General features: G+C 71.3%; 53 protein-coding genes, 1 tRNA gene and 1 other RNA gene (1 of these 55 running past the window's edge). 16 read left to right on the top strand and 39 right to left on the bottom strand.

Annotation, left to right across the window (positions count from 1 at the left end):
- Positions 1-53 precede the first annotated feature (53 nt).
- The 3 genes from KBX46_RS16530 to KBX46_RS16540 form a co-directional block, all read right to left on the bottom strand.
- Positions 54-1,184, bottom strand: coding sequence for an epoxide hydrolase family protein (locus KBX46_RS16530; RefSeq protein ID WP_210793154.1), 1,131 nt, complete (start codon positions 1,182-1,184; stop codon positions 54-56).
- 129 nt (positions 1,185-1,313) lie between these two features.
- Complete coding sequence (locus KBX46_RS16535) at positions 1,314-1,841, bottom strand: hypothetical protein (protein ID WP_210793155.1); 528 nt, start codon at positions 1,839-1,841, stop codon at positions 1,314-1,316.
- Between the two features lie 45 nt (positions 1,842-1,886).
- On the bottom strand, positions 1,887-3,050 hold the full coding sequence (locus tag KBX46_RS16540) for a hypothetical protein (RefSeq protein ID WP_210793156.1): 1,164 nt from the start codon (positions 3,048-3,050) through the stop codon (positions 1,887-1,889).
- Positions 3,051-3,246: 196 nt separating this feature from the next.
- Between KBX46_RS16540 and KBX46_RS16545 the strand changes: the two genes are divergently transcribed.
- Complete coding sequence (locus KBX46_RS16545; protein ID WP_308159549.1) at positions 3,247-4,773, top strand: gluconokinase; 1,527 nt, start codon at positions 3,247-3,249, stop codon at positions 4,771-4,773.
- Between the two features lie 24 nt (positions 4,774-4,797).
- On the opposite strand, the gene KBX46_RS16550 is transcribed toward KBX46_RS16545, so the two are convergent.
- Positions 4,798-5,082, bottom strand: coding sequence for a putative quinol monooxygenase (locus tag KBX46_RS16550; RefSeq protein ID WP_088946364.1), 285 nt, complete (start codon positions 5,080-5,082; stop codon positions 4,798-4,800).
- A gap of 154 nt (positions 5,083-5,236) precedes the next feature.
- Between KBX46_RS16550 and KBX46_RS16555 the strand changes: the two genes are divergently transcribed.
- On the top strand, positions 5,237-6,532 hold the full coding sequence (locus tag KBX46_RS16555) for a serine hydrolase (protein WP_210793158.1): 1,296 nt from the start codon (positions 5,237-5,239) through the stop codon (positions 6,530-6,532).
- 4 nt (positions 6,533-6,536) lie between these two features.
- Here the strand turns inward: KBX46_RS16555 and KBX46_RS16560 are convergent, their stop codons facing one another.
- The 3 genes from KBX46_RS16560 to KBX46_RS16570 form a co-directional block, all read right to left on the bottom strand.
- Complete coding sequence (locus KBX46_RS16560) at positions 6,537-7,307, bottom strand: hypothetical protein (RefSeq protein ID WP_141908004.1); 771 nt, start codon at positions 7,305-7,307, stop codon at positions 6,537-6,539.
- A gap of 91 nt (positions 7,308-7,398) precedes the next feature.
- Positions 7,399-8,157, bottom strand: a complete 759-nt coding sequence (locus KBX46_RS16565) for a MerR family transcriptional regulator (RefSeq protein WP_141908003.1) — start codon at positions 8,155-8,157, stop codon at positions 7,399-7,401.
- Positions 8,158-8,207: 50 nt separating this feature from the next.
- The gene (locus KBX46_RS16570; RefSeq protein ID WP_210793159.1) at positions 8,208-10,463 is read right to left on the bottom strand and encodes a bifunctional diguanylate cyclase/phosphodiesterase; all 2,256 of its coding nucleotides are present in this window, start codon (positions 10,461-10,463) and stop codon (positions 8,208-8,210) included.
- A 175-nt stretch (positions 10,464-10,638) separates the two neighbouring features.
- Here KBX46_RS16570 and KBX46_RS16575 point away from each other — a divergent pair, with 175 nt between their 5' ends.
- Positions 10,639-11,820, top strand: a complete 1,182-nt coding sequence (locus KBX46_RS16575; RefSeq protein ID WP_308159551.1) for a hypothetical protein — start codon at positions 10,639-10,641, stop codon at positions 11,818-11,820.
- A gap of 239 nt (positions 11,821-12,059) precedes the next feature.
- Here the strand turns inward: KBX46_RS16575 and KBX46_RS16580 are convergent, their stop codons facing one another.
- The 6 genes from KBX46_RS16580 to KBX46_RS16605 form a co-directional block, all read right to left on the bottom strand.
- Positions 12,060-12,293 carry a zinc-ribbon domain-containing protein gene (locus tag KBX46_RS16580; RefSeq protein ID WP_088946359.1) on the bottom strand — a complete coding sequence of 78 codons (234 nt, stop codon included), beginning with the start codon at positions 12,291-12,293 and terminating at the stop codon, positions 12,060-12,062.
- Positions 12,294-12,416: 123 nt separating this feature from the next.
- Entirely contained in the window at positions 12,417-12,698 is a 282-nt protein-coding gene (locus KBX46_RS16585) for a hypothetical protein (protein WP_088946358.1), read from the bottom strand.
- A gap of 140 nt (positions 12,699-12,838) precedes the next feature.
- Positions 12,839-13,708 carry an SRPBCC family protein gene (locus tag KBX46_RS16590; RefSeq protein ID WP_099850776.1) on the bottom strand — a complete coding sequence of 290 codons (870 nt, stop codon included), beginning with the start codon at positions 13,706-13,708 and terminating at the stop codon, positions 12,839-12,841.
- A complete protein-coding gene (locus KBX46_RS16595; RefSeq protein WP_099850774.1) occupies positions 13,701-14,258 on the bottom strand; it encodes a helix-turn-helix domain-containing protein in 558 nt (185 codons plus the stop codon). The genes KBX46_RS16590 and KBX46_RS16595 overlap by 8 nt, the downstream gene beginning before the upstream one ends.
- Positions 14,259-14,358: 100 nt before the next feature.
- Positions 14,359-15,702 (bottom strand): class I SAM-dependent methyltransferase, encoded by a 1,344-nt coding sequence (locus KBX46_RS16600; RefSeq protein WP_099850773.1) that lies wholly within the window; start codon positions 15,700-15,702, stop codon positions 14,359-14,361.
- Positions 15,699-17,096, bottom strand: a complete 1,398-nt coding sequence (locus KBX46_RS16605) for an FAD-binding oxidoreductase (protein ID WP_099850771.1) — start codon at positions 17,094-17,096, stop codon at positions 15,699-15,701. Before KBX46_RS16605 ends, KBX46_RS16600 begins: the two co-directional genes overlap by 4 nt.
- A 93-nt stretch (positions 17,097-17,189) precedes the next feature.
- Here KBX46_RS16605 and KBX46_RS16610 point away from each other — a divergent pair, with 93 nt between their 5' ends.
- From KBX46_RS16610 to KBX46_RS16620, 3 genes are read left to right on the top strand one after another with little or no spacing between them, the layout of a single operon-like run.
- The gene (locus KBX46_RS16610) at positions 17,190-17,660 is read left to right on the top strand and encodes an aminoacyl-tRNA deacylase (RefSeq protein ID WP_210793160.1); all 471 of its coding nucleotides are present in this window, start codon (positions 17,190-17,192) and stop codon (positions 17,658-17,660) included.
- A 39-nt stretch (positions 17,661-17,699) separates the two neighbouring features.
- Positions 17,700-17,984 (top strand): DUF427 domain-containing protein, encoded by a 285-nt coding sequence (locus KBX46_RS16615; protein ID WP_074317101.1) that lies wholly within the window; start codon positions 17,700-17,702, stop codon positions 17,982-17,984.
- A 46-nt stretch (positions 17,985-18,030) separates the two neighbouring features.
- Positions 18,031-18,735, top strand: a complete 705-nt coding sequence (locus KBX46_RS16620) for an RICIN domain-containing protein (protein WP_141907997.1) — start codon at positions 18,031-18,033, stop codon at positions 18,733-18,735.
- A 30-nt stretch (positions 18,736-18,765) separates the two neighbouring features.
- On the opposite strand, the gene KBX46_RS16625 is transcribed toward KBX46_RS16620, so the two are convergent.
- Positions 18,766-20,121: an MFS transporter gene (locus KBX46_RS16625; protein ID WP_247667663.1), complete on the bottom strand. Its 1,356-nt coding sequence runs from the start codon at positions 20,119-20,121 to the stop codon at positions 18,766-18,768.
- 1 nt (position 20,122) lies between these two features.
- On the opposite strand from KBX46_RS16625, the gene KBX46_RS16630 reads away from it, so the two are divergent.
- Positions 20,123-21,130 carry a GlxA family transcriptional regulator gene (locus tag KBX46_RS16630; protein WP_210793162.1) on the top strand — a complete coding sequence of 336 codons (1,008 nt, stop codon included), beginning with the start codon at positions 20,123-20,125 and terminating at the stop codon, positions 21,128-21,130.
- Positions 21,131-21,286: 156 nt separating this feature from the next.
- Here the strand turns inward: KBX46_RS16630 and KBX46_RS16635 are convergent, their stop codons facing one another.
- The 3 genes from KBX46_RS16635 to KBX46_RS16645 are packed head-to-tail and all read right to left on the bottom strand — an operon-like array spanning position 21,287 to position 25,195.
- Positions 21,287-21,751 carry a hypothetical protein gene (locus tag KBX46_RS16635; RefSeq protein WP_088946350.1) on the bottom strand — a complete coding sequence of 155 codons (465 nt, stop codon included), beginning with the start codon at positions 21,749-21,751 and terminating at the stop codon, positions 21,287-21,289.
- A 28-nt stretch (positions 21,752-21,779) separates the two neighbouring features.
- Positions 21,780-23,732 carry a VWA domain-containing protein gene (locus tag KBX46_RS16640; protein ID WP_210793163.1) on the bottom strand — a complete coding sequence of 651 codons (1,953 nt, stop codon included), beginning with the start codon at positions 23,730-23,732 and terminating at the stop codon, positions 21,780-21,782.
- A gap of 2 nt (positions 23,733-23,734) precedes the next feature.
- Positions 23,735-25,195, bottom strand: a complete 1,461-nt coding sequence (locus KBX46_RS16645) for a sigma 54-interacting transcriptional regulator (RefSeq protein WP_210793164.1) — start codon at positions 25,193-25,195, stop codon at positions 23,735-23,737.
- Between the two features lie 209 nt (positions 25,196-25,404).
- Between KBX46_RS16645 and KBX46_RS16650 the strand changes: the two genes are divergently transcribed.
- Together KBX46_RS16650 and fxsT are read left to right on the top strand one after the other, a co-directional pair.
- Positions 25,405-26,679, top strand: a complete 1,275-nt coding sequence (locus KBX46_RS16650) for a TIR-like protein FxsC (RefSeq protein ID WP_210793165.1) — start codon at positions 25,405-25,407, stop codon at positions 26,677-26,679.
- The gene (fxsT, locus tag KBX46_RS33125; RefSeq protein ID WP_210793166.1) at positions 26,663-30,715 is read left to right on the top strand and encodes an FxSxx-COOH system tetratricopeptide repeat protein; all 4,053 of its coding nucleotides are present in this window, start codon (positions 26,663-26,665) and stop codon (positions 30,713-30,715) included. Before KBX46_RS16650 ends, fxsT begins: the two co-directional genes overlap by 17 nt.
- Here fxsT and KBX46_RS32545 read toward each other — a convergent pair.
- The 8 genes from KBX46_RS32545 to KBX46_RS16695 form a co-directional block, all read right to left on the bottom strand.
- The gene (locus tag KBX46_RS32545) at positions 30,684-32,591 is read right to left on the bottom strand and encodes an HEXXH motif domain-containing protein (protein WP_210793167.1); all 1,908 of its coding nucleotides are present in this window, start codon (positions 32,589-32,591) and stop codon (positions 30,684-30,686) included. The two genes, fxsT and KBX46_RS32545, sit on opposite strands and share 32 nt — an antisense overlap.
- Positions 32,588-33,763: an FxsB family cyclophane-forming radical SAM/SPASM peptide maturase gene (locus tag KBX46_RS16665; protein ID WP_210793168.1), complete on the bottom strand. Its 1,176-nt coding sequence runs from the start codon at positions 33,761-33,763 to the stop codon at positions 32,588-32,590. The genes KBX46_RS32545 and KBX46_RS16665 overlap by 4 nt, the downstream gene beginning before the upstream one ends.
- Positions 33,764-33,786: 23 nt before the next feature.
- Positions 33,787-33,960, bottom strand: coding sequence for an FxSxx-COOH cyclophane-containing RiPP peptide (fxsA, locus tag KBX46_RS16670; protein ID WP_088946343.1), 174 nt, complete (start codon positions 33,958-33,960; stop codon positions 33,787-33,789).
- 274 nt (positions 33,961-34,234) lie between these two features.
- Positions 34,235-35,311, bottom strand: coding sequence for a hypothetical protein (locus KBX46_RS16675; protein WP_210793169.1), 1,077 nt, complete (start codon positions 35,309-35,311; stop codon positions 34,235-34,237).
- 97 nt (positions 35,312-35,408) lie between these two features.
- On the bottom strand, positions 35,409-36,059 hold the full coding sequence (locus tag KBX46_RS16680) for a response regulator transcription factor (protein ID WP_088946341.1): 651 nt from the start codon (positions 36,057-36,059) through the stop codon (positions 35,409-35,411).
- On the bottom strand, positions 36,056-37,303 hold the full coding sequence (locus KBX46_RS16685; protein WP_210793170.1) for a histidine kinase: 1,248 nt from the start codon (positions 37,301-37,303) through the stop codon (positions 36,056-36,058). Before KBX46_RS16685 ends, KBX46_RS16680 begins: the two co-directional genes overlap by 4 nt.
- Before the next feature lie 55 nt (positions 37,304-37,358).
- Entirely contained in the window at positions 37,359-37,856 is a 498-nt protein-coding gene (locus tag KBX46_RS16690) for a hemerythrin domain-containing protein (RefSeq protein ID WP_307871287.1), read from the bottom strand.
- A gap of 5 nt (positions 37,857-37,861) precedes the next feature.
- On the bottom strand, positions 37,862-38,842 hold the full coding sequence (locus KBX46_RS16695; protein ID WP_099850749.1) for an aldo/keto reductase: 981 nt from the start codon (positions 38,840-38,842) through the stop codon (positions 37,862-37,864).
- A 70-nt stretch (positions 38,843-38,912) separates the two neighbouring features.
- Here KBX46_RS16695 and mgrA point away from each other — a divergent pair, with 70 nt between their 5' ends.
- Positions 38,913-39,908, top strand: coding sequence for an L-glyceraldehyde 3-phosphate reductase (gene mgrA, locus KBX46_RS16700; protein WP_088946337.1), 996 nt, complete (start codon positions 38,913-38,915; stop codon positions 39,906-39,908).
- Positions 39,909-39,936: 28 nt separating this feature from the next.
- Here the strand turns inward: mgrA and KBX46_RS16705 are convergent, their stop codons facing one another.
- The gene (locus tag KBX46_RS16705) at positions 39,937-40,854 is read right to left on the bottom strand and encodes a lytic polysaccharide monooxygenase (RefSeq protein WP_210793171.1); all 918 of its coding nucleotides are present in this window, start codon (positions 40,852-40,854) and stop codon (positions 39,937-39,939) included.
- 124 nt (positions 40,855-40,978) lie between these two features.
- On the opposite strand from KBX46_RS16705, the gene KBX46_RS16710 reads away from it, so the two are divergent.
- Together KBX46_RS16710 and KBX46_RS16715 are read left to right on the top strand one after the other, a co-directional pair.
- Positions 40,979-41,101, top strand: a complete 123-nt coding sequence (locus tag KBX46_RS16710; RefSeq protein ID WP_030490864.1) for a 50S ribosomal protein L36 — start codon at positions 40,979-40,981, stop codon at positions 41,099-41,101.
- A 133-nt stretch (positions 41,102-41,234) separates the two neighbouring features.
- On the top strand, positions 41,235-41,495 hold the full coding sequence (locus KBX46_RS16715) for a YciI family protein (RefSeq protein WP_210793172.1): 261 nt from the start codon (positions 41,235-41,237) through the stop codon (positions 41,493-41,495).
- 72 nt (positions 41,496-41,567) lie between these two features.
- Here KBX46_RS16715 and KBX46_RS16720 read toward each other — a convergent pair.
- Positions 41,568-41,640 (bottom strand) — tRNA-Ala (locus KBX46_RS16720).
- Positions 41,641-41,727: 87 nt separating this feature from the next.
- Positions 41,728-42,318, bottom strand: a complete 591-nt coding sequence (locus tag KBX46_RS16725) for a YqgE/AlgH family protein (protein ID WP_088946335.1) — start codon at positions 42,316-42,318, stop codon at positions 41,728-41,730.
- Between the two features lie 321 nt (positions 42,319-42,639).
- On the opposite strand from KBX46_RS16725, the gene mdlC reads away from it, so the two are divergent.
- Positions 42,640-44,235, top strand: coding sequence for a benzoylformate decarboxylase (gene mdlC / locus KBX46_RS16730; protein ID WP_210793173.1), 1,596 nt, complete (start codon positions 42,640-42,642; stop codon positions 44,233-44,235).
- 9 nt (positions 44,236-44,244) lie between these two features.
- Here the strand turns inward: mdlC and KBX46_RS16735 are convergent, their stop codons facing one another.
- From KBX46_RS16735 to pruA, 10 genes are all read right to left on the bottom strand, one after another.
- On the bottom strand, positions 44,245-45,201 hold the full coding sequence (locus tag KBX46_RS16735) for a hypothetical protein (protein WP_210793174.1): 957 nt from the start codon (positions 45,199-45,201) through the stop codon (positions 44,245-44,247).
- Between the two features lie 39 nt (positions 45,202-45,240).
- On the bottom strand, positions 45,241-45,786 hold the full coding sequence (locus KBX46_RS16740) for a hypothetical protein (protein ID WP_247667664.1): 546 nt from the start codon (positions 45,784-45,786) through the stop codon (positions 45,241-45,243).
- A gap of 171 nt (positions 45,787-45,957) precedes the next feature.
- A complete protein-coding gene (locus tag KBX46_RS16745; protein WP_210793175.1) occupies positions 45,958-46,635 on the bottom strand; it encodes a hypothetical protein in 678 nt (225 codons plus the stop codon).
- Positions 46,636-46,708: 73 nt separating this feature from the next.
- Positions 46,709-47,084, bottom strand: a transfer-messenger RNA (tmRNA) gene (ssrA, locus tag KBX46_RS16750).
- 104 nt (positions 47,085-47,188) lie between these two features.
- On the bottom strand, positions 47,189-47,668 hold the full coding sequence (gene smpB, locus KBX46_RS16755; protein WP_007455863.1) for an SsrA-binding protein SmpB: 480 nt from the start codon (positions 47,666-47,668) through the stop codon (positions 47,189-47,191).
- A 151-nt stretch (positions 47,669-47,819) separates the two neighbouring features.
- Complete coding sequence (gene ftsX, locus KBX46_RS16760) at positions 47,820-48,695, bottom strand: permease-like cell division protein FtsX (RefSeq protein WP_099850736.1); 876 nt, start codon at positions 48,693-48,695, stop codon at positions 47,820-47,822.
- Positions 48,696-48,762: 67 nt separating this feature from the next.
- On the bottom strand, positions 48,763-49,443 hold the full coding sequence (gene ftsE / locus KBX46_RS16765) for a cell division ATP-binding protein FtsE (RefSeq protein WP_030331491.1): 681 nt from the start codon (positions 49,441-49,443) through the stop codon (positions 48,763-48,765).
- Positions 49,444-49,561: 118 nt separating this feature from the next.
- The gene (gene prfB / locus KBX46_RS16770; RefSeq protein WP_088946330.1) at positions 49,562-50,683 is read right to left on the bottom strand and encodes a peptide chain release factor 2; all 1,122 of its coding nucleotides are present in this window, start codon (positions 50,681-50,683) and stop codon (positions 49,562-49,564) included.
- 121 nt (positions 50,684-50,804) lie between these two features.
- Positions 50,805-51,320 carry a PadR family transcriptional regulator gene (locus tag KBX46_RS16775; RefSeq protein ID WP_088946329.1) on the bottom strand — a complete coding sequence of 172 codons (516 nt, stop codon included), beginning with the start codon at positions 51,318-51,320 and terminating at the stop codon, positions 50,805-50,807.
- Positions 51,321-51,498: 178 nt separating this feature from the next.
- Positions 51,499-53,127, bottom strand: a complete 1,629-nt coding sequence (gene pruA, locus KBX46_RS16780) for an L-glutamate gamma-semialdehyde dehydrogenase (RefSeq protein ID WP_210793176.1) — start codon at positions 53,125-53,127, stop codon at positions 51,499-51,501.
- 383 nt (positions 53,128-53,510) lie between these two features.
- Between pruA and KBX46_RS16785 the strand changes: the two genes are divergently transcribed.
- Positions 53,511-54,602 (top strand): hypothetical protein, encoded by a 1,092-nt coding sequence (locus KBX46_RS16785; RefSeq protein ID WP_247667665.1) that lies wholly within the window; start codon positions 53,511-53,513, stop codon positions 54,600-54,602.
- A 95-nt stretch (positions 54,603-54,697) separates the two neighbouring features.
- Here the strand turns inward: KBX46_RS16785 and KBX46_RS16790 are convergent, their stop codons facing one another.
- The gene (locus KBX46_RS16790; protein WP_210793177.1) at positions 54,698-55,207 is read right to left on the bottom strand and encodes a hypothetical protein; all 510 of its coding nucleotides are present in this window, start codon (positions 55,205-55,207) and stop codon (positions 54,698-54,700) included.
- A 206-nt stretch (positions 55,208-55,413) separates the two neighbouring features.
- Between KBX46_RS16790 and KBX46_RS16795 the strand changes: the two genes are divergently transcribed.
- A complete protein-coding gene (locus KBX46_RS16795) occupies positions 55,414-55,641 on the top strand; it encodes a helix-turn-helix domain-containing protein (protein ID WP_210793178.1) in 228 nt (75 codons plus the stop codon).
- Between the two features lie 237 nt (positions 55,642-55,878).
- A protein-coding gene (locus KBX46_RS16800; protein ID WP_210793179.1) for an Rv3235 family protein crosses the window boundary here: on the top strand, positions 55,879-56,054 show its start. It continues 415 nt past the right edge of the window; the window shows 176 of its 591 coding nt (coding positions 1-176); it begins with the start codon at positions 55,879-55,881; its stop codon lies beyond the right edge, outside the window.

A 56,054-nucleotide genomic window follows, 5' to 3' on the forward strand; every position in this document is an offset into this window, starting at 1 on the left:
CCCCACACCCCCCCCGGCCACCCCGGGCGCTGGTCAGCGAGCAAGCACCGCGACTACGCGCGCAGCGAGGTGAAGAACTCCCTCAACTCAACGGCGAGCAGATCCGGTTCCTCCAGCGGCATGAAGTGCCCGCCCCGGCCCGGCTCGCTCCAGTGCCGGATGTCGGTGCAGGCCCGCTCGGCGATCTCCCGGGGGAAGTTGCCCATCGAGGGTTCGGTGCTCACCGTGAACGCGGCCGGCACTGTGATGTCGGGTCGTAGCGTGTTGTGGCCGAAGTCGGCGTACTGCCGGAACGACGAGCCGATCGTGCCGGTGACCCAGTAGAGCGTGATGATGGTGAGCAGGGTGTCGGTGTCGATGCTGTTCGCCAGGTCCCCGCGGTTGTCGCTCCAGTCGCGGTACTTGTCGACGATCCAGGCGGCCAGCCCGGCGGGTGAGTCGGCGAGCGCCGCAGCGAGGGTGTCCGGGCGGGTGCCCATGATGGCGCTGTAGCCGCCGTCGGTCTCGTCGTACGCGGCTTCGGCGTCCATGAACGCCTGCTCGGCCGCCGACAGAGGACGGGCGTCGAAGCTGGCCGGGAACGGTGGATGGATCATGTGGATGCCGGCCACCTGCTCCGGATGGAGGGCACCCAGCCAGCCGGTGACCACTCCCCCGACGTCGCCGCCGAAGGCGCCGTACCGCTCGTAGCCGAGCACGTCTGTCATCAGCTCATGCAGCGTCCGGGCCAGCAACGCCCGGGTGACCGGCTCGTCCGGGACCTCCGAGAAGCCGAAGCCGGGCAGCGAGGGCACCACCACGTCGAAACCGCCGCCGGCAGGGCTGGTCAGCCGGTCGACCAGCGGCAGCATCTCGACGAAGCTGCTGGGCCAGCCGTGGCTGAGGATCAACGGCAACGGCGCGGGCGTACCCGCCGGGCGCGCGGCCCGGACGTGCAGGAAGTGCAGCTTCCGGCCGCCGACGACGGCCAGGTGCTGGGGGTACGCGTTGAGCTCGGCCTCGCGAGCGCGCCAGTCGAATCCGTCGTGCCAGTAGGACACCAGGTCCCGCAGGTAGTTGGGGTCGACGCCGCCCTGCCACGGCTGGTTGCCGCTGCGGTCGGTGAATCGGGTACGGGCCAGTCGGGCCCGCAGGTCGTCGAGGACCGCATCGGGCACGTCGATGCGGAAGGAAGAGACAGACATTGGTCCTCCGATAAGGAGGGCGCTCCCCGACGCGGAAGGTCAGCTGAGGGGGACGGCCGAGAGGAGCGCCCAGGAATGACGATGGGTGGTCACCGGGCTCACCTCCTCTCGTGGCTGACGAAGATCACTCTAGCCGAGTGGGTCGGGGAGCCGGCCCCGGGCTGGAAACCGCGACCGGGTCCGTGGCGGGTACGCCTCGCAGTGTTCGGCCCAGTGCTGGGCGGCGGTGGCGAGGGCGTCGGCGGACACGGTGAGGACCAGCGGGTAGATCGCTGTGGACGGGCGGCGCATCCAGGGTGGCAGTGACTCGGCGGAGAACTCCACGATCAGTTCCAGCCGGCGGCGGCGCAGCACCCGGCTGCGCAGGGCAAGGTTGGGTTCGGTGAAGCGGACCAGCGCCGGCGGCGCGCTCAGCCCGAGGGCGGCGGTGGCCTGCCCGTGCAGCCAGCCGCCGAGGGCGCGGGCCTCCTCGACCATCAGGCTCGGGTAGTGGTGTGACCAGGTCTGACCGTCGGCGGTGCGGGCGTCCACCTCGATGAGCAGCCAGTCGTGCCAGCCGGGCATGGGCCCCTCGGGGTCGTCGGGCGGGTCGATGCCGGGCTGGTAGCCGACGGGGCGTATCCGCACCCGAGCGCCATCGTCAGACCGGATCTCCACTCGATCATTCTGGCCGACCGAAGCAGACTTTCGCCCCTAAATCGGTCACTTGGCGACGGTTCGCCGCACGCCACCGTGCTCCGCGCAGGCATTGGGCCGGCCGCCGGTCAGGCTGACCGAACCGTCCCGACACTGCACCAGGTAACCCCGGCCGGACCAGAACTGCGGAACGCAGTCGAACCAGTCGCACACCTCGGCGGCCGGCTTGCGGATCCGCGTCCCGCCGCAATAGTCGTACCCCAGCGGGTTTTCCGGTGCCCCACAGCGCGGACCCTGAGACGCGCTCGGTGACGGCCGTGGTGACCTCGTCGGCTTCGACGGCGGCGGGGTGACCCGCACCGGCGACGGGCGGATCAGCGCGGGCGCCGCGCTGTGGGTGGGCGCTGCGCTGTGGGTGGGCGCCGGGGTGGCGGCGGCGGCGACCTCCGCGCCACCGGTCGGGTCGGACGGGTCCGACTCGATCAGCGCCGCCGGCACCAGCAGCGCGATGGCGGCGGCCACCGCGAGGGTCCGCCGACCACCGGGCACCCGCGCGGTGAACCGGGCCTGCGCTGGGGTGTTCACTGCCGGCCGGAACGGCTTGAGCTGGGCGTGCTCGGCGATCAGCTCGTCGAGCTGGTCGAGCACCGCGGCGCGTTGTTCGATCGCGTCGGCGAAGGCCAGCGTCAGCTTGAACCGGAAGTCCGGCGCGGCGTCGGTGGGCAGCAGCAACCCGGAGGTGAGCCGCCGGTCCAGCGCCTGGATCAGGGTGACCGGGGCCGCCGGGTCGTGGGCCAGCCCGGTGATCCGGCCGTACGCCCACTCGCGCCGGCCTCGCCCACCGAGCAGCACCAGTCGACGGCTGGTGATCACGGCCATGCCGGCGTCGGTGACGCGTACGCCGTCGGGGCGGCGTGGGCGCAGCGGCCCGGTCTGCGGGGCGACAGTGAGGTCGGGCGCGGGCAGCACTGTGGTGTGCCGCACCTCGACCAGTTGCGCCGCGGGCAGTGCCCAGAGCACCACCTCGTCGGCGGCCAACTCCAGCGGCAGTCCCGCACCGGCCGCCGCGGAGCCCTGGAAGTCGGCGGCCAGGACGCGCAGCCGCCGTAACTCGTCGTCGCGTCGCCGCCACGCCGCTTCGGCACCGCGGTAGGTGCTGACCCGCCGCACGTTCTGCCGGTGCGCCCACCGGTAGCGCCAGGTGGAACCCGTCGATTCAGTCTTTGCCACGCCGACTCCTTCGCCGCGCAGGCCACCAATCTGGGGTGTCATGGGGATTAACAGGCGCGGCGCGGCGCTCGGAAACGCCGAAACGGGTGAACTGTCCGATCGGCGGAGGAACCAACACGATAGGGCGATACTGTTGCGTCGATTCATGTATACCGAGGGGGTGACGGTAGTGCCGCCAGCCACCTTGCCTGGGGTCGTGGTCGGCGTGGACATCGGCACCACCAGCACCAAGGCCGTCGCGTACGACACCGACGGGCGGCAGCTCGCCAGCCACTCGGTCGGCTACCCGCTGGACGACCCCCAACCCGGGTACGCCGAGCAGGAGCCGCAACTCATCCTCGACGCCGTGCTGAAGTCGATCAGCATGGTGGTGGCCGAGCTGGTCGAGCCGGTGGCCGGGCTCTCGTTCAGCTCCGCAATGCACAGCCTGATCGGCCTGGACGCGGCCGGCAACCCGCTCACCCCGTCGATCACCTGGGCCGACTCGCGGGCGACCCGGCAGGCGGAGCGGCTGCGGGCGGTGCCGTCCGGGCTGGCCCTGCACCGTCGCACCGGCACGCCGGTCCATCCCATGTCACCGCTGCCCAAGCTGCTCTGGTTCGCCGAGCAGGAGCCGAAGCTCTTCGAGAGCGTCGCGCACTGGGTGGGCATCAAGGACTGGGTGCTGCTGCGGCTCTGCGACGCACTGGTCATCGACCACTCCATCGCCTCGGCCACCGGCCTGATGGACATCCACACACTGGAGTGGGACAGCGAGGCGCTGACCATCGCCGGCATCACCGAGGAGCAACTCCCCCAGCTCGTCGCCACCACCGCCGTGCTGCCCAGCCTCACCCCGCAGGTCGCGGCCGTGACCGGTCTGCCGGAGCGCACCCCGGTGGTGGTCGGCGCCGGGGACGGGCCACTGGCGAACCTGGGCCTGGGCGCGGTGCACCCGGGCATGGTGGCCTGCTCGATCGGCACCAGCGGCGCGATGCGCGTGATGGTGGAGCGGCCGGGCGTGGACCCGCTCGGCGGGGTGTTCTGCTACGCGCTGACCGAGCACCGCTGGACCGTCGGCGGCGCGATCAACAACGGCGGCATCGTCCTCAAGTGGGCCGGCGCGGCGCTCGCCCCGGACCTGGGCGAGCACGCCGAGGAGGAGCTGGTCGCCCTCGCCGCCCGCGCGCCGGTCGGCTCGGGCGGGCTCATCATGCTGCCGTACCTGCACAGCGAACGCGCGCCGCACTGGAGCGCGCTGCCGCGCGGCGCGTACGTGGGGTTGACCCACGGGCACCGCCGCGAGCATCTGATCCGGGCGGCGCTGGAGGGGGTCTGTCAGCAGCTTGCGCTGGTGCTCAGCTCGGTGCGCTCGGCCGGCAACGAGGTCCGCGAGATCCGGGCCGGTGGCGGTTTCGCCCGCAGCGGCCTGTGGCGGCAAATGCTCGCCGACGTGCTCGGCCTGCCGGTGAGCTTTCCGGCCGCGCATGAGGGGTCGAGCTTCGGCGCGGCGCTGCTCGGCATGCAGGCGCTGGGGCTGATCCCCAGCATCGACGTCGCCGCCGACCTGGTGCGGATCGAGGAGACGGTACGCCCCGACCCGGCCGCCGCCGCCACCTATGCGGCGCTGCTGCCGCTCTTCGCCGAGCTGTACGACGCGCTGGTGCCCGCGTTCACCTCGATGCGCCGGCTGGCGCCCAGCCTGCCCGCGGAACCCGAGCCCTCGGCGGGACCGCCGATGTGACCCTCCGGCCGTGGGTGACCCGGGTCAGGGTGCCTCGACGCCGGAGATCAGGTAGCGCTGCACGTCGGCGTCGAGGATCTCCACTTCCTGCGTGTCACTCGGCCCGGAGCCCCGGAACGCGGCCAACTGCTCCGCGGACTCCCAGCGTTCGTAGACGTGGATCCGCCCCGGTTCCAACGGGTCGGCCGCGAGCAGGAAGTCGAGGCAGCCGGCGGTGGCGCGCGCCTGCGCGATGACCTGTTCGCAGTCGGCCAGGTAGGCCTCACGTGCGGCCGGTTCGACCTGCAGGCTGCCTGCAATGATCAACATGGGGACCTCCGGGGTCGGTGCCGCTGATGAGGCTGATGCCTGTGAGTCATTTTTATACCTGTGAGTCATCACGCTCGTGCGGACATCGCCGCCCGGACGGGTGACGCCGGTCCCGCTGGCCTCACCAGCCCCCGGCGCTTCATATCGTGCAAACGTGAGAAAAAGCGACAAGAAGCGCTCATCTTCCCTGCTGGGGGCCCCTGTCCGCGTACCCCTGAAGTGGCTGGCGGCGACGGTCGCGCTTGCCGTGGTCGCGACGACCGGGCCGGCCACTGCGGACGGTCAGGGCCACGAGCCCGGTGTGGAGCCGACGCCGGAGCGGGCGCCGACCAGCGAGGTGTCCTGGTTGTCGTTCCCCGGCGGGGTGTTCGCTGTGGACTCGCTCGGGCACACCGTGCGCTACCGCGCCTGCGACGGCGACACCGGCCGGGTCGCCGACCCGGGCATGCGGGTCGCCGCCGGGGTGGCCAGCGGCGCTGTCGTCGTCGGGGGCACGGCCTACCGCTACCGGGTGCCGCTGGTCGGACGCGCCGAGGGCACGCTTGAGGTGATCCAACGGCACCGGGCGCCGACGACGCTGACCGGCGTGGTGGTCACCAGCCCGCAACCGCCCACCGACCCGATCGCCGGAGCCCGGCTGTTTCCGCTCAGCGGGCAGCTCGCCCGGGTGGTCGCCGACGCGAGCCTCAACCCGGCCGGGGTCACCGTTCGCGACCTGTCCGGCCGGTACGGCGACCAGCAGATCGCGGTCAACGGCTCGCTGCGCCCCAAGGCCGCCAGCGTGATCAAACTGTGGATCCTCGTCGAGCTGCTCCGCCGGGTCGACTGTGGACAGGTCGCCCTCGACGACGGCGTGCTGGTCACCCCGGAGGACGTGGTCGGCGGCACCGGTCAGTTGCAGTTCGAGACGTTCCCGCAGGTGGTCACCCTGCACCGGCTCGCTCGGTACCTCATCAAGTACAGCGACAACGTGGCCGCGAACGTGCTGATCACCTACCTGGGTGGGTTCGCCCCGGTCAACGCGCTGATCGACTCGATGAACCAGCGGTCCACCATCCTGGCCCGCCGGATGCTCGACAGTGCGGCCGCCCAGCGTGGCGAGGAGAACTACACCAGCCCGGACGACGTGGTGTCCCTGCTCGGCGCCGTCTGGGACGGCGAGATCCTCACCCCCGCGTCCCGTGACCTGATGATCGGGTTCATGCGGGAGCAGACCCTGAACACCAAGATCCCGGCGGCGTTGCCACCCGGGGTGCCGGTGGCCCACAAGACCGGTGACCTGCCGGACGCCTCCCACGACGTCGGCTACTACCTGATCCCCGGCACCGAGACCGCCGTCGCGTTCCTCACCGCCGGGCCGATGGCCACCGGCGACGAGACGGTCCGTCGGATGGCCCGTACCGTCTACGACTTTCTCGTCACCCCCAGCGAGGGGGCGGTCGAGGAGTGAGCCGTCAGGCGCCGGGGATGTTCGCCGGCGGGTCCTCGCCGACCAGGTCGGCCGCCGGCGGGTCGGCCGACACCGGCGACCCGAAGTCCGAGTACGTCAGGTCGAGCTGTGCGGTCTGCGACTGCTCGCTGGCCAACTCGATGCGGTAACGCACCAACCGCCCCTGCTCGTCGACGGCCGCCGTGAACGGCACCGCCCCGGCCCGGTCACCGAGCACCTTGCTGACCCCGCTGCCCAGCACCGCGCCGCTCTCGCGCAGGTCCAACGTGCCGGCGAACTCCCGCGTGGCGGTCTGCCGGACCCCGGCCGGCGCGGCCAACGTGCTGGCCAGCCGGGTGTTGTCCAGGCCCTGCTTGGCCGCCGGCTTTCCCGCGGCGCCGACGTGCCACCAGGTCTTGCCGTCCCAGACCGGCACTCGGCGGTCCGGGGCGGTCACCCGCACGTAGACGTCCGGCCCGGTCGTCAACCGCTCGATCTTCACCTCACCGGTGGGCACCTTCAGCGAGGTGGTCTCCAGACCACGCTTCGCCTTCGGGTCCCACAGCAGCACCGTGGCGTCGCCGTCCGCGCCGCCGGTGCCCACTGTCAGCTTGTACGGCTGCTCGTCGGCCTTCGCGGCGGCGGCCTTCAGCACGGCGACCGGGTCGGTCGGGCCGGCCGACGCCGCCGGGCGACCCGCGTCCGGCTCGTCGCCGCCAGCCACCAGGGCGTACGCCCCGGCGCCCACCGCCACCACGAGCACGGCGACAGCAGCGATCAGCTTCGGCTTCTGCACGGTCATCTCCCCCGAGCGGCACGCCGCCGGCCGGTCGCCGATCGACGCTCACCGCGGTGCGGTCCGGCCAGACTAGCCGGACCGCCCGACGTCACGCGCGGCTGATCGCGTTGGCGTGGATCGCCTCGTGCAGGTACGCGGCCAGCCCCGGGGCGATGCTCTCGTAGTGCGCGGTGAACCGCTCGTCGGCCAGGTACATGTCGGCCAACCCGGTCTGCATCTCGTACGAGCACTCGTAGAACCAGCGGCTGATGATCTGCCGGTGCTCCTCGGCCAACTCCATCGCCTCCGGGCCGTCGGCCGGTGCGCCCGAGGCCATCACCGCGACGATCCGTCGACCCCAGTCCTCGTTCTCCGCTTTGATCCGTAGCCAGTCCTCCTTGCTGTAGCGGGAGGCCCGCCGGTTCGACTCCCGGTACGCGTCGGTGTCACCCCAGCGCTGCTCCGCCTCGGCCTGGTGCTCCTCCGGGTCGACGTCACCGAAGACCTCGAACCGCTCTTCCGGAGTGAGTTGGATGTTCAACTTGCTCGCCTCCATCGCGAACTCGATCGCCGTGACCATCTCCTGCAACCGCTTCATCCGTACCGTCAGCAGCTCGTGCTGTCGGCGCAGGTGGGCGGCCGGGTCGGCCGCCGGGTCGTCGATGATCGCGGTGATCTCCTCAAGCGGGAAACCCAGCTCCCGGTAGTACAGGACGAGTTGCAGCCGTTGCAGGTCCGCCTCGTCGTAGCGGCGGTAACCGGCCGAGGTCCGTCCGCTCGGCGAGAGCAACCCGATCTCGTCGTAGTGGTGCAACGTCCGGATCGTCACGCCAGCCAGCTTCGCCACCTGACCCACCGTGTACGCCATGGTTCCCCTCCCTTCCGGGAACCAGGCTCCCGCCTGCCGCTACGTGAGGGTCAAGCCCGATTCTGGCCCACCATGGCCGGGCCGTCCGGCCGCCCGTACAGATAGCCCTGGCCGCGCGGGCACCCGATCGCGGCGACCGCCTCGTGCTGGCGCTCGGTCTCCACGCCCTCGGCGACCACAGTCAGGTCGAACGCGCCAGCCAGCCGGGTGATCATCTCCACCGTGGCGTACGCCCGGTCGTCGGCACCCAGCCGGGCCACGAACGAGCGGTCGATCTTCAGCTCGGTGGCCGGGATGCGGTGCAGGTAGCTCAGCGACGAGTAACCGGTGCCGAAGTCGTCGATGGCGATCCTGATGCCCAGCTCCCGGATCTGGTGCAGCCGCTCCAGCACCGCGTCGGTGCCCTCGATCAGCGCCGACTCGGTCAGCTCCAGGGTCAACGCCCGCGGCGCCAGGCCGGCGGCACTGGTGGCCGCGGTGACAGTGGCGATCAGGTCCGGCCGGCGCAGATGCGCCGCGGCGATGTTCACCGCGACTGTCGCCTCCGGCACCCGGCCCCGCCAGGTCGCGGCGGCCCGGCACGCCTCGTGGATCACCCAGCGGTCGATCGGCAGGATCAACCCGGTCTCCTCGGCCAGCGGCAGGAACCTCGCCGGTGGCAGCATCCCCAGACGCGGGTGCCGCCAGCGCACCAACGCCTCGGCGCTGCGAACCGCGCCGGTGCACAGGTCGACGATCGGTTGGAACTCCAGGTGCAACTGCTCCTCGTCGACCGCGCGGCGCAGATCGGCGATCAACTCGGCGCGGGAGACGGCCGACTCGCGCAGCGCCGGGGTGCACGTCCGGTACGCGGACTTCCCGGCCGCCTTCGCCGCGTACATGGCGATGTCGGCGTCGCGCAGCAGGTCCGTGTGCGAGGCGTGCTGCGGGCCGTACTCGGCGATGCCGATGCTCGCCGACGGGTGCACCCCGACGTCCTCCTCGTCGCCGGAGGGCCGCAGCGCGTCCAGCAGCCGCTCGGCGAGCCGCTCCGGTGAGACCGGTCGCTCGCCGTCGACCAGCACCGCGAACTCGTCGCCACCGAGCCGGGCGATGGTGCCGTCGTCGCTCACGGCAGCCCGCATCCGGGCCGCCAACCCGGTCAGCAGAGTGTCGCCGGTGGCGTGCCCGAACCGGTCGTTGACCTGCTTGAACCCGTCCAGGTCGAGCAGCAGCACGGCCACCGGTCGCCCGTCGCGCAGGGCCAGGCGCAGCCGCCGGTTGAACAGCAGCCGGTTGGGCAGCCCGGTGAGCTGGTCGCCGTACGCGAGCCGGCGCAGCCGGGCCACCAGCCGCAGGTTCTCGTTGGCGGCCAGCCCCTGCCGTACGGCGAGGGCCGCGAGCAACGCCATCATGGTGACGAAGACCAGCTGCGGGGCCTGCCCGGTGGGCCGACGGGTCAGCACCACCGCGATGATCGCCCCACCCACCGGCAGGTACGGCAGCGCCACCCGCCACCAGGGCGGCAGCGGCGACACGGCGGCGTCGTCGGTGCCGTCGCAGTCCGGTGGTGGCGGATTCCGGGTGGCCAGGCCGATCAGCAGGTAGCTCAGTGGCCAGCACAGGTCGATCGGGTGACCGGGGGCGTAGTCGGCACGGACGACCAACGACACGTAGACGACGTCGGCGACGACCCGCAGGGTGAGGCTCACCGCGAGCACGCTCATCGGCCGCCACATCGGCCGGGCCGGGCCTGCGACGGCGACCAGGATGGTGAGCTGCATCAGGTCGAACATCGGGTAGAGCAGCCCCAGCGTGCGCGCCGGGTCGGCCAACTCGGCGGCGGCCACCCCGCGGAACACCAGCACCCAGCCGATCGGCACCAGGGCCAGCGCGACGATCATCCCGTCCAGCAACGTGCGGGCCCGCCCCACCGCCGACCGGGGCGCCGACGGCGAGCTGAGCAGCGCCGCCGTACCGGTGAGGATGCCGGCGGTGAAGACCACCCCCACCAGCGGTGTGTGCGGCAGGTCGCCACCGACGAGCCGCTGCGTCGTCCAGATCGCCCGGCCGAGCGCCGCGAGCGCCATGGTGACGGCGAGCAGCGTCCAGAACCGCCGCAGCGGCGCCGGATGCCGGCGGGCCACCCCGACGCATGCGAGCGTCGCCCAGCCGGCGACCAGCATCCCGCCGAGGTCACTGACCAGCGCGGCACCGGGCAGCGCGGCGACCAGCCAGCACGCCTCCACCAGGATGACTGCGGCCGCGACGACAGCACCGGCGGGGCTGAGCAGCCCCGCAGCCTGCTTTCCGTCCTGTCGGGACACGGTCGCTCCGGCTCTTCGTCGTACGTGCACCCTCGGCGGACCTGTCCACGGCAAACCCCGAAAGCCTAGCCAGCGCCCCGGGTGCCCGCCAAGGTCCGGACGGCCGCGCGATTCGACCCGGTTCGGCCACGTAGGACGGCCGCGCCGTTACCTGTTCGGCCGTACCATCTCCCCGGTGACCTCTACCCGCCGGCGGCTGGTGGCCGCCTCCATCCTTCTGTTGGTGGAAGCGGTGCTGTTCGCACTCCTCGTCACCGAGTCCCTGGCGGGTGCCATCGTCGCCGCTGGCATCACCTGCCTGTCGTTCTGGGCGCACCTCGTCCTGCACGAGTGCGGACACCTCGTCGCGGCGAAGCTGCTGCGCCTGGAGGTGGTCGCCGTCCGTATCGCGCCGTTCACCGGGTGGCGCAACCACGTGTCGGTCCGACCTGCGCCGTCGTCGACTGCGTTGCCGCTGCGGATGGTGCTGTTCTACCTCAGTGGCCCAGTGGTCAACCTGTGCACCGCGACGGTGCTGGGTGCCGCGACGGCGTTGACGAGCACACCGGTGACACGCTTCGCGCTGCTCGGCGCAGCACTACTCGCGGCGCTTCTGGGGCTGGTCAACCTCATTCCCTCGCCCCACAGTGACGGCCGCAACCTGCTCCCCTGGCTCTCGGCGCCGACCGCCACCAGCGCGGCGCTGCGGGCGGCCTACTACCAGGAGGAGATAAACCGGACGCTGCGGACGATCAGCCATGGGGAGGCGGACGACGGCCACCTCGGAGATCCGGTTCGCGACGGTAACGACACGCGGCTCGCGCTCGCCGCCTTTCAACAACGCTGGAGCACGGGACACGCGCGGTCGGCGACGGACTTCGTCGCCGACGCCGAGCGACTCGCGGCGCTGGCTCGCGCCGACAGCACCGATCCCGTGACCGCCGCCGCCATCGGGCAGGCGCTCAGCATCCAGTTCGGGTTGTGGTACCTGTACGCCGCGGTGGTGACCAGATCACCTGTCGACCACCGCGAGGTGGTGGAGATCTGGGAACTGGCACAGCTCGGCTTTCAGGTGCAGCCACACAGGTTGGCCGCCCGTGTCGCGATGAGCCTGGCGTACCTGCTCAACCAGCGGCCGGAGCAGGCGCGGTCGCTGCTTCTCGACGTTCGGGCCGGTGTCGACCCGCCGGATCTGTGCAGCGTCGCGTTTCTCCTGCGGGCCATCGCCGAGTGCCACCTGGGCAACCACGCCGATGCGGACACCCACATCAGGGCGGCCGGCGGCGGCTACCGGCAACTGACACAGATCGTTGCCACGATCCGGGCGGCCGATCCGGTGCTGCCGTTGTCCGCCCCGGCACCGATGGCTGGCATCTGACCGGTGTGCCGCCAGCCCCAGGTACGGGCGGTGGGGTGGGTCTGCGACGAGTGTGTCAGCGGCCGGCGGAGCGGTTCCACGGCGATCGGGGCAGGGCGGTGCCGGCCACTGGGCGGCGTGCGCGGCGGCGTCTGCGCCGGCCGGGGGTGCAGGGCGGGCGGGCAACGGTGTGCACCGCCACGTCGACCGGCGGCGTCGGTCGGCCGATCAGCCAGCAGAGGAAACGTTCCATCGGGAGATCAGCCGACCGGGAGGCGCTCAGCGTCGGACCTGGAGATGTCGTACTGCGCCCCGCAGAACGTGCACTGCTGCGCGTACCGGGTGCGGATCGGGATGAGCGGTATGAAGAACAGGGTGAATTTCGTCGAGCGGCGAGTGATCACCTGCGCGGCCTGATTGCCGCAGTGACGGCAGACCTGCTGCACGACACCGGACCGGTCGACCTTGGTACGCAGACCAAAGATGAAGAACATCGCCCGCCAATACCCACTTCACCCAGAGAACTCACCAGATCCGGCCGGCGAATCAGGACACGCATCGCCGCGGGTGCACAGGATCGTGATCGAGGCGAGGCACTCAGCTGCCGGGCGCCGCCCTCAGTGCCAGGGCCGGCGCTGGTCCAGCTCGCCCGCCAGCCGGCGGAGAAAGTCGCGGAACCCCTGCTCGCTGTGCGACGTCTCGATCTCGTCGGTGAGCGGACCGTCGTACTGCTGCGCCTGGACGATCGCTTCGGCGTACACACCCGGGCCGTCCCCGAAGTAGCGCCGCTCGACCATCGCTGCGGCCATCTGACTGGCGGAGTCGTCGTCCAACTGAGGGGTGAACATCAACCCGTACAGGATCTGGTTGATGACGCCCTTCCAGTTTTGGCTGTCCATTCCATCCACCCTTTCCGACGGGTCAGTTCAACCGGGTACGGCCATCGAAGCCGAAGAGCGGAGACCCGCCGGCCGGTCCCTCCACCTTGGACGCCGATGGCTCGGCCTGCCCAAGGCGGAGGTGACCGGGGACGTCGAAGTCAGCTGGCCGGCTGGGGCTCCAGGCCGGGGATCTCGGCGGGGAGCCAGATCGGCTGCCAGTCCGGCACCTCGTGGAAGCGGCGCAGCTCGGCCAGCCCGGAAACCGACCCGGTCCAGGCCGCGTACGGCGGGTTGGTCTCGTCGAAGCCGCTCTGCACGAACGTCAGCGTGGTCCGGCCACCGGACTCGGCCAGCTCCCAGCTGGTGACGCCGACCGGGCCCCAGTCGACGGACATCTTCCGGCCCGGCTCCAGGTCGACCACCTTGGCCGCGTAACCGGCGTCGAACCCGCCCATGGCGTACCGGCCACCGACCCAGGGCTCGATGCCGATCGGGTAGCCGAACCAGGCGCTGGCCTGCTCGGAGTCGGTCAGCGACTCCCACACCTTGTCGGCCGGGGCCGCGATGACCAGCTCACCGCGCAGGTCGGCGGAGGTGAAGTCGGTGCGGGGCAGCAACGGCCGGCCCTCCAGGTGGGCCGCCAGGTTGGCGATGCACAACGACCAGTACGTCTGGAGCACGCCCCGGATGCTGGAGCCGCTCATCGCCTCGGCGAAGTCGAAGTGGCTCTGGGTCAGCGTCAGCACGGTGCTGTCGGTGCCCTCGGCGGTCAACTGGAACTCGGTGGTGGTCTCCACCCCGTCGAGCAGCCAGCTGAAGCGCAGCGTGTCGTCGTCGGCGTGCAGCAGCCGCTGATGCGGGGCGTCACCCTCGGGCGTGTAGCGGCCCCAGAACTCGTACCGCTGGGGCAGCTCGACCTCGGCGTGCTCGGCCAGCCAGAGACGCAGCTCGGCCGGGTCGGTCAGGGCCTCGCGGACGCGCCCGACGGGCGCGGAGAGACGGGCCTGGACCTTCAACGGGTCACTCATTGTCATTTCCTTTCGGATAGCAGGCGACGGCGAGCTTGAAGGCGTCTCCTTCACTGCCGCCGTAACGGGCGAACAGGTCCTGAAGTGCGGTTTGCAGGTCGTGCATGAACTGCGGGCGAAGCTCTGCCGGCACCCGGATCTCGCCGGAGACGCCGATCGAGGGCAGCTCGGGGGCGGCCCGGTCCAGGGCCGCGACGTCGGCCTGGACCTCTTCCATCAGGTCGAGCAGGTAGCCCAGGCTCAGCTCGTCGCGGGCCCGGCGCAGCCCGATCCGGCCGACGAGCCGGGGCGACAGCCAGTAGGACCGGGCGGCGGCCTGGTAGATGCCCTCGGTGATCCCGCGGACCTTGCGCTCGTTGACCAGCTCCACCAGGCCGGCCGCGACGAGCTGCTTGACGTGGTAGTAGACGCGCTGTGGCGTCTGGTCGAGTCGGGCCGCGACCTCGGTGCAGGTGCGCGGTTCGGCCAGTTGTCGCAGCACCTCGACGCGCTGCGGCTTGAGCAGGACTTCGGCCTGCTCGATCTGCTCCAGGTACAGGACGTCTCTCATGACAAAATCAGTTTGTACGTACAAAACTTGTTTGTCAATCGGTTCGCGAGAAGCCGCGCCGACTTTCTCGACGCGGCTTCAGGCAACGGTCAGCAGGTGATCAGGGCAACCAGTCCGGTCGCAGCGGATAGCCGTTCACACCGTCCGGGCCGTTGTGCGTGGCCAGCACCTGGTGCAGCTGGATGCCGTTGCGCTCGAACGCCATCCGCGACCCGGCCATGTACAGCCCCCACACCCGGGCGGTGCCCGCACCCACCTCGGACACACAGAAGTCCCAGTGCTCGACCAGGTTGCGACACCAGGCAGCCAGCGTCAGCGCGTAGTGCTGGCGCAGGTTCTCCTCGTGGTGCACCTCGAAGCCGGCGTCGTGCACCTCGCTGATCAACCGGCCCGGACCGGCCAACTCGCCGTCCGGGAAGACGTACCGGTCGATGAACGCGCCGGAGCGGTGCGGCGCCCGATTGTCCGCGCGGGTGATGCAGTGGTTGAGCAGGCGGCCGCCCTGCCGCAGCCGACTGCGCAACGCCCCGAAGTAGGCCGGATAGTTGCGCACCCCGATGTGCTCGGTCAGCCCGATCGAGGAGATGGCGTCGAACTGCTCCGGCGGCGCGTCCCGGTAGTCCAGGTGTCGCACCTCGGCCAGCCCGGTCAGCCCCTCCCGCTCGATCGCGGCCTGCGCCCACTGCGCCTGTGCCTGCGACAGGGTCACCCCGAGCGCCTTGACGCCGTACTCACGCGCGGCGTGCCGCACCATGCCACCCCAGCCGCAGCCCACATCCAGCAGCCGCATGCCCTTCTTGAGCCCCAGCTTGCCGGCGACCAGGTCATACTTCGCGGCCTGGGCCTGCTCCAGCGTGTCGTCCGGAGACCGGTAGACCGCGCAGGTGTACGTCATCGACGGGCCGAGCACCTTCTCGTAGAAGGCGTTGGAGACGTCGTAGTGGTGGGAGATCGCCGTGCTGTCGCGCACCCGGGAGTGCCGCATCCCGTTCATCACCCGCTTCCAGCGCGGCAACGCCTCCTGCGGTGGTGCCGGCGGCGGCATCAGCCGCTCCCAGCCCAGCCCACGCACCAGCGCGAGCCCCTCGGCCAGCGACGGTGGGCGCAACCGCAGCTCGTCCTTGAGCACCCGCAACGCCTCGTACGGGTCGCCCGGGTGCACGCCCTGCAACGCCAGGTCGCCACTGACGTAGGCCCGGGCCATGCCCAGGTCACCGGGCGCGGTGAGCAGATAGGACAAACCCCGCTCGGATTGGATCGCCAGGGTGATGCCCGCGTCGGACGGGCCGACGGAACTGCCGTCGTACCCGGTGATCCGCACCGGCAACGGCCCCGAGGTGACCGCGCGGATGACATCCGCCACAGTCGGACCCGTTTGCCGGCCCCCCGCCGGTGGGGTGGCGGGGACGCTCGCCGCCCCCTGATCTCTGTCGGTCAGGCTCATGCTCGTGCTACCGCCTTTTCGTACAGTCCCGTCAGCCGGTGGTCCGGGTCGTAGCGGTCTTTCACCGCGCGCCACGTGTCGCCGCCGTAGAGGCGATCGAAGGCGTCCCGGTCGTAGTACGCGTCGGAGTAGAGCGACTTGTGCCCGCCCGACTCCGACACCCTGCGTTCGATCGTGCGGTTGACGTCGCCGTCGGCGGCGCCCGGCGCGATCGGCACGCTCCCCCAGAACCCGATGTTGACGTAGTCCTGCCCCGGCCGGAGCGGATACAGCGGCCAGGACCGCGCCGAGCCGGGCCCCGCCGGCTCACGCAGTCGCAACGGACACAGCCACACCGGGTTCATCCCCACTGCGCTGGCGAACCACCGCAGGAAGTCAGCCGTCTCACCCAGCGGGATCTCCACGTCCTGCACGACCCGCTCCCGGGCCGGTTGCCCGCGCAGCCGGTCGATCCGGGCCGCCACCTGGTGTCGGTGCTCAAGACGGACCAGCCGGTGGTAGAAGTCGCTGCGCCGGTAACGCGCCGGCCAGAACCTGCGCATGACCGGGTGCTGCGCACCGAACGCCGCCGAGCACCAGAACCAGTCGGTGTCCCAGCGCCACAGATAGTCGTGCGCGGTGAGCACGTCGCGGGTGCGCTGGCGCAGCGACCGGTAGTAGATCGCCTGGCCGGTGTAGTCGCTGGGCGGGCCCGCCGCGTCGGTGAACGTGGCCAGCACCAGGTACGCCTCACCGGGGCTGAACATGACCCCGTCCATCGCGTCGACCGGCTCGCCGGCCCAGGATCGGGTCGCGGTCACCTCCGCGATCGCGTCGGTGAGCGCCTCCAGCTGGGTGAACCGGACGTTGCGCAACGCCACGTACCGGCCGACGGGTTGCAGCTCGATGCGCAGCCGGGTGGCGTAGCCGAGGCTGCCCAGCGAGTTGGGGAACGCGGCGAACAGGTCGGCGTGCTCCCCGTCGGGTCGGGCGGTGACGATCTCGCCGGAGCCGGTGAGCACGTCCAGCTCCCGGACCGACTCGTGCGGCAGGCCGTTGCGGAACGAGGTCGACTCGATCCCGAGGCCGGTCACCGCACCGCCCAACGTGATGGTGCGCAACTGTGGCACCACCAGCGGCATCAGCCCGTGTGGCAGGGTCGCGTCGACCAGGTCCTCGTACGTGCACATGCCCTGCACGTCGGCGGTGCGGCCGGTCGGGTCGACCGACAGCACGCCGTTCAGGCCACTCACGTCGAGCCCCGGAGTCCGGGGAGCGGACCGGGGGCGGAACAGGTTGGAAGTGCGTTTGGCCAGCCGGACAGGCTCGCCCGTGGGCACCGCGGCGTACGACCGTCGCAGCGTGTCCACCGCTTGATCATGGTCAATGGGGTGATCCACACGCTCAGCGCGCATGTGATCACCTTACGCTCGCGTTCCAAAAACCGTGGGATGTCAACGATGGCAGTTTCCCGTCCGCTGACCGGCTCGGCCGTTACCGTGGCGGGCATGCCATCGCCCGCGATCGCCGCCCTGGAAGCAGCCCAACTGCCATATCGGCTGGTCAGCCGCGGTGAGGCCGGCAGCCTCGCGGAGGCCGCTGCGGCCCAGGGTGTGGCCGTCGCCGATGTGGTGAAGACGATCGTGGTCCGCCGGAGTGCGGACGATCACCTGTTCGTGCTCACCCCCGGGGACCGGGTCGTCTCGTGGCCCAAGCTGCGCGCCCTGCTCGGGGTGCAGCGGCTGTCCATGCCCGACGCGGCGGGCGCACTGGCCGCCACCGGTTACGAACGCGGCACCATCACCCCGTTCGGCGCGAGCACGGCCTGGCCGGTGATCGCCGACGAGCGACTGCGCGGCCGGGAGATCAGTCTCGGCGCCGGTGAACGCGGCCTCGCCATCACCGCCGACGCCGATGCCGTGATCGCCGCCCTCGACGCCACAGTGGCCGACGTCACCGACCCGCAGCCCACCCGCTGAGCGCTGCCGACGTCACTGCCACGGCCTAGTGTTGGAGACATGCCAAAAGCCGTGTGGAACGACCTGGTCGTCGCCGAGAGCGACGACACCGTGCTGGTGGAGGGCAACCACTACTTCCCCCGCTCCGCCCTGCGCGACGACCTGATCCGGGAGTCCGCGACGCACACCGTCTGCCCGTGGAAGGGCACCGCCTCGTACTACACGCTGGAGCACGAGGGCAGCACCAGCGCGGACGCCGTCTGGTATTACCCGGAGCCCAAGCCGGACGCCGAGATGGTGCGTGACCGGGTGGCGTTCTGGAAGGACGTCCGGGTCGTCGACTGACCGCCGGGCTGGCTCCGGCGCGCCGCCGTGGGCGAGGATGACGCGTATGTCCGCGCCCCACGAACGCCCCGACCCCGCCGGCACCGTCTACGGCGGGCGACAGGCACGCCGCCCCGGGCCGCTGGCCGACCCGCTGCTGCGGGTCGCGGTGGCTGTCGGGGTCGTCGGCGCGCTCCTCGGGGTGGTCTTCGCCACCGGGCTGCTCGACGGGCAGGACGAGCAGCCCGTGCCGGCGACGGTCGGCGCGTCGTCCAGCGCCGCGGCGCCGACCGACCCGGCGGCTGACCCGAGCGCACCGGCCGAGCCGTCACCGACCCCGTCGGCGACCCCGGCCGGGCCACCCACCGGGCCCCGGGTGCTCCGGGTCGCCTCCGGGCTCTGCCTCGGGCTCGACGGCGACGGCGAGAAGGCCGGCGCCCAGTTGGCCGCGTGCAGCGGCGGCCCGGAGCAGCAGTGGGTGGTCAACCCGGTCGGCGCGGACGTGCTGACGTTGACCAACGCGGCCCACGGGCAGTGCCTGGACGTCGAGGGCGGCAGCCGGGACGACGGCGCACGGGTGATGCAGTGGCCCTGCCACGGCGAGGCCAACCAGCAGTGGCGGCTCACCGCGACCGGCACCGGCCCGGTGCTGCTGGTCGCGGCGCACAGCGGCAAGTGCGCGCAGGCCGACGACGACGGCGTCGAGGCGGGCGACGAGGTCCGGCAGCGGCCCTGCGACGGCCGGCCGGCCCAGCAGTGGACCGTGAGCTGACCGACCGCAGTCGCTGCCGCCGGCCCGGCCTCAGCCTCGGAAGCTCCACGCCTTCGGGGCGGTCGCGGCGGCCAGCACGGCCTCCGGCACCGGCCGGCCCGGTCGCCGACGCAGCAGCAACGACAGTCCGGCCGCGCCGATCGACAGCGCGCCCGCCACGTACCAGGCCATCGCGTAGTCGCCGAGCCGGTCGCGGACCAGCCCCGCACCGGTCGCCGCGACCGCCGCGCCGAGTTGGTGCGCGGCGAACACCCAGCCGAACACAACCGCTCCGGCGCCACCGAAGTACTCCCGGCACAACGCCACGGTCGGCGGCACGGTGGCCACCCAGTCCAGGCCGTAGAAGACGATGAACACCAGCATGGTCGGCTCGGCGGTGCCGGAGAACAGGCTCGGCAGCACCAGCAGGGACGCCCCACGCAGCGCGTAGTACATGCCGAGCAGCAACCGACTGTCCACCCGGTCGGTGAGCCAGCCGGAGGCGATAGTGCCGACAATGTCGAAGAGCCCAACCAGGGCGAGCAGCCCGGCCGCCGTGGTCTGGGCCATGCCGTGGTCGTGCGCCGCCGGCACGAAGTGGGTGCCGACCAGGCCGTTGGTCGTCGCGCCGCAGATCGCGAACCCCCCGGCCAGCAGCCAGAACGGGCGGGTCCGGGCCGCGGTCGCCAGCGCGCCCAGCGCCCGGGCCGCCGCGCCGCCGGTCGCCGGGGGCGCCGGGACGACCTCGTCCGCCCCGTAGGCGGGCAGACCGAGATCCGCCGGGTGCTCGCGCAGGAACCACACCACCAGGGGTACGACCGCCAGCGCGGCTCCGGCCACGACGAGTGCCGCCGTACGCCAGCCGTGGTCGCGCACCAGGATGGCGATCAGTGGCAGGAACACCAGTTGTCCGGCGGCCCCGCCGGCGGTCAGCACCCCGGTGACCAGGCCCCTTCGCCGGACGAACCAGCGCCCGGTGATGGTGGCCACGAACGCCAGCGCCATCGACCCGGTGCCCAGGCCGACCAGCACACCCCAGCAGAGCAGGAGCTGCCAGCTGGCGCTCATGAAGACAGTCAGCCCGCTGCCCGCGGCGACCAGCAGCAGCGCCACCGAGACCACCCGGCGGATGCCGAACCGGTCCATCAGGGCGGCGGCGAACGGCGCGGTGAGCCCGTAGAGCAGCAGGTTGACCGAGACGGCCGCGGAGATCGTGGCCAGTGGCCAGCCGAACTCCTCGTGCAGCGGGTGCAGCAGCACCGACGGGGTGGCGCGGAAGCCGGCAGCACCGACCAGCGCCACGAAGGCGACGGCGGCGACCAGCCAGGCGGGATGCAGACGGCGGTTCTTGGACACGGCACCAGTCTGGGCGGGGCCGTACGGCACGACGAGTGGCCGGAAAGCCATCATGCGCAATAATCGGGCCATGACCGTTCGCCCGCACCGGATCGCCGTACTCGCCCTGGACCACGTGGTCGGCCTGGACCTCGGCACCCCCGCGCAGGTCTTCAGCACCGCCCGGGCCGCCGACCAGACGCCGTTCTACGACGTGCGGGTGTGCACCCCGGGCGGGCGACCGGTGCGCAGCACCGCCGGCTTCCAGGTGGTCCCCGACCATGGTCTGGAACTGCTCGCCACCGCCGACACGGTGATCGTCCCGGGCATCCACGACGGCACTGCGTTGATCTCGGGCACCGTCGAGCCGGAGGTCGCCGAGGCGCTGCGTGGGGCACACGAGCGGGGTGTCCGGATCATGTCGATCTGCACGGGAGCGTTCGTGCTGGCCGCCGCCGGGCTGCTCGACGGGCGTCGGGCAACGACCCACTGGGCGTACGCCGAGCGGTTCCGCGGCCTGCACGGCCGGGTGGACCTCGACCCGGGCGTGCTCTTCATCGCCGACGATCAGGTGCTCACCTCGGCCGGGGTCGCTGCCGGCATCGACCTCTGCCTGCACGTCATCCGCCTCGACCACGGCAGCGAGGTGGCCAACCGGACCGCGCGGCGCTGCGTGATGCCGCCGTGGCGCGACGGTGGCCAGGCGCAGTACATCGAGCGGCCGGTGCCGAAGGCCACCGACACCAGCACCGCGAGCGCGCGGGAGTGGGCACGGCAGCGGCTGCACGAGCCGATCGCGCTGCGCGACCTGGCCGAGCAGGCGCGGATGAGCGTGCGCACCTTCACCCGGCGCTTCCGGTCCGAGACCGGCCTGAGCCCAGCCCAGTGGTTGCTGCAACAGCGCACCGACCACGCGCGACTGCTGCTGGAGACGACCGACCTCACCGTCGACCAGATCGCCCACCGCTCGGGGTTCGGCACCACCGCCGCCCTGCGCCAGCAGCTCCACCAACGCATCGGCGTAGCGCCCTCGACCTACCGCCGCACCTTCCACCCACGAAGCGAGCTGATCAGCGGCTGATCCCGCCAGGCACCCCCGCCACGCACCCGGGTGGTCCTGCCGCCGCGCGCCTGAAGCCACCGCCCAGGGCATCGCAACTTTGAGCGCGATGACTGTGAGGCATAAATATGACTCACAGGTATCACGCTCAACAGAGCGCGATGGCCGCCGCCCGCCTCAGGAGCGGAGCAGGTGCAGCTGGGCCTGGTGTTTGGGCAGGTGGACCCGGGTGTGCAGATCGAGGGTGCGGGACCACGGCAGCGACTCCTCGACAATGAGGTCGAAGCCCTCGCGCAGGTGAGTCTCGACCGGGGTCTCCGCCGCCAGGCCGAGCTGGTCGACCAGCCCGCACAAGCGGTCGCTGGTGCCGTGCAGCAGAGCCGTGAGACCCCGCAGACCACCCTGCTCGGCGGCCAGCGCGTCGAGCTGCGGACGGTGGAAGTCCTCCTCCATCTCGTAGTAGGCGAACGGCGACCCGGCCAGCAGCGCCTCGGTGGCCTGGATCATCAGCTCGTCGTTGGCGACCAGATGCGCGACGATCTGCTCGGCGCTGAGCTGCCCCTCCGGAGCCGGACCGAACCCGCCAGCGTCGACCTCCGCGAACAGGGCACCGTAAGCCCGCCGCATTCCCCCGCTCTCCATTCCCCCAGTCAACCCGCCCCGCCGGGAGTTAGCGGCGGGATTGGCGGGAGCGGAGGTAGTCGGAGACCACGTACTCGCCGAGGTCGTCGGTGTCCGGCGTGAACATCCGGCCCCGACTGCGGCGGGCCACCGCGTCCACGAAACGCCGCAGGCCCGGGTCGTCGCCGAGCATGAACAGGTTGAGCGTGGCGCCGTAGCGGCTCAGCCGGTCCACCTCGCGAACCGTCGCCTCGATCGTCTCCGGCAGCGGCGGCCAGTGGAACAGCGCCTCCCCGTCGTCCGGGTCGAGGTGGGCGGTCGGCTCGCCGTCGGTGACGACCAGGACCACCGGCTCGGCGTCCGGGTGTCGGCGCAGGTGCCGACCGGCCAACCGCAGCGCGTGCTGGAGATTGGTGCCCTGTTCCCCGTCCGGCTCGACAGCGGCCAGCTCCTGCTGGGTGAGCGTCGTCGCCTCCCGGCCGAAGCCCACGATCTGCAGGGCGTCCTGCGGGAAACGCGTCTCCATGAGGTGCGCCAGCGCCAGCGCCGTCTGCTTCATCGGCCCCCAACGACCCTGAGAGATCATCGAGTACGACAGGTCGACGCAGAGCACCACCGCCGCCGACGCCCGCTTCTCGGTCTCCACCACCTCGAAGTCGTCCACCGCGAGCTGCACCGGGACCGTCGGCCCGGCCCGGCTGACCGCCCGGGTCAACGTCCGGACCACGTCCAACGGCTGCTCGTCGCCGTACGCCCAGGGTCGTGACGCACCGCTGACCTCGCCGGCGGCCCCCGCCGAGCGCAGGTCGTGCTGGCCGCGCGGCCCGGCGGTCAGGTCGGAGAAGACCCGTCGCAGCGCGGTCCCGCCGAGCCGGCGCAGCGCCTTCGGGCTCAACGTGAGCCCTTCGGCGTCCCGGCTCACCCAGCCCTGCCGGCGAAGCTCCCGCTCCAGATCGCGCAGTCGGCGGACGTCGTCGGCGGCGTCCCGTCCCAGCGTCCGGGCCACCGCGTCGACGTCCACGTCGTCCAGGGTCGCCCCGGGGTGTTCCTGGTCGAGCTGGTCCAGCAGGTCGTCCAGGTCGCCGATCTCACCCAACGCGCCGGCCGCGTCGGCGTAGTCCAGTGGCTGGTCACCTCGGACCCGTTCGCCACGCCCCCAGCGCAGGTCGGGGCGCAGTGCCCGCAGGTTCGCGTCGAGCGCTGACAACTCCCCGGAGAGGCGGTCGCCGAGCGACTGCTGCATCAGACCGGCCAGCTCGGCGCGCTGCCGGTCGGAGAGCGAGTTCATCAGCCGCTCACCGGCCGCCGAGCGGCGGGCCAGCACGTCGATCAGCTCGTCGACCGTCTCCGGCTTCTCCGGGAAGAAGTCACCGTGTCTGCGCATGAACTCGGCGAACGCGTCGGTGGTGTCCTCCGCGCGACCGTGCCGGGCCAGCAGGTCGTTCAGGTCGCCCATCATCTCGGCGAGCCGCTGCTGGGCGGCCGGGTCGGCGGACGCGCGCACGGCGTCGCGCAGCCCGGCGAACCGCTGACCGAGCACGTCGTCGCGAAGTTGGTCGAGGATCTGCTGGTACGAGCGGCGGGCGTCGTCGCTCGCCCACTGGTAGCCGGACAGCTCCTCCACCGCCCGCGCGGTGGAACGGGGCAGGTTGTCCAGCACCGACTCGGCGAACCGCGCGGCGTCGTCGTCGCGCCCGCGCAACTCGTCCCGCTCGGCGGCGAGAGCCTGGTCGAGCAGAGCCTGGGCCCTGGTCACCGCGCCGTCCAGGTCACCGCGACGCAGCGCCTCCCGGCGCAGCCGCCGAGCCCGGGCAGCCAGGTCGTCCAGCCCACCCCGCCCCTGGGGGCCACGGCGCAGCAGGTCGCGCAGCGCCTCCCGCAGGCTTCCGCCGGCCAGCACCTCGGCGCCGACCGCGTCCACCGCCTCACGCACGTCGTACGGGGGTGCGAGCGGGTCGGGCCCGCCGTTCCACTGCCCGTACCGGAACCGGTTGCCGGCCACGGTCAGCCCCGGCCGCCGTAGACGGTGCGCCCGGAGTCGGTGACGTCCTTGCCGAGCCGGCGGGTCAGGTGCAGCCCTTCCAGCACGAACTCGACGGCAGCCGCCGCTTCCTCCGGGGTGGGCGCGTCGCCCAGGCCGAGCCGGTCGAGGACCTTCGCCAGGCCGGGCACGGTGCCGACCTGACGCAGCAGCTCGGAGGCGCTGACCAGCTCTCCGGTCTCGATCGCCGCGCCGTCCTCGACGAGCGCCGTGAAGCCGGACAGGTCCAGCCCGGCCAGGTGCGCGCGGAACGTCTCGGCGGTCGCGGTCCGCAGCAGGTGGGCGAGGACCTCGATCTCCCGCCCCTCCTCGCCGCTCTCGAACTCGACCTTGCCGCGCAGGGTGCTGGTCACCGACACGGCGTCGCCGACCCGGGCCACCGCCGCCTCGGGCCGCCCCTCCGGGGTGGCGGTGGCGGCGAGCAGACCGGCGCGGCGCAGCGCGGCGCCAGCGACCGTCTCGGCGGCGGCGATGGCGAACCGGGCGGAGACCCCGGAGCGCGGGTCCACCGACGGCGACTCCCGTACCGCCCGGGCGAAGCGGGCCAGCACCTCCAGGACGTGCTCCGGCACGGCGGCGACCAGGTCGGCCTCCTGGCGGATGAGGTCCAGCTCCAGGTCCAGGTCGAGGGGGTAGTGGGTGCGGATCTCCGCGCCGAACCGGTCCTTGAGCGGCGTGATGATCCGGCCCCGGTTGGTGTAGTCCTCCGGGTTGGCGCTGGCGACCAGGAGCAGGTCCAGCGGAAGCCGCAGCTGGTAGCCACGGACCTGGATGTCCCGCTCCTCCAGCACGTTGAGCAGCGCCACCTGGATCCGCTCGGCCAGGTCGGGCAGCTCGTTGACGGCGAAGATGCCGCGGTTGGTGCGCGGCACCAACCCGAAGTGGATGGTCTCCGGGTCGCCGAGGGTGCGGCCCTGGGCGATCCGGATCGGGTCCACGTCACCGATCAGGTCGCCGACGCTGGTGTCCGGGGTGGCGAGCTTCTCGCCGTAGCGCATCGAGCGGTGCAGCCAGCCGACCGGCTGGTCGTCGCCGGCCTCGGCGACCTGGGCACGGGAAGCCGGGGTGAGCGGGTGCATGGGGTGCTCGTTGAGCACCGAGCCAGGGATGACCGGGGTCCACTCGTCGAGCAGCGCGCCGAGTGCGCGGATCAGTCGGGTCTTGCCCTGGCCGCGCTCACCGAGCAGCACCATGTCGTGCCCGGCGAGCAGCGCCCGCTCGACCTCGGGCAGCACGCTGTCGTCGTAGCCGACGATGCCGGGGAAACGGGCCTCGCCGGAGCGCATCCGGGCGAGGAGGTTGTCGCGGAGTTCCTGCTTGACGGTGCGGTACTGGTGACCGGCCGCCCGAAGCGCGCCGAGCGTGCCGGGCAGGTCGGCCGGTGGAACCGGGATTACCGGGGTAGGCGCAGTCACCCGACCCACGCTAGCTCACCCCGGAGTCGACCTACGCCAATACGGAAAGTGATATCCGAGACGCCCTCTTGATGCGCCGATCGGCGGGCTGTGGCACGCCGTCTCCGCCCCTATACTCACGGTTAGCTCCGCCGTTTACGGCCGCCGAAAAATGGCCGTGGCCGACGGGGTCACGGCCCGGCCATCCGATGGTCAACCTCTCCCGGCGCGGAGGTGCGGTGCTGTACTTCTTCCTCAGTTACGCGAGGGGCGACGAGGACGCACTGGTCCAACGTCTTTACGAGGATCTCAGCGCAGAGGTACGGCTGATCGCGGGTCTGCCCCGCGACGAGCGGGTGGGTTTCGTCGATCGCACCATCCTGCTGGGCGAGCGGTGGCCGCAACGGCTGGTCGAGGCGCTGAGCACGTGCCGCTCCTTTCTCGCTCTGATGACGCCGAGATATTTCCAGAGCGAGCCCTGCGGCCAGGAATGGCGGATCTTTGCCGACCGCACTGCCCGCTACGACCAGCAGAACGGGGTGGACAGCTCGCTCCTCAAACCGCTGATGTGGATCCCGGCCCGACCCGGCCGCATCCATCCGGTCGCCTCCCCGCTGCAATATTCCTCCCACAGCCTGGGCGACCTCTATCAGCGGCTGGGGGTCCGGCAGCTGATGCGACTGCAACGGCACAGCGACGACTACCGCACGTTCCTCTTCGAACTGGCCAACCAGATCGTGTCCAGTGTGGAGGAGCATCCGCTGCCGGAGGGCCAGCGCACTATCGACCTGCGCGCCACGCCCAGCGCCTTCCACCAGGCGCCCGGGCAGCTCGCGGCGGACGTCGACCAGTTCGCACCGATGCTGGTCCACTTCATCGTCGCGGCGTCGCACCGGGACGAGATGAGCACGGTACGCCAACACGTGACCACGTACGGCAACCATGCGTTGGACTGGGCACCGTACGGGCCGCCGCTGCCCGATCCGGTCGTCGACTACGCCCGTGAGATCGCGGCCGACCACAGCTACCGGTCAACGGTGGTGGACCTGACGGAGCTGGCCCGCCGCGCCGAGCAGGCCGCCCGCTACAACCAGATCATGGTGCTGATCGTCGACGCCTGGCTGACCCGCCTGCCCGAGCAACGACAGTCGCTTGCCGCCCACGCCACTGCCGCCCTGCGCGACGGTGGCACCACGGCCGTGCTGATCCCGAGCAGCCGCGACGACACGGAGACCCGGGAGCACTGGCAGTCACTGTCGCGCGCGTGTCGGGAGATCTTCGACGACCTGGCCTCGGACGACGAGCTCTACCGGTCCAACATCCTCACCCACCGCGCCTTCCAGGAGGAGCTGCCGGAGGTCCTGGAGGTCGCTCGTAACCGGGTGTTCAGCCGAGGAGCGGTGCACCGGCCCCCCAGCCCCGCCACGGACACCCGACCACCACGCATCGACGGGCCCTGGGGCGCGGAGAGCGACGACACCACACCGGAGGACGGCCGTGACAACGAGCGCTGACCCGGGCATCACCGGCGATGGTGTCGAGGGTCGAATCATTACGTTCTACTCGTACAAGGGTGGCACCGGCCGCACCATGGCGCTCGCCAACGTCGCCTGGATCCTGGCGGCCAACGGCTACCGGGTGCTCGCTGTCGACTGGGACCTGGAATCCCCCGGTCTGCACAAGTATTTCCACCCGTTCCTCCTCGACAAGGATCTGCGGACGTCGACCGGGATCATCGACATGGTCCGTGACTACGCCGAGGCGGTCGTTCGACCGTTGGAGGAGACGGAGGACGAGGACTGGCTCGGCAGCGCCGCCGACGTGCTGCACCACGCCGTCTCGCTGCACTGGGATTTCCCCGCTCCCAACGCGGCCGTCCGGCCTTCTGCGGGTCCGACCCCAAAGGGCAGCCTGGACCTGTTACCCGCCGGCCGACAGGACACGGCATACACAAAGGCCGTGAGCACCTTCGACTGGCAGGCGTTCTTCGAGAAGCTGGGCGGCAACAGCTTCCTCGACGCACTGGCCGCCAGCATGCGGGACAACTACGACTACGTGCTGATCGACAGCCGGACCGGCGTCAGCGACGGTGCGGGCATCTGCACCGTGCGGCTGCCCGACGCCGTGGTCACCTCCTTCACGCTCAACGACCAGAGCATCGACGGAGCTGCCGGCGTCACCCGCTCCATCATCCGGCAGCGCGGCGACCGACCGGTCCGAATCCTGCCGGTCCCGATGCGGGTGGACAACGCCGAGCAGCTCAAGTTGGAGGCGGGCCGGGACCACGCGCGCCGCCGCTTCGCGCCCCTGCTGCCCCGGACTTCCGTAGAGGAGAGCGACCGGTACTGGGGTGAGATCGAGATCCCCTACCAGCCCTACTACGCGTACGAGGAGATCCTGGCGGGGTTCGGCGACCGGGCCCACCATGAGGGCACGCTGCTCGCCGCCTACGAGCGACTGACCAAGGCGATCACCGAGGACTCGGTCGACAGCCTGCCAGCCATGGAGGATCGGCTGCGCCGTCAGTGGTTGGCCAAGTTCGAGAGGCAACGCATCTCCGGTGCCGCACCGGACGTCTTCGTCAGCTACGTCTCCCTCGACCGGTCCTGGGCCGAATGGGTCCGCGACGAGCTCCGTTCGGCGGGGCTGCGTACGGTGATGCGAGAGGTCGACTTTCCGGCCAGCCCTGTCGAGGGGACGTCGACGGCCGTCGGTTTCAAGGACGCGGCCCGGCTGGTGGTGCTGCTGTCCCAGGAATACATGCATTCGTCGAACGCCAGCGAGTTGTGGTCCCAGGCCACCAGCTACGAGTCGGGCAGCGGCGGCAACTTCCTGGTGCCCGTCCGGTTGGACAATTCCCGGGCGCCTGCGGTGTTCCTGGAACGCGTTCCGGTGGACCTGGTGGGCGCCACGCAGGAGGAGGCCGCCACCCGTCTGCTTGAGGCCCTGGACCATCCCGCCCGCCCGGCGACCGACCCGGAGGGTGCCGGGCAGCGACGGCGGTTCCCCGGCAACGAGCCACCGGTCTGGCGGGTGCCGTTGCCGCGTAACGTCCAGTTCGTCGGCCGCAGCCGACTCCTGGAGGAGATGCGCGACTGGCTGTCGTCGGCCGAGGCCCGGCACACCCCGCTCGCACTGCACGGTCTGGGTGGCGTCGGCAAGAGCCAGATCGCCCTGGAATACGCCTACCGCTTCCGCGCCGAGTACGACGTCGTCTGGTGGATCTCCGCGCAGCAACCGAGCGTCATGCGGCTCGCTCTGGCCTCGCTCGCCGACCGGCTGGCGGACAAGGCGGACACACCCCTCGGGGGCAACGTCGCCGAGCGGGTCCAGTGGGTGCTGGACGCCCTGCGCCGGGGTGACCCCTTCCGGCGGTGGCTGTTGGTGCTCGACAACGCCGACGACCCCGCTGAGTTGCACGACCTGATGCCGCAGGGGCCTGGCCACGTGCTCGTCACCACCCGCAACCACGTCTGGGCGCGGCACGCCCGCAATTTCGAGGTGGGTGCCTTCGACCGCGCGGAGAGCACCGCGTTGTTGCGTCGGCGAATCCCACGCCTGCCCCTGGCTGATGCCGAGATGGTCGCTGACCGCCTGGGCGACCTGCCGCTCGCCGTCGAGCAGGCGGGAGCATGGCTCGCCACCACAGGCGAATCAGCCGTCCAGTATCTGCAGCGACTGCGCCGGTATCTGCCAGGCATGCTCTCCGACGAGCTCCCCACCGACTATCAACAGACCGGCGCGGAGCCGTGGCTCGTCTCCCTGGAGAGCCTGCGGGAGCGCAATCCGGCGGCGGCGAAGCTGCTGGAGGTCTGCGCCTTCTTCGCCGCCGAGCCGATCCCGATGTCGCTGCTCTACGACGACAGTTTCATCAACGTGCTTCTCCCCTACGATCCGTCGGTACGGGATCCCCTGCTCATGGGGCGCGCGCTGCGGGATGTCGGCCGGTACGCGCTGGCGCGCATCGACAGCGTGCGCGGCGGGCGCGGGCGCACTCCGGACCGCGGTGACGACGGCAACCAGACCAGCCTCCGCATGCACCCACTGGTGCAGGAGCTGATCCGGGAGTCCATGTCCGACGAGGCCAAGGCGGAGAACCGGCGTCACGTGCACGCGATCCTCGCCGCCGCCAACCCGAAGGACCCCGACCAGCCCCGCAACTGGCCGATCTACGCGGATCTCTGGCCACACCTGCTGCCGTCGAAGACCCTCAACTCGCCCCAGCCGGAGGTCCGACAGCTGTTGCTCGACGTGGCCCGCTACATGTGGACACGGGTCGACTTCGCCACCTGCTCCGAGCTGGCCGAGAAGGCGATCGAGGCGTGGCGGGCGGAGCATGGCGCTGACGACCCGCCGACCCAGATGATGCGCTTCCACCTCGCCAACGCGCTGCGCCTCGAGGCGCAGTACCAGGCCGCGTACGACATCGATCAGGACGTGTACCAGCGGCTCTCCGACACGCTCGGCGAGGACCACGAGTACACGGTGATCGTCGCGGGCAGCCTCGCCGCGGACCTGCGCGCGCTCGGGTTCTTCGAACGGGCGCGCGAGTTGGACACTCGCACGGAGGAACTGGCCCGCGAGGTGTTCGGCGAGGAACACCCACGGGCGTTGATCGCCGCGCACAACCTGGCCCTGTCGCTCCGGCTGGTCGGCGATCTGCGTGGGGCGTTGCGGCTCAACGAACGCACCTTGGCCCGCCGCCGCGACACGCTCGGTCCGATGCACCCGTACACCCTCTTCTCGGAGGGGCAGTACGGCCGCGACCTGCGCGACACGGGCGACCTCACCGAGTCCCGCCGGGTCCTGGAGGCAGCGGTGGAGGCGGACCGGGAGGTGCTCGGCGAGGAGGACAGCGAGACGCTACGGGTAGCCAAGAACTACGCGGTGACCCTCCGCAAGTTGGGCGAGTTCGAGCGGGCCCACGGGTTGAGCGCGGACGTGCTGGTCCGTTCCCGCCGCCGGCACGGCCCCGATCATCCGGACGTGCAGGCTGCCGCGATGAATCTGGCCTGTGACGAATCCGCTCTGGAGGACGACGCGGGCGCGCTTCGCCGGGCACGGCCGGTATACCGGTGGTATCGGGACGCGATGGGCGAGGACCACCTGTTCACCCTGGCGTACGGCAACAACCTGGCGATCTTCCTCCGGAAGGCTGGGGATCTGGAGGCGGCCTTCACGCTGTCCGACGAGGTCGTCAACCGTTTCACCGAACGGGTCGGCGCGGACCATCCGTACACGCTGGCCGCGAACATCAACCTCGCCAACTGCTGGTACGTGCGTCGGGAGTTCGCGGCGGCCCTCGCCGCCGACCAGGACTGTTACGAGCGGGCGCAGCGCATCCTCGGGCCGTCCCACCCGGACACCCTCGCGGTGGCGAACAACCTGGCCACCAGTCTGAGTGTCGCCGGAGACCACCGAGGTGCCCGCACTCTGCGTGACGCGGTGATGCCCCTCTTCCGCCGCGTCCTGGGTGACAGCCACCCGAACACCATCGCCCTGGTCGAGGCGAACCGCCTCAACTGCGATCTGGAACCGCCACCGACGTAGACGACGCGCCACCGTGCTCGATGCCCGCTGCCGCCACGCAGGTGACCGGAGCAAGCCAGCGGGCCAGTTCGAGTGGATCCTCCGGGTGCCCGGCCGCGCGCAGCCGCAGGTACACCGCTCGGCACAGCTCCGGGTCGGCGCCGCCGGTCTTCTGCGCCGCAGTCAGGCGCTGCTCGGCGAGGGCCAGGCCGACCCAGGCGGAGAGCTGCTCCGGATCAGCGCACACCTGCCCGCGGTAGCTCTCGCGGGCGGCGAGGTCATCCCCGGCGGCGAGGGCCAGGTCACCGTCGGACGCCATGGGCAGTGCGTCGACGAGGCGTTCCGCGCCGGTGCGCAGCCGCATGAACCGCTCCGGATCGCTCAACCGCAGCCGCACCAGATCGAGCCGTGGGCTGAGGCTCAGCCATCGACCGTCGGCCGGTTCCACCCGCAGCGTGACGATGGCGGCGGGGCACGGCAGGCCGGCCGCGCGGGCGGCGGCGAGCTGGTGGACGGCGTCCGGATCCGGCCGGCGGTTCCGCAGTCGCCAGACCGTCCAGTGGTCCTCGGCGGCCTCCCTGGCGAGCTCGGCCGCCCCCGGGTCCACCGGGTCCCGCCAGTCGTCGATGACCCGCCGCAGACCGGTGACGAATTCGCGGCCGGCCGCGGTCAGACGGCCGAAGGACTCGATGTCCGCGCAGGTGCGGGACACGCGGTCGCGCCAGCGAGCGAATTCCACCTCGGCCAACCGGGCCGGGCCACCACTGCGTAACGCACGACGCCCCCGCCAGAACTCGGTCACCGCGATGAAGGCGTAGACACCCTGGAGGACGGCGCCGAGAGGACGCGGATCGTCGCGCCAGGGGGCGTAGTAGTAGCGCCGGTCGTCACGGTCGTAGAGGGGCTCGACGTCGATCGTCGCTCCGAGCTTGGCGTGCTGGAACTCGTGCAGCAGGCCGAGCGCGAACGCCTCCCCGTCGATCGGACGGGTCATCGAGACCGACCCGAAGGCGTCCATGCTGGTGACGTTGACCCCGGCGCTGACCGAATCGGCCAGCAGCGGCACGAGGCAGCGCAGGCCCTCGGCGATCGCCTCGGCGTGCCGACGGTGGTGACGCACCAGCATCGGCCAGGCCTCGTCGAGCAGCCGTTGCCACTCGGACACCTCGGCGGGCGTGAGCCGGTCCGCGGCGCACAGCTGGTGCCGGTCCCGGTACGGGTCGAGATCGTCGAGAGTGATCCGCAGCGTCAACCCGTCTGCGGTGCTGCACAGTCGGTGCAGGCCGGACCAGCCGTCGGTCTCCGCACCCGGCCCAGCGTCCGGCGGAGGAACCAGCGACACCGTGACCGGCCCGACCAGGAGCTGCGACCCCGCCCGTTTGATGGTCACCCGCTGCACGTCCCCCACCCGCGCGAGCCCGAGCGTGGGCAGGTAGACGACCCCGTCGCGCGGCGTGACGCTGAGCTCGAAGTCCATTCCGGCCCGGAGGGCCGCCACCGCGGCGATCGACCCGAGCGGGGTCAGCTCGGCTTCGACGGGCCACTCGGGTGCGGCCTCCACCACCAACCCGCCGGTCGTCCGGCCGACTGCCGCGGCGGACGCCGAACCGGACGGCATCGGCGTACGCAGTCGCCGCAGCGCGGTGGCCAACCAGGCACCGGTGTGCGGCAGGGCCAGCACCGCCGGCCCCGCCTCGGGCGACCGGTCCGCCGCCGTGGCCCACAGCGCGAAGTGTCGGGCGGTCTCCTCCGAATCGACGGTGTCGAGGAGCGCGCGCAGCTGAAGCATGCGTTTGCTGACCTGACCGTCACGCAGCAGACGGATCGTCCTCCGGTCACCGAGGCCAGCCGCGAGCGCCGCGAGGTCGTCGGGGGCGAGCCGGTGGTATCCCGTCACGACCGCTCCCGGGGCATGGCTGCCAGGTCCGCTCGCAGGCGTCGTTCCACATGGGCGATGAGCAGCAGAAGATCGGGGCAGTAGACGGACGGGTTGGTGAAGCTTCCCTCCCGGTACCGATGGGGATAGTTGCCGGCACCGCAGACCCGGTGCACGGGGCACGCTCGGCAGGAGGCGGCGAGGGCCTCAACTCCCACCTGGCGGGCGATGACGGCGGGGTGCCGCAGCACATCGTCGAGGGAGTCGGTGAAGACGGTCAGGTCGGTGCCGACCGCGCCGGGGTACGTGGAGCGCAGGGTGTCGACCTGCTCGTACGCCCCGTCGGTGTTGACCACCACTGCGGCCACCGGGCTCAGCCCGAGGGACTCGGTCCGGCTCCGCCCTCCGAACAGCAGATTGATGAGTTCTTCGAAGAGACGCACCCGGGTCAGCCGGGGCGAGGTGTCGTACCAGGCATCGAAGGCGGCGGCCAACCAGGTGCCGTAAGGGCTCGGGCCGTCACCCCGCCGCGGCGGCGCCTCCCAGTTGGCGTGCGGGAGCAGGAAGTCCACCATCGGCGGCCGGTACGACACCAGCGTCTCGTAGGTCTGTCGCGGATCGGCGGCGAGGTCCACGACGCAGAGCACACCCGCGTACGAGTCGGGCCGCTCGGCGAGCAGGCGCAGGGCGCGGTCGACCTCGTCGTAGCTGCTGCGACCGGACGCGTACCGCCGGTGCCGGTCGTTCGACGTCCGGTCTCCGTCCAGACTCACGCCCACCCGCACCCGGGCGTCGGCCAGCAGGGAGAGAGCGTGTGGAGTCAGGAGGGTGCCGTTGGTCTGCACACTGACCTGGGCCTGCGACGGCGCGACCGCCTCCTGGAGCCGGTCCGCCATCCGGACCAGGTTGGGAGCGCCGACCAGGAGCGGTTCACCGCCGTGCAGGACGATCCGCACATCGGTCTGGTCGTGGGCGCGGACGTGTTCACGTATCCGCTGGCAGGCGTGGTCGAAGATCGCCGGGGCCATCAGCAGGGGGTCGGAGAGGGCGCTGCGGTCCGCCAGTTCGTACATGTAGCAGTAGTCGCAGGCCAGGTTGCACCTGCTGTGGACCTTGAGGATGAACTCCGAGAACGGGACGGGCCGCGGGCGGGCTGCGACGCCGCCCTCGGCTACCGTGACGGTCCCCGTCATGCCGCGCCCGCCGCCCGGCATCCTCACATCGCCGAGTTCCACCCGGCGACCGCCTCCTGGGGGCGGTCGATCTCGTCGAGGATTCGGCGTAGCGAGTGGGCGAACACCGACTGGTCCAACTCCTGAAGATCAGCCAGGCTCACGTCACTGAGGTCCACGAGGGTGCCCTGCGGTGCGCCATCGGTCGTATCCATCATGATCCGTCCACCCGCGAAAAGGACTCGCGCCCGAGTGAGCAATGAATTGTGCGGAAACCGTCGGGCCGAGACCCGTCACGTAACGCCGACCCCGCCGACGAACCGGGTCATCCTAGCGGCCTCACGCTGATTGCGCGGTGGGTCGGGCGGGTCATCCGGTTCAACGCCACAGTGCGGTCCGCAGACATTGTTCTCGGCCATCCGGCCATCCAAAATCCGGCGTCCGGGCGGGAAGCACCATCGATCCGGTGACCGGGCGCGGCGACATGTCGGATCAACCCCGACCGCAGCGGCGGCAGGCTCCGCGGCGGCGCAGGTGGTACGCGTACGTGGCGACGCCGAGCGCCACGCCCCACAGCGGCCAGAGCAGCATCGGCGCCCCGGTCAGGCTGAGCCCGCCGGTGAGTTCCCAGAATTTCGGGTTGCTGAGCAGTCCGAACGAGGCCGCGGTCACCGCGATGGCGACGAGGGTGGCCGGCACCACGGCCAGCGTCACCGGCACCCGACGACCGGCCAGGCCGAGCATCCAGCGGGGGAACCGCTCGCCCCAGCGCTGCACCAGCCCGAGGGTGAGGATCGCGCCGACGGTGGCGAACGCGCCCAGCCCGAACCCGGCCCACACCAGCCCGCTGTCCTGCATCTCGGTGAGGAACTCCCGGGAGATGCCGAGCGGGATGCCGGCCGCCCAGGCGAACCGGGTCAGCGCGTACGTGAACGGGATGACGGCGGCGGTGCCGGCGGCCCACCGGCCCCAGCGGGCGGCGGCGGCCGGGGTGGTCCACCCTCGGTCGGTGTGGTCGCGACCGCAGCCCACGCAGGCCGCGGCGGTGCGGCGCTGCCAGGCGAGCACCGCCCCGGCCAGCAGCAGCCCGCCGGCCAGCGCGGCGAACCGGGCGAACAGCGCCCAGTTGAAGATGTCGGCGTAGTCGACCGGCGGCCAGCCGAACGGCGCACCGACGATCAGTATCGGCAGGTAGCCGAGGATCACCAGCACCCGGACGTCCGGCACGACCACGGCGAGCACGAACGCCACCGCCCAGCCGTAGCCGGCGAGCAGCGTGCGTAGCGGGCCGGCGGGGCGGACGGCGGGGCGGCTCATGGCCAGTGCGGCCACCGCGGCGGTCAGTAGTACGCCGGCGAAGAGCGGGGTGGCCAGGTCCACCGGCACCAGGCGCAGCAGGTTGACGTCGCCGCCGTTGCTGTCGTTGGCGCCGAACGGGTAGCCGGCGCCGGTGAGGGTGCCGACAAGGGCGAGCACACCCCACAGGCCGAGCCAGCCGGCGGCCAGTGGGGCCAGCCGATCGGGCCAGCGGGAGTCGGATCGAGGCGGGGAGGCAGTGATCGTTGTCATGCTCACAGCCTCGACAAACGACAGCCGGATTCCCTCCCGGCCGGCGGTGAATCCGCTCCCCCGGTGGAGGGACCGGTCAGAACGACGGAGGGACCGTTCAGCCGGACGGGGTGACGAAGCCGGACTCGTAGGCGGCGATGACCGCCTGCGTACGGTCGCGGACGCCCAGCTTGGCCAGCACGTTGCCGACGTGCGTCTTGACCGTCTCCACACCGACCACCAGGTGCGCGGCGATCTCCGGGTTGGACCGGCCGGTGGTCATCAACCGCAGCACCTCGGCCTCCCGGTCGGTGAGTCGGGCGGCGCGCAGCTGGTCGCCGCCGGCCGGCCCGTACGCCCCGACGAGCTGGCGGATGGCGGCCGGGAAGAGCAGCGACTCCCCCGCCGCGACCACCCGGACGGCCTCCACCACCTCGGCGGGCCGGGCCCGTTTGAGCAGGAAGCCGGAGGCCCCGGCGCGCAGCGCCTCGTAGACGTACTCGTCGTTGGCGAACGTGGTGACGACGAGCACCCGGGGTGGGTCGGCGGAGGTGGCCAGCAGGTGTCGGGTGGCCTGGATGCCGTCGATGCCGGGCATCCGTACGTCCATCAGCACCACGTCGGGTCGGTGCCGGGCGACCAGCGGCGGCACCTCGGCGCCGTCGGCGGCCTCGGCGAGCACGCTCAGGTCGGGTTGGGCGTCGATGATGGCCCGCAGCCCGATCCGGATCAGCTCGTCATCGTCGACGATGAGCACGCCGGTGGTCATCGCGTCTCCTCGTAGGGCAGGCGGGCCCGGATCAGCCAGCGGTCACCGTCCGGTCCCACGGTGATGCCGCCGCCGAGCAGCAGCACCCGCTCCCGCATGCCGTCCAGGCCTCGACCGCCGCGCCCCGGATGAGCCCGCTCGGGGCGGCGGCGCACCCCGTTGACCAGCTCCAACTCCAACGCCCCCGGGTGCAGGTCCAGCCGCAACGTCACCGGCCCCTCGCCGTACCGGGCGGCGTTGGTCAGTCCTTCCTGGACGATCCGGTAGCCCTCCCGGGAGACCGCCGCGGGCACTCGCGCCGGGTCGCCGACGCGATGCGCGTGCACGGCCAGCCCGGCCGCGCGGGCGTCGGTGACCAGACGGTCCAGGTCGGCGAGGGTACGCTGCGGCGCCACCACGGGTCGCTCGTTGCCGCCTTCCCGGAGCAGCCCGAGCACGTGGTCCAGTTCGTCCATCGCGGTCCGTCCGGTCTCCTCGATGGCGGTGAGCGCCCGCCGGACGAACTCCCTGTCGGTGTCGAGGACCTCGCGGGCGGCACCGGCCTGGAGGGTGGCCACGGTCAGGGCGTGACCGATCGAGTCGTGCAGCTCCCGGGCCAGTCGGTTGCGTTCGGCGAGCCGGATGGCCTGCGCCTCCAGGGCGGCGATGCGCTCCGCCGGGGCGGGGCCGAGCAGCACCGGCGCCATCGAGCCGGCGAGCGCGCCGAGCCCGGCGACGGCGTAGCCGAGGCCGACCAGCAGGGCCACCCCGCTCACTGTCAGCCAGCCGCTGTCCCGCCCGTCCAGCGGCCCGAACCGTTCTCGGCTGGTCAGCTCGGTGCCGATGCCGAACTGCTGAGCGATGAACGCCAGCGCCATCGGCAGGGCGCTGAACAGCGCGACCATCACCAGCGCGCCGACGATGAGGTGGGTGGCGATCCAGAGCGCGCTGCGCAGCCGGGTCTCCCGGTCGGCCGTGTGCCCCGGCGCCGGTTCGGGCAGGTCGATGCCGAGCAACGCCCGTACGGCGGCGATCTCCAGAGCCCGGCTGCCATCCAGCAGCAGCGGGACCACGGCGATCAGCGCCGCGATCACCAGCAGCGCGTAGACCAGTGGGCGGGGGATCTCCGAGTCGGCGAGCAGTTGGGCGAAGGTCACCGCGAGGACCCCGTACGGCAGGGCCAGCACGCCGCCGAGCAGCAGGAACACGCCGCGTCGCCAGGTGGTGCCGGCGACCAGCGGGGTCAGCACCGCTCGGAGGGTCACCTCGTCATTCTCATGCCGGAACCAGGCTCGGCGACTCCCCCGTGCCGGGGAGATCTCAGCGGTGGTCGGCCACGTACTGCTGGGGGTCCTTGTCGCGGAACGGCAGGTTGCGGCCGTTCTTGTGCTCGCCGTAGAAGGTCAGCCAGCGTTGGCCCAGCTCGGCGCGGAGCTCGGTGCTGGCGTGCCGGCGGAAGTCGGGCAGCGCCTCGTCCTCCTCCTCGGCGAGGTGCTCGCTGTTCTCCCGGCGGGCGGTGCCGACCGCCTCCCACCACTGCTCCGAACCGACCGGGTGCAGTTTCGCCTCGGCGATGGCGTCCCGGATCTTGTTGTGGTCACCGATCGCGTCGGCGGTCTCGTCCTCGCCGTCGTCGCCGTGTTTGACCAGGTGCGGGTAGAGGATCGCCTCCTCCGCCTCGGCGTGGATGTCCAGGTGCAGGGCGAGAGCGTCCCAGATGGCGAGCATCTCCTGCTCGTCGCGGGCGTCGTCGAGGCGGGCGAAGCCGCGCCGGAAGGCGGCGTGGTCGTCCAGGATCAGTGCGGTGATGTCGTCCACTGTGCTCACTTCTCCGTAGGGCTGGCGAACCGGGCACGCACCATCGCCGGCATCGCGGCGAGGCCGGTGACCGGGCGGAAGCGTTTCGCGGTCTCGGCCAGTGCCGCGTACTCGTCGTCGGCGAGGTCGATGTCCGCGGCGGCGGCGTTGCGTTCCATCTGTTCCACCCCGGAGGCCCCGGGAATGGCGAGCACGTTCGGGTGGCGCAGCAGGTAGGCCAGCGCGATCTGACTGGGGGTGGCGTCGTGCGCGTCGGCCACCTGGCGCAGGGTGTCGATCAGGACCGCGCCACGTTCCAGGTTTTGCGGCAGGAAGTACGGGTTGGCCCGCCGGACCGCGCCGCTCGGTGGGTTCTTCGCGTCGTACCGGCCGGAGAGGAAGCCCTGCGCCAGCGGGCTGTACGCGATGACCACCCGACCGGCCTGCCGCGCGTACGGCAGCAGATCCTGCTCAGGTGCGCGGTCCAGCATGCTGTAGCGGACCTGGTTGCTGAGCACCCGCCGGCCGAGCGCCGCCTCGGCGACCTGCCAGCGGCGCAGCCCGTAGTTGCTGACCCCGACCTCGCTGACCAGCCCGACGTCCTGCAACGCCCGCATGCCGCGCATGGTGGTGTGGTCGGCGACCAGCGGGTTGGGCTGGTGCACCTGGTAGAGGTCGATGCTGGTGACGCCGAGCCGGGCCGCCGAGGCGACCGCCCGCTGCTGCACCACGGCGGCCACCGGCAGGACCGGGAAGATCTTGGTGGCGACCACCATCTTGGGCCGGTCGTCGCCGAGGGCGGCGCCGAGGATCCGTTCGCTGCGCCCGAAGCCGTAGATCTCCGCGCTGTCGAACACCGTCACACCCAGCTCCACGGCCCGCCGGACGATCTGCGCCGCCTGCTTCTCGAAGGCCGGGCCGTAGCCCCATTCCCGGGAGCCGAACTGCCAGGTGCCCAGCCCGATCTTGGACAGCGGTTTGGGGGTGTCGAGAGCAATGAAACGCATGGCGTCGAAACTACCCCGATGTCCTGGTTCACACGCGCGATCACCGCCAGCGCGAGCCAGAGTTAGGCTCATGATCGTGACCTACCTCGCCGCGGATGACCGCTACGACTCCATGACCTACCGGCGCAGCGGGCGCAGTGGCCTGCGGCTGCCCGCCGTCTCCCTCGGGCTCTGGCACAACTTCGGCCCGGACCGCCCCTTCGAACGGCAGCGCGACATCGTCCGGCGCGCCTTCGACCTGGGTGTCACCCACTTCGACCTGGCCAACAACTACGGCCCACCGCCCGGTTCGGCGGAGGAGAACTTCGGCCGGATGCTCGCCACCGACCTGAGGGCGTACCGGGACGAGCTGGTCATCTCCAGCAAGGCCGGCTACCTCATGTGGCCCGGCCCGTACGGCGAGTGGGGCTCCCGCAAGAACCTGATCTCCTCGCTGGACCAGTCGCTGGGCCGGATGGGGCTGGACTACGTCGACATCTTCTACTCGCACCGGTTCGACCCGGACACCCCGCTGGAGGAGACGATGGGCGCGCTGGACGCGGTCGTCCGCTCCGGCAAGGCGCTCTACGTCGGCATCTCGAACTACAACTCCGAGCAGACCGCACGGGCTGCCGCGATCCTGCGCGACCTGGGCACGCCGCTGCTGATCAACCAGCCGTCATACTCGATGCTCAACCGCTGGACCGAGTCCGACGGCCTGCTCGACACGCTGGAGCAGGTCGGCGCGGGTTGCATCGCGTACAGCCCGCTCGCCCAGGGCCTGCTGACCGATCGCTATCTGGGTGGCATCCCGGCGGACTCCCGGGTGCGCACCAGCGTCTTCCTCAACGAGAGCGACCTCAGCGAGGAGAAGATGGCCACCATCCGAGGGCTCGGCGCGGTCGCCGAGCGGCGCGGGCAGTCCCTCGCGCAGCTGGCGCTGGCCTGGGCCCTGCGCGACCCGCGGATGACCAGCCTGATCATCGGGGCGAGCAGCGTCGAGCAGCTGGAGACCAACATCGCCGCGCTCGACAACCTCGACTTCACCGCCGACGAGTTGGCCGAGATCGAGCAGCACCTGAGCTGAACACCGCCGGGCTCCGGGCGGGGTCGGGTCACCAGATCCGGCGCCGCCCGGCCCGGTGGTTGCGTACCTCGCACTGCCGGCCCACGGGTGCGACGGCGCCGCGACGTCGCCGGCTCGCGCCGATCAGCAACAGCAGCAGGACCAGCACGACGGCGGCGCCGCCCAGCACGGGCCACCGGCTGCCGAGGTTCGTCACCGACGCCACCGGCACGCCCGGGTCGGCCGCCGCCGCCACCGCCGACTCGGAGGCGACGGGCCGACTCGCAGCGGTACGCGGAGCAGCCGCCGCGCTCTTCGTCGCGACGGCCTTCGACGCGGTGGCCCTGGCACCACGGAACACCACGTCCGAGCAGGAGTAGTAGGTGTCCGGGGTGCTGGAGTTCTGCCAGATCGTGTAGATCAGGTGCCGACCGTCGCGGCCCGCCGGCAGCCGACCCGCCAACTGGTACGCCCCTGCCCGCACCGGCGGGTCCTTCATCGTCAGAAACGGGCGCGCTTCCAGATCCGCCCAGGTCAACGGTGCACGCGGGTCGTAATCGGGCTTGGTGACGTAAAGCCGGAAGGTGCCCCGGTGCTCGATCGTGGTCCGGTACGTGAAGGTGAACTTCGCGCCGGTGGTCAACTCGGTGCTCGGCCAGTCGGTCCGGGGCAGATCCAGCCCCCGGTACGCGGACAGCCCACCGCTGCACAACTCACCGTCCGGGATCCGTTCCCGGTCCCGACCGTTGATCGCCGCGACGCGCACGTTGTCCCATTCGCGTACCGCCGCACCCGCCTGGACCGCCGCCCGGCAGGCGCTGGTGGCCGCGTACCGGCCCTCGGGCCCGCAGGCGGCCGCCCGACTGACCGGGTTGGTCGGGGCGCCGTGCGCGGCGGCGGGCGTGGCTGCCAGCGGCACTGTCGCGGCAGCGACCAGCACCATGGCGAAGAGCCGGCGTACGGGCATGAGGATGACCTCCACCCACTGGTACGGCCAGCGGGCGGCAAAGGTTCGACGGCTGGCCGGCGGGAATCCGGCGGGTGGGTGCGGCGTTTCGATACTCGGAACCGCTTGCACCGAGGAGGCAGACATGAAGGTACGTAGCTCGTTGCGTGCACTGAAGCAGAAGCCGGGTTCGGTGGTGGTCCGCCGTCGCGGCCGGGTGGTCGTGGTGAACCGCGCCAACCCGCAGTGGAAGAGCCGCCAGGGCTGATCCAGCCCGCACCGCACATACAGTCGACAAACGCCCTGACCGGGTCATCCGGTCAGGGCGTTTCGCGTGTCGGTGCAGCGGCGGCGCATCGACTAGGGTGCTTTCCGAAAGATCGGCCCCAGGAGGAGGAACCGTGTTCATCGTGGAGCTGTCCTTCGGCGAGGAACCCGACCGACTCGCGGCCCGGCCGGCGCACCGGGAGCGTCTCCAGGCTCTGCGCCAGGAGGGCCGGTTGGTCATGGCCGGGCCGTTCCCCGACGATTCCGGCGCGGTCCTGATCTTCGACGTCCCGGACGCCGAGGCGCTCGCCGCGACCCTCGCCGAGGACGCTTACTACCGCACGCCCGGTGTGACGATCGTCAGCCAGCGGGAGTGGTCACCGATCCTGCGCTAGGTGCCCACCCAGGCCGGCCGCAACGGAAAACGCCCTGACCGGTTGGTCCCCGGTCAGGGCGTTTCACAAGGGTGGAGCCGAGGGGACTCGAACCCCTGACCCCCACACTGCCAGTGTGGTGCGCTACCAGCTGCGCCACGGCCCCTTGCTGTTGTCCCGGTCGCCCGGGCACTGGGAAACTATACACAGACCGGCCCGCATGGTCATCTCGCGGGGTCCCCGCCGAGCCGGGTCAGTTGAGCGCCACGTCCGGCGGGAAGTGTGCGACCGCGGCCATCATCCCGCCCTGCCGGCGCAGCACCATCGGCCACAGGTCGTCGGGCCGGTCGACGAAGGCGTCACCGGGCAACGCGTCCAGCAGAAACCACGACCCGTCGGCGATCTCCTGCTCCAGCTGGCCGCTGCCCCAGCCGGAATAGCCGGCGAAGACGCGGATGCCGCCGATGCTCTCCCGCAGCCGCTCCGGGTCGACCGAGAGGTCGATCGTGCCGACCGCCCCGGAGACCTGGTGGAAGCCCTTCAGCCGGCGCATCGGGTGCCGCATGCGAGCCAGGCAGATGGCCGAGTCGGGCTGCACCGGGCCGCCCTCGAAGAGCACCGCCGGGTGCCGGGCCAGGTCACTCCAGTCGCCGAGCACCTCGGCCACCGGCACCTCGGTGGCACGGTTCAACACCACGCCGAGAGCACCGCCCGGCTCGTGGGCGACCAGCAGCACCACCGTACGGTCGAAGTTCGGGTCCTTGAGCGCCGGAGTCGCGACCAGCAGCCGCCCGGTCATCGACTCCATGGCTCGTCCGCCGATCGCCTGGCCCTCTCCCTGCATCCCACACACCCGTCAACCGTGAGCCCGCGCCGGGGATCGGTCATCTGCCGGATCCGCCCGGTGCGCCGGGATCAGCCGCGCTGTCAACGCCATGCCTGGCACCATAGCCTGCGTCCCGGGTGCTGGCTAAGGTCTGAACGGCGGGTGATCGGACAGTTGAGACGGACTGTCGATGACCCGACGGTGAACCTCCTGGTGATCGAAGGATCCGGACCACCCACGGCGGGGAAACGCCCGAAAGGTCCGTCACATCCCGATAGATTCGGCTGATCGGGAGGGCGACCGTGATCGTCCCTGCCCGCGACACGGAGGCGGGTGGCGATGGCAACGGTCCGGGACGCGACGTACGACGTGCTCCGCACCCTCGGCATGACCACGGTCTTCGGCAACCCCGGCTCCACCGAGGAGCCCTTCCTGCGGGACTTCCCCGCCGACTTCCACTACGTCCACGCGCTGCACGAGGCGACAGCGGTGGCGATGGCCGACGGGTACGCCCAGGCGACCGGGCAACCCGCCCACGTCAACCTGCACACCGCACCGGGCACCGGCAACGGCATGGGCAACCTGGTCACCGCCTGGCACAACAAGACCCCGCTGATCGTCAGCGCCGGCCAGCAGACCCGGGAAATGTTGCTGCTCGAACCCCGCCTGGCCAACCGTCGACCCACCGAGCTTCCCCAGCCGTACGTCAAGTGGGCCTACGAGCCCGCCAGGGCGCAGGACATCCCCGCGGCGGTGCTGCGGGCGTACGCGACGGCGGTGCAGCCACCCGCCGGGCCGGTCTTCCTCTCGCTGCCGATGGACGACTGGGCCCAGACCGCCGACCCGCCGCCCGCCCCGCGCTCGGTGGCCACCCGGTTCGCGCCGGACCCCGAGCGGTTGGACGAGTTCGCCCGGATCCTCGCCGGCAGCCACAACCCGGTGCTCGTGTACGGGCCGGGGGTGGACCGCTCCGGGAGTTGGTCGACGGCGGTCGCCTTGGCCGAGCGGCTGGCCGCACCGGTCTGGTCGGCCCCGGCCACCGAGCGGGCCGTGTTCCCCGAGGACCACCCCCACTTTCGCGGGGTGCTGCCGTACGCGATCGGTCCGCTGGCCGAGGCACTGCGCGGGCACGACACGGTGCTGGTCGTCGGTGCCCCGGTGTTCCGCTACTACCCGTACGTGCCGGGCGACCACCTGCCCGACGGCGCCCGGCTGCTGCACGTCACCGACGACCCCGACGAAGCCGCCCGCGCCCCGGTCGGGGACAGCCTGCTCGGCGACCCGGGGCTGACCCTGGCCGCGCTGGTCGAACGGGTGCCGACGGCCGACCGGCAGCCGCCACCACGGCGGGACGCGCCGGCACCGCCCGAGGTCACCACTCCCCTGAGCGCCGACGCCCTGTTCGCCGCGCTGGCCGCGCACTGGCCGGCGGACGGCGTGCTGGTCCAGGAGTCACCATCCAATCTGTCCGCGCTGCGCCGTCAGCTCAAGATCAGACGCCCGGCGTCGTACTTCACGATGGCCAGCGGGGGCCTCGGCTACGGCCTGCCCGCCGCGATCGGGGTGGCACTCGCCGAGCGGGACACCGGGCGCGGGCGACCCGTGGTGGCGGTGATCGGCGACGGCTCGTTCCACTACTCGGTGCAGGCTCTGTGGACGGCAGCACGCCTCGCCCTGCCGGTGGTGGTGGTCGTCCCGGTCAACCAGCAGTACGCGATCCTCAAGGCGTTCGCCGAGCTGAAGGACACTCCCGGGGTGCCCGGCCTGGACCTGCCCGGGTTGGACATCATCGCGATCGCGGCCGGCTACGGCTGCGCCACCGAGGTGGTGGAGACCCCCGACCATCTCGGCACGGCACTCGCCGCCGGGCTGCGCGCGGACCGACCCACGGTGCTGGCCGTGCCGATCAGCACCGACGTGCCCAGCATCCTCTGAGCCGGGCGGTCAGCGCGAGGCGATCGACAGGGCGGCGCCGGTGGACACGTCCAGCACCGGCCGGGCACCCAGCGGCGCCGCGAGGGTGACGGTGACCGGTTCCATCTTGAGGATGGCGATGCACTCGCCGGTGCTCCGGGTGACACTGCCACCGACCACCACGACGTCCGGCCCTTCCCACACCAGCGGTGTGATCGCGGTGTCGCAGGCACCGACGCCGAGCCGCACGGTCAACCGTGCACCGTCGACCGCCGCGAGGTCCTGAGCGGACACCAGCCCGTCCGGCAACGGCCCGGCGGGCGCGGTGGGCTCGGGCACCCGCTTGACCGCCGTGGGTGCGACGGCGAGCCGGGCCACGGGCGTGGCCAGTTCCTCGACGGTGAACAGCCAGGCCGGGACCTGCGCCTCACCCCGGCTCGTCCGGACCGACACGGCGCCCAGGGTGACCCCGGTGACGGTGAGCGGAAGGCAGGCGGTCTGCGCCGCGCTGGTGGCCCAACCATCCGGCCCCGGTTCGACGGTTGGCCCGCCGGGGGTGGGCAGGCCTGGCCGCTTCGGTCGACCCGGGCAGGGCAGCGGGTCACCCTGGTCAAGCTCCCGGTACGCCTCGGCGGCGCTGACCAACGGCAACGTCAGCCGACCGTCCGGGAACCGGATCTCACCGCCGACCCGGGTCGGCGGAATCGGGACCTGCGCGCGGTACCACCCGGCTCGGAAGGCCACCTCGGTGTCCGGTGTGAAGCGCGGGTCACCGGTCAGCACTGTCGGCCCCTCCAGGGGGACGTACCCCGTACGCCAGTCGGGGCCGGGCTGCCACGCCTCGGCGACCCGGGCGGCCCGCTGGTCGAAGGCTTCGGCACGGTGCGGCGTCGGGTCGCTGGGCCCGTCGGCCGGGCCGGCGCCGGTCTGGGCGCAGCCCGCCACGAGCAACAACGGGAGTACGAGCAGCACTGTCGGTCGACGCATGCCCGGTTCGACGCGCCCGTCGACTCTCCGGTTCCCGGCTCAGGTCTCGCCACCCAGATCCGTCTGGTACGCCTCCCAGAGCAGATTGGCGCCGCGACGCCGATGCCGGGCCAACCTCCGCAGCAGGTGCCCGGCCCAGTGCCGCAGCTCGTCCGGGTGCGTCTCGGGCTGCTCGGCGCTCCGCTGGACCGCCAGGATCGCGGCGACGATCGCCGCGTGCTCCCGGATCAGCAGCCGCACCCCGTGGTGAAGCCGCGGCGACTGGGTGAGCAACTCCCGGTAGAGCCCGGCGGGGCCTTCGGTGATCCGGACGTGCTCGGCGAAGCCCTGCCCCACCGGACGCAGGCGCAGCAGGACCTCGTCGCGCCAGCAGGGGCCGATGGCGGCGACGGCCCGCCCCAGCGCGTGCACGTCTCCGGCGAGCCCGGCCGGGCGCGGCTCACCGGGCAGCCCGACAGAAGGTGGCTCACCCGGCAGCCCGACGGTGGGTGGCTCGACGGGATGACCGGCGGGATCTGGCTCGGCGGGGTGACCGGCGCGCGGCCGGACGACGAGTGACGGCTGCTGGACCGGACCGGTGACCATGGCACCTCCCGCGCGGCGCGCTGCTATCCCATACCGCGATGGTGAGCCTGCCCGGCCCACCGTGTCCAGGGCCGCAGAACGGCTCATCTGCCCCTTTCACCCCATCGGCCTCACCGGCACCACTGGTGGGCTCCGAGACTCCACAGGCGTCCCTGGGAGGGGACAGGCCAGCTACTCAGCCAACGGGTGCGCGGTGAGACGGCGCAGTTGGTCGGCGACGGTGTGCGCGTCGTCGCGCCCGTCGACCGGACGGCCCGTCGTGATCGCGTCCGCCAACGCCCGCAGCTCGGGCGGGGGCAGGCTGCCCAGGCCCATGCCGCGCAGCGGGATGGTGACCCGCCGGTTGCTCGCCCGGTCGGTGGCGACGATGGCCCGCAGCCGCTGTCCGATCATCGGGGTGTCGTCCTCCCCCGTCCCGCGATACGACAGCTTCGCGGTGTCGATCCGTGCGGTGGCGAGGTCGACGGTGCGGGTGGTGAACGCCCCCCGCACCCGGGCCCGGCTGCCCTCCAGCCAGGCGGCCGTGCGGAGCACCCGCAGCACGAGGTAGACGCCGAGCAGCAGGAACGGCAGACCGCACAGCCCGATGACCGGTACGGAGTTGGACTCCGCGCCGGCACCGGAGTCCCGCAGAGCGGGCGGCAGCATTCCCGGCGGGAGATCGCGGGCCTCCTCGTAGGAGGCGAACGCGTCCCCTGGGCCGGTCAGCCGACGGAGCAGCCCGCCCGCGATCAGGGGCAGCGCCACGAACGCGGCACCGATGGTCGCGACGAAGACGCCGGACAGCACCGCCACGGTGCGCTGACCGGGTGACGCGCCGACCGACAGGCGCAGCTCCTGGTTGGTCACAGGAGGCAGCGTAGAACGCCCCTCGACACAACGAAGCGCCCCGGCCGGTGGGCCGGGGCGCTTCGCTTCGAGGTGGTGGAGGTGCCGGGAATCGAACCCGGGTCCTTCGCCGGTTTGTCAGGGCTTCTCCGAGCGCAGCTCGCTGTGCCTCTACTCGGCCCCACCGCTCACGCGAGCAAGTTGGTGTGACGGGCCCAGTCGCTGATTAATCTCGCCGCACGGACCCCGCGACCGGGTCCGATTGGCCAGCCTCCTAGCTGATGCCGGCTACTGGGACGAAGGCGTTCCCAGGCCGACAGACTTAGCTACTCGCCTCAGGCGGCGAGAGCGAAGTCAGCGCGATTTTGCTTGGCGCTTATAAGTTTCCGACGACCGATTCTCGAGACGACGTCGGCTTCCTCGGCTCGCTTCCCCTGTCGCTGCGTACGAAGTCGAAACCAGTCACCCCCTCGACAGGCCACCGATGTGGCGGCACTGACAAGACTAACGCCTGCCGCAACCGCTTTCATCCCGAGGCCCGGGCCGGCGCGCCAGCCCGGACAAACGGGATGAATCAGTCGTCCATCCCCTTACCTCGCCGGCCGGACACCCGGGCGATCTCCCGGTCCGCGTCCCTCTTGGCGAGGTCCTGACGCTTGTCGTACGACTTCTTGCCCTTGGCCAGCGCAATCTCGACCTTGGCCCAGCCGTCGGAGAAGTAGACCTGCAACGGGACGATCGTCAGACCGCCCTCGCGGGTCTTGCCGAGAAGCTTGTCGAGCTCGCCCCGGTTGAGCAGCAGCTTGCGCGTACGCCGGGGCTCGTGGTTGGTCCACGTGCCCTGGGTGTATTCCGGGATGTGCATGGAGTGCAGGAACAACTCGTTGTCGCGCTCCTGTGCGAACGCGTCGACCAGCGACGCGCGCCCGGCCCGCAGCGACTTGACCTCGGTGCCGGTCAGCGCCATGCCCGCCTCGTACGTGTCGAGGATCGCGTAGTCGTGGCGCGCCTTCTTGTTGGAGGCGACCACCTTGCGCCCCTTTTCCCGTGGCATCGGTGCCACCCCCTCTCCGCCGTCGCCCGTGGCCGGGCTCACCCCGGCCGGACAACCGATCATGCTACCCGAATCACAAGGACCCTCCCGCGCCGTTTATTTCCGGCTGCGGGAGGGTCCTCGGGAGACGACGGGACGACCCGTCCGGTACCTAGACCCGCAGGTAGAAGCGCAGGGTGATCCAGGCGGTGCCCGCGCTGACCAGACCACCGACGCCGGCCATCAGCGGGAAGATGAACAGGATGTCGCCCCAGCTGATCGGCGAGAGCAGACCCTGCAACGCGCTCAACGACCCGTCGAAGAGCAGATACTTCGCCGCGACCAGGGCGACCAGACCGAGCAGCGAGCCGATCAGGCCGGCCACCACCGCCTCCAGCACGAACGGCGCCTGGATGAACCAGTTGGACGCACCGACAAGCTTCATGACCGCGACCTCACGTCGCTTGCTGTACGCCGCCACCTGAATGGTGTTCGCGACCAGCAGCAGGGCGGCGATCGCCATCACGATGGCGGCGGCCAGCGCGATGTTCTGGATCGACGTGAGGATGTTGAAGATCTTGTCGAGGAGTTTGCTCTGGTCGACGATCTCGTCGACGCCGTCGGTCTCCTTGTACTGGTCGTAGATGTCGCGGTACTGCTCCGGGTTGTTCAGCGTGATCCGGAAGGACTCGGGCAGCTGGTCCGGCTTGACCGCGTTCACCAGGTCCGGCGCGTCCTGGTACATCGTCTTGAAGCGCTCGTACGCCTGGGCCTTGTCGACGTAGATGACCTCCTTGACCAGGGGGTCACCCTCCAACTTGCCCTTCAGCTCGGTGCGCTGCGGCTCGCTCACCTCCTGGTTCAGGAAGATCGCGACCTGGATGTTCTTGAAGTAGAGGTCCTTCATGTCGTCGACCTGGCGGTACATCAGACCGCTGGCGCCGAGCATGGTCAGCGAGACCGCCATCGTGATGATCATCGCGATGGACATGGTCACGTTGCGCCACAGTCCGACCAATACCTCGGACAGGACGTATTTCACGCGCATCGGGGGTTCCTCCGGGTCTCCGGCATGAGGTGTTCGTCGTCAGGCTGCGCAGGGGTGGAGCGCCGGCTCACCCGTAAACGCCGCGAGCCTGGTCACGGACGATGCGACCGCTCTCGATCTCGACGACGCGGCGGCGCATCTGATTCACGATGTTGGAGTCGTGGGTGACCATCACGACGGTCGTGCCGGTGCGGTTGATCCGGTCCAGCAGACGCATGATCTCGATCGAGGTGTCCGGGTCCAGGTTTCCGGTGGGCTCGTCCGCCAGCAGGATCAGCGGACGGTTCACGAACGCCCGGGCGACGGCGACCCGCTGCTGCTCACCACCGGAGAGCTCGTGCGGGTAGCGGTGCTCCTTGCCACCGAGCCCGACCAGCTCCAGCACCTCCGGCACGACCCGGCGGGCAACCGCCTTCGTCTTGCCGATCACCTCGAGGGCGAACGCCACGTTCTCGTACGCGGTGCGGTTCGGCAGCAGCCGGAAGTCCTGGAAGACACAGCCGATCGAGCGTCGGAAGTGGGGTCGCTTCCAGGAACGCATCGACGTGACGTCCTTGCCGTTGACCACGACGCGGCCCTTGTTGGGGGCCACCTCGTGCAGCAGCATCTTGATGATTGTGGACTTGCCGGAGCCGGATGGACCGATGAAGAAGACGAACTCGCCCTTCTCGATCGAGACGGACACGTTGTCGAGCGAAGGCCGGGACGCCTTCGGGTACGTCTTCGTCACTTGCTCAAGCTGAATCACGGGTGGTGAGTCTACGCGGTGTAACAACTGAGCCAAGCCCCACGCCCCGCCGATCCGCCACGAGTCGTCGAATCAGGCCTCTACCTGGAGATCGATGACGCGCTCCGCCCGCGAGCCGTCACGCACCGTCGTTGGCGAGTTGACGCTGCTTGCGCCAACGGATGCCGGCCTCGATGAATTCGTCGAGGTCGCCGTCGAAGACCCCGCTCGGATTGCCGGTCTCCTGCTCAGTTCGGAGATCCTTCACCATCTGATACGGGTGCAGGACGTAGGAGCGCATCTGGTCGCCCCACGAGCTGGTGCCGCCGCTCTTGAGGCCGGCCATCTTCTCTTCCTCCTCCTGGCGCTTGCGCTCCAGGAGCCGGGCCTGGAGCACCCGCAGCGCGGAGGCCTTGTTCTGCAACTGGGACTTCTCGTTCTGGCAGGTCACCACGATGCCGGTCGGGATGTGGGTCAGCCGGACCGCCGAGTCGGTGGTGTTGACGCTCTGCCCACCGGGGCCGGAGGAGCGGTAGACGTCGACGCGTACCTCGTTCTCCGGGATGTCGATGTGGTCGGTCTGCTCGGTGACCGGCAGGACCTCGACGCCCGCGAAGCTGGTCTGCCGACGGCCCTGGTTGTCGAACGGACTGATCCGGACCAGCCGGTGGGTGCCCGACTCGACGCTGAGCGTGCCGTAGGCGTACGGCACCTTCACCGCGAAGGTGGCCGACTTCAGGCCCGCCTCCTCGGCGTACGAGGTCTCGTAGACCTCGGTCGGGTAGCCGTGCCGCTCCGCCCAGCGCAGGTACATCCGCAGCAGCATCTCGGCGAAGTCCGCCGCGTCCACGCCACCGGCGCCGGCCCGGATGGCGACCAGCGCCTCCCGGGAGTCGTACTCGCCGGAGAGCAGGGTGCGGACCTCCATCTCCTGGATGGCCTTGGTCAGCCCGGTGATCTCACCCTCGACCTCGGTGAGCACACCCGGGTCGGATTCGGCCTCGGCCAGCTCCAGCAGCACCCGGGCGTCGTCGAGCTGGGAACGCAGACTGCCCAGCTTGCTGATCTCGCCGTTGACGTACGACAGCTGTGAGGTCACCTGCTGAGCCTTGGCCTGGTCGTCCCAGAGGTCGGGGGCGGACGCCTCCTGCTCAAGGCGGGCCTTGTCCTCGTGGAGGCGGTCTAGGTTGAGGACGGCCTCGATGTTTCGCAGGGTCGCGTCGAGTTCCTTGAGCTGTTCGGCGTAATCGGCAGCGGTCACGACAGATAAGCGTACTGCGCGGGCGAGGAGTGAGCTTGCGAGCCCCGCAGGCCGACGCCAAATTGACGCTGCGCCATTGCAGGCTGCTCAGCTCGTTGCCGGTGGGCGAACCCGCCCGGCGTCACCCGACGGGGGCGGTCTTCAACCACGACAGGGCGGCCCGGTGGTAGGCGACGGCGAACTCCAGCGCGCTGGCGTCGTACGTCTCGCCGTCCCGTTTGGCGTTCTTGACCTGTTCCCGGACCTGGGCGAGGGCCTCGGTGTGGTATTCGTTGGCCGAGGCGTACAGGCCCTTCAGTTGACTGGCCGAGTGCAGGTTGCCGAACGCCATCCGCAGCGCGATCGGGTTGCGGATGGTGTCCCGCCCCGGGTTCTCCGCCAGCCAGCGGGAAAACGTCCGTTTCCCACTGGCGGTGAGTGAATACGGCTGGCTCATCCGCGGCCCCGGCTTACCGAGACGCACGAAACCCCGCTCGGCCAGCACCGGCAATTCGCGGTAGACCTGGCTGCGGGTCATCGACCAGTACGGCGCCAGACGGCGCTCAGCGGCGGCCATCAACTGACCGCCTGTCATCGGGCCCTCGTGGAGGAGCCCGAGCAGGGCCGCCGCCGTAGGGTTGACTCCGGAATCCGCCATGCCCACTACGCTGCCACTTTGCGCACGCGGCGTCCAGGATTTGCCAGTTTGCCACCCAACAGGACTTCCTAAGTGCACTGTCGGCGACAGACTGTCCGTTGAGGACTTTCGATGGATCAGGACCCTGGGCCGACCCACCGGCGGCTCCGCGCACCGCCGGCGGGTCGTCGCCGCAGGGTCAGCCCATGTGGGGGTACGTGTGGTCGGTCGGCGGCACGAAGGTCTCCTTGATCGTCCGCGGCGACACCCAGCGGACCAGGTTGAGCCAGGAGCCCGCCTTGTCGTTGGTGCCGCTGGCCCGGGCGCCGCCGAAGGGCTGCTGCCCGACCACCGCGCCGGTCGGCTTGTCGTTGATGTAGAAGTTGCCGGCCGCGTACCGCATGCGCTCGGCGACCGCGTCGACCACCCGGCGGTCGGTGGCGAACACCGAGCCGGTCAGCGCGTACGGGGCGATCGACTCGGCCTGCGCCACCACGTCGTCGAAGCGGGCGTCGTCGAACACGTGCACGCCCAGGATCGGCCCGAAGTATTCGGTGGTGAAGGTCTCGTGGGCGGCGTCGCCGCACTCGAAGAGCGTCGGCCGGACGAAGTAGCCGACCGAGTCGTCGGCGGTGCCACCGGCCAGCACCCGGCAGGAGTCGTCACCGGCGATCAGCTCCAGCGCCGCGGTGTGCCGGGCGAAGGCCTTGTCGTCGATCACCGCGCCGCCGAAGTTGCTGAAGTCGGCCACGTCGCCGTAGGTCAGCGAGTCGGTGGTGGCGGCCAGCCGGTCGCGCAGGCCACCCTCCCAGATCGAACGCGGCACGTACGCCCGCGAGGCCGCCGAGCACTTCTGACCCTGGTATTCGTAGGCGCCGCGGATCAGCGCGGTGTGCAGGGCGTCCACGTCGGCACTGGTGTGCGCGACCACGAAGTCCTTGCCGCCGGTCTCGCCGACGAGGCGCGGGTAGCCCCGGTAACGGGCGATGTTGTCGCCGACGGTCCGCCACAACTGCTGGAAGACCTTGGTCGAGCCGGTGAAGTGGATGCCGGCCAGGTCCGGGTCGGCGAGCACGACGTCGGACACCTCCTCGCCCCGACCGGTGACCATGTTGATCACGCCGGGCGGCAGGCCGGCGGCCTCGAACAGCCGCATGGTGAAGTGCGCGGCGAACTGCTGGGTCGGGCCCGGCTTCCAGATCACCGTGTTGCCCAGCAGGGCCGGCGCCGACGGCAAGTTGCCCGCGATGGCGGTGAAGTTGAACGGGGTGACCGCGTAGACGAAGCCCTCGAGCGGGCGGTGGTCGAACCGGTTCCAGACCCCCGGCGAGGACGCGGGCTGCTCTTCCAGCAGGCGGCGGGCGAAGTGCACGTTGAACCGGAGGAAGTCGATGAACTCGCAGGCGGCGTCGATCTCCGCCTGGATCGCGGTCTTGGACTGGCCCAGCATGGTGGCGGCGTTGAGCGTGTCGCGCCACGGCCCGGCGAGCAGCTCGGCGGCGCGCAGGAAGATCGCGGCGCGCTCCTCGAACGGCAGCGCCCGCCACATCGGGGCGGCGTCCTTGGCCGCCTTGATCGCGGCGTGGGCGTCGTCGTGGGTGGCGTGCCCGGTCACACCCAGCACGTGCGCGTGCCGGTGCGGCTGCACCACGTCGATCGAGTCACCGGCAGCCATCCGCTGCTCGCCACCGATGGTCATCGGCAGGTCGATGCGCTCGGCGGCGAGCTCGGTCAGCCGCCGCTGGAGCCGGTCCCGGTCGGGGCTGCCCGGCTCGTAGTTGCGAACCGGCTCGTTGCGCGGCTCGGGAACGGAGAACACGGCATCCATCAAGGCTCCTGGCGATCTCGACAGCAGTGGCGAAACCGGACCCGCAGGCACCGACCGGACGGCCGGACACCGGACGCTACCCGGGAGGGCCGAGCAGCGGCGGGACCTCCCGTGATTCTCCCACGAAGGGCTGCACGCCCCACTTCCGCCACCGCCCCCGCCAAGGACCGACCCACCCCTCCTCCCCTTACCGATCGAGCTCGATCCGACGACCCGCCCGTACGCCGGCAGCCCTTCACCCACCCGCCGAGTGACCGCGTCGCCTGCACACCCGGGGAGCCCCGCCCCGGCGTACCCCCTCGCGGTCGTCCCGGGGCGGCGGGTGACCCAGCGGGCCCGCGTACCCTGAATGGTCGGTGACCTGCCGCCTCGAAGGGGAGACGATGACCAAGCAGCCCGGCCGCGTCCCGGCCGCGGAGTCGGACGACCCGTCGGCCGACGCGGCCAGCCCCAGCAGCCGGCCGCTGCCCGCCCCCGGCGCGGCGATCCTCGCGCTGCTGGCGCTCGGGTGGCTGACCGCCATGCTCTGGTCCACCCGGGAGGCCACCACCTCGGCGGCCGCCGGGGTCACCGCGATCAGCCTCTCCGCGTTCGCCCTGCCCGGCGTGATCTCGGCCGCGCTGGTGGCCGGCGCGGCCGTCGCGCTGGCCGCGGGCAACCTGCTGTCCCGCCGGTACGGCGACTGGGCCACCCTGCGCTTCGCCGGGGCGATCGGTGGCGGGATGCTCGTCGGCCTGGCTGCCGCGCTGGCGATCAACCTCACCTACTTCGACACCTCGACCACCAACGTGATCGCCGGCACCACGGCGGCTGCGGCGATCATCGGGGGCGCGGTGGCCGGCGCACGGTCCGCCCCGGCGGTCGGCGCTGTGGTGACCGCCGCGCTGGGCACCCTGATCTTCGTGGTCGCATTCAGCCGCGCCCGGGACCCGCTGTTCGACCTCTTCGGGGCCGGCGACAGCCAGGAGTCGGTGGTCAACGCGGCCAAGTGGGTGTCCCGCACCGAGTCACTCGTCGCCGGGCTCCTCGCCGGGCTCCTCGCCTTCGGCTACCTGACCTGGGCGCGGCGTCGGGCCCTCCGCCACGATCCCGCGGCCCCGGCGCTGCGCTGGCCGGCGTACCTGCTCGCCGGCGCCGGCCCCGGCCTGCTCCTGCTGCTCGCCGAGATGATCATCCGAATCGGTGGCCGGTCGCTGCTCGACCTGGCCAGCGCGCTCAGCGAAGCCGACGCGGTGGCGCAGACCTCGCTGGGCACGTCGCGGGTGGACAACGGCATCTGGGTGCTCTTCGTGGGGGCGCTGACCGCGCTCATCGCGTTCGGCCGCACCCTCGGCCCGGCCCACACCGACGACGAACCCGACGACAACCCCGAGCCCGTCGCGGCCCGGGTCGACCCCGAGGACGACGAGGCCAGCCCGGCCGAGACGTTCGGCACGTTCGACGCGGACCCGGCCAAGGCCGACCCGTCCCGCTGACGTCGGCCGGCGTCCGGCGTCCGGCGTCCGGCGTCCGGCGTCCGGCGTCCGGCGTCCGGCGTCCGGCGTCCGGCGTCCGGCGTCCGGCGTCCGGCTCAGTTGACTGCGCGCAGCAGCAGGTCCAGCTCCGTCACGTCGTACCACTCCAGCTCGTGGTCCTCAGCGCCGTCGACGGCGAACTGGGCATCGGGGTCGCCAGCGGCGGCCTCGGTCACCACGTCGGCCGCCGCCGTGACGTCCTCGACCGCGTCCGCTCCATCCACGTGGATGGCCGCGATGGCACCAACCGGAACGGCGTCGGCCAACGTCACCATGCTGGAACCCAGCTCACCGTCGCCCCGCCCGACCGCGCCGGCCGGCAGGTCGACCGAGACGACGACGCGGCGGCGGGGCGCCGTCGGGTCCTCCCGGAGCAGGTGCAGCGCGTCCTGGGCGGCCCGCGTGAACGCGACGTACTCCAACTCCTCCTCGTCGCCCTCGGCGTACCACTCACGCAGCGCCGGGGTCACGGCATGCGCATCGTCGGCAGCCAGCCCCTCCTCACGCAGCCGGGTCAGCATCGGTACGGTCGCCGGCACGTACACCCGGACAAGCTCCTCGGTCACCGGTCGTCTCCCCGCTTCGTCCACCACCGGCGGCCGCCGGCACGGGCGCAGATCATGCCGCACGCCGTGACCGTCATACACCCCGCCTCCGGTCGGTGGAAGTTCCCGGCCGGTGTGTCCGGCTGGCCACTCTGACGGCCCGGCACTGGGCGGCACGGGCTGTCGGTGGCAAACTGAGCCAAACGACATCAACCCCGGGAGTTCCTGTGGAGCCGAGGTTCCTGCTGCTCTCCGACGTAGCCACCGAGCTGAATGTGTCGGACTCGCAGGTCTACCACATGGTGCGCAGCGGTGAACTGCCCGCGATCAAGATCGGTGGACGCGGCCAGTGGCGCGTCGAGCGCGCGCGCCTGGAGGAGTACATAGCGCGCAAGTACGACGAGACTGCGGAGTGGGTCCAGAGCAACCCCCTGCTCGATCGCGACCCGGAGTAGCAGCGGCTGGTCCCCCGGTCTTAGCGCCCCCACTCACCCGTTGGCGCTTGATCCACTCCGTTTCAAGGAAAGCGCGGTGTCCAGGCCGTGCGGATACCGCGACTTCGGCAAACCCGAGTGGATCAAGCCGTGCGCTCGGCAGGGTCGTCGCTCAACCATTGACCGAGGCCTCTTCATCCCTGAGAATTGGCCAGTCGAAGGCAAACGAACGCAAACGCAAGATCGAAGGGGGCAAAGATGAGCCAGGCGCAACCCGGCCCTCACCGACCACCCGTGCGGCTGCGCCCAGTCCCACCCATCGATCCGCCGTACGCCGACGAGGCCGACGGGTCGTACTGGCCGGCACCCGTGCACGGCCAACTCGCCCTTGACCTGTTCGCCTCGACCCGGCCAGACCCGGTCCGACCACCCGA

The sequence above is a fragment of the Micromonospora sp. C81 genome (assembly GCF_018070425.1).
In the GTDB taxonomy this organism is placed as follows: Bacteria; Actinomycetota; Actinomycetes; order Mycobacteriales; family Micromonosporaceae; genus Micromonospora; species Micromonospora zamorensis.

What these genes read in the sequence shown, in the direction of transcription:
- KBX46_RS16565 (WP_141908003.1), bottom strand. Translation starts at nt 8,157, where the DNA reads ATGGCGTACACGGTGGGTCAGGTGGCGAAGCTGGCTGGCGTGACGATC.
- KBX46_RS16740 (WP_247667664.1), bottom strand. Translation starts at nt 45,786, where the DNA reads ATGGTCACCGGTCCGGTCCAGCAGCCGTCACTCGTCGTCCGGCCGCGC.
- KBX46_RS16620 (WP_141907997.1), top strand. Translation starts at nt 18,031, where the DNA reads ATGTCCGCGCCCCACGAACGCCCCGACCCCGCCGGCACCGTCTACGGC.
- KBX46_RS16710 (WP_030490864.1), top strand. Translation starts at nt 40,979, where the DNA reads ATGAAGGTACGTAGCTCGTTGCGTGCACTGAAGCAGAAGCCGGGTTCG.
- KBX46_RS16580 (WP_088946359.1), bottom strand. Translation starts at nt 12,293, where the DNA reads ATGTTCTTCATCTTTGGTCTGCGTACCAAGGTCGACCGGTCCGGTGTC.
- mgrA (WP_088946337.1), top strand. Translation starts at nt 38,913, where the DNA reads ATGATCGTGACCTACCTCGCCGCGGATGACCGCTACGACTCCATGACC.
- KBX46_RS16680 (WP_088946341.1), bottom strand. Translation starts at nt 36,059, where the DNA reads ATGACCACCGGCGTGCTCATCGTCGACGATGACGAGCTGATCCGGATC.
- KBX46_RS16585 (WP_088946358.1), bottom strand. Translation starts at nt 12,698, where the DNA reads ATGGACAGCCAAAACTGGAAGGGCGTCATCAACCAGATCCTGTACGGG.
- KBX46_RS16635 (WP_088946350.1), bottom strand. Translation starts at nt 21,751, where the DNA reads ATGGAGAGCGGGGGAATGCGGCGGGCTTACGGTGCCCTGTTCGCGGAG.
- KBX46_RS16615 (WP_074317101.1), top strand. Translation starts at nt 17,700, where the DNA reads ATGCCAAAAGCCGTGTGGAACGACCTGGTCGTCGCCGAGAGCGACGAC.
- mdlC (WP_210793173.1), top strand. Translation starts at nt 42,640, where the DNA reads ATGGCAACGGTCCGGGACGCGACGTACGACGTGCTCCGCACCCTCGGC.
- KBX46_RS16590 (WP_099850776.1), bottom strand. Translation starts at nt 13,708, where the DNA reads ATGAGTGACCCGTTGAAGGTCCAGGCCCGTCTCTCCGCGCCCGTCGGG.
- KBX46_RS16530 (WP_210793154.1), bottom strand. Translation starts at nt 1,184, where the DNA reads ATGTCTGTCTCTTCCTTCCGCATCGACGTGCCCGATGCGGTCCTCGAC.
- KBX46_RS16665 (WP_210793168.1), bottom strand. Translation starts at nt 33,763, where the DNA reads ATGACGGGGACCGTCACGGTAGCCGAGGGCGGCGTCGCAGCCCGCCCG.
- KBX46_RS16705 (WP_210793171.1), bottom strand. Translation starts at nt 40,854, where the DNA reads ATGCCCGTACGCCGGCTCTTCGCCATGGTGCTGGTCGCTGCCGCGACA.
- KBX46_RS16630 (WP_210793162.1), top strand. Translation starts at nt 20,123, where the DNA reads ATGCGCAATAATCGGGCCATGACCGTTCGCCCGCACCGGATCGCCGTA.
- KBX46_RS16785 (WP_247667665.1), top strand. Translation starts at nt 53,511, where the DNA reads ATGACCAAGCAGCCCGGCCGCGTCCCGGCCGCGGAGTCGGACGACCCG.
- KBX46_RS16550 (WP_088946364.1), bottom strand. Translation starts at nt 5,082, where the DNA reads ATGTTGATCATTGCAGGCAGCCTGCAGGTCGAACCGGCCGCACGTGAG.
- fxsA (WP_088946343.1), bottom strand. Translation starts at nt 33,960, where the DNA reads ATGATGGATACGACCGATGGCGCACCGCAGGGCACCCTCGTGGACCTC.
- ftsX (WP_099850736.1), bottom strand. Translation starts at nt 48,695, where the DNA reads ATGCGCGTGAAATACGTCCTGTCCGAGGTATTGGTCGGACTGTGGCGC.
- KBX46_RS16595 (WP_099850774.1), bottom strand. Translation starts at nt 14,258, where the DNA reads ATGAGAGACGTCCTGTACCTGGAGCAGATCGAGCAGGCCGAAGTCCTG.
- KBX46_RS16600 (WP_099850773.1), bottom strand. Translation starts at nt 15,702, where the DNA reads ATGAGCCTGACCGACAGAGATCAGGGGGCGGCGAGCGTCCCCGCCACC.
- pruA (WP_210793176.1), bottom strand. Translation starts at nt 53,127, where the DNA reads ATGGATGCCGTGTTCTCCGTTCCCGAGCCGCGCAACGAGCCGGTTCGC.
- KBX46_RS16610 (WP_210793160.1), top strand. Translation starts at nt 17,190, where the DNA reads ATGCCATCGCCCGCGATCGCCGCCCTGGAAGCAGCCCAACTGCCATAT.
- KBX46_RS16675 (WP_210793169.1), bottom strand. Translation starts at nt 35,311, where the DNA reads ATGACAACGATCACTGCCTCCCCGCCTCGATCCGACTCCCGCTGGCCC.
- KBX46_RS16605 (WP_099850771.1), bottom strand. Translation starts at nt 17,096, where the DNA reads ATGCGCGCTGAGCGTGTGGATCACCCCATTGACCATGATCAAGCGGTG.
- KBX46_RS16725 (WP_088946335.1), bottom strand. Translation starts at nt 42,318, where the DNA reads ATGCAGGGAGAGGGCCAGGCGATCGGCGGACGAGCCATGGAGTCGATG.
- KBX46_RS16695 (WP_099850749.1), bottom strand. Translation starts at nt 38,842, where the DNA reads ATGCGTTTCATTGCTCTCGACACCCCCAAACCGCTGTCCAAGATCGGG.
- KBX46_RS16775 (WP_088946329.1), bottom strand. Translation starts at nt 51,320, where the DNA reads ATGGCGGATTCCGGAGTCAACCCTACGGCGGCGGCCCTGCTCGGGCTC.
- KBX46_RS16735 (WP_210793174.1), bottom strand. Translation starts at nt 45,201, where the DNA reads ATGCGTCGACCGACAGTGCTGCTCGTACTCCCGTTGTTGCTCGTGGCG.
- smpB (WP_007455863.1), bottom strand. Translation starts at nt 47,668, where the DNA reads ATGCCACGGGAAAAGGGGCGCAAGGTGGTCGCCTCCAACAAGAAGGCG.
- KBX46_RS16625 (WP_247667663.1), bottom strand. Translation starts at nt 20,121, where the DNA reads ATGGCTTTCCGGCCACTCGTCGTGCCGTACGGCCCCGCCCAGACTGGT.